The sequence below is a fragment of the Paenibacillus sp. MT86 genome (assembly GCF_058792535.1).
This window is the reverse complement of record NZ_CM179499.1, coordinates 901,971-959,641: the sequence shown is the minus strand read 5'-3', so window position 1 is coordinate 959,641 and position 57,671 is coordinate 901,971. Positions and strand designations below refer to the sequence as shown.

Genomic DNA, 57,671 nt, shown 5'->3' with positions numbered 1-57,671 from the left:
TTCTCCTCCTTGTATACCGGCCAAGACATGAGCGATGGCGCGACCATGAGAGCAAGCACGGTCAATGCAAGCACGGCGAGCCATCCCATTACGCCCTGAAAAAGCGTTAACCCTGCCACGAGCGAATAAAGAAATGCGGGAACGGCGAGCAAAGCTCGTACCGCAACAATGCCGGCGGCTCGATGCTGCTGATTCGTAAACGGAAGCACATGCATGAATTCGGCTTTGGCAAACAATGCCCATCTTGTGTTCAGCCAATACGACATCATCAAGACAAGGGCGGCATAAACGATGATTTTGATGATCAGCGGCGGCAGCCAGACGGCCGGGATGCCGACCAGCGTAATCTGAACGTACAATAACAAGCTCTCAGGTTGGCGCAAAATCGCTTTAAGCCCCGCGTCAGCGAGCCTTTTCTCCGCCGTGCCTTTGAACAATCGGCCGGACTTCCGCATAAACCAGGTTTTGCTTCGTATGCTGGGCGGTTTCCCGACGGCTTGAACCAACAGCTTCTCCGTCAGCTGGACCCGAGTCTTTGCATCTTCGCGCGCATCGGCCAGGAAGGTCCCCTGCATGGCCAGACGCTTTCGGCTGAGAAAAAAAAGCAGTATGAGTAGAAGCAAAACCGCCGCCCATATCACAACATAGGACTGAAGCCAAAACGTAACAAGCAAAGTCAGCAGTCCGAATGATAGCCAGCGTACAACATACGTCATCAGATGCTTCCGCCAGCCTTTATAACGGGAACGAATCATGGCCGTCCAAAGGTTGGCGCACCAGGCGCAAACGACTGTAACGGCCAGCAATGTCATCAGTGCAGTTCCGGTAATTTCATGTTCCCTGACGAGAATCGGCAGCGCCAGCACCGAAATGAACAAACCCTTGATCGTTGAAACCGCATGACTGTACGCCATGCCTCCGATCATTAACCCCTTCATCCATTCCCGCTGCTGGCGAAGAAACAATGTGTCGGCCTCTTCAAAGAATAACAGCACTCTGCCGGAAAACATGAAGAGCAGGATCGCTACCACCGCTTGCAGCGGCAGGAATTGTACCCATCCTGGAAGCGGGCTCGTCCATAACTCGCGGTATAACCCGCCTCCCAAGAGAAGGCCGGGGACAATAATGTAGAGCATCACGACCCAGTCGACCACGGTCGCCAGATTGTCGCGCTGATTCTTCCAATGAGCGGTCACCCTTTGCCATAAGAGGGAGCCCGGATGTCTGAAGTGATGTGATCGTTCCATATCCATCATCCCCCTCATGTCAGCGCATCGAAGCAGTCAAACAACGATGCGCCGGGAAGTTCAGCGGACTGCCGGATTTGGTCCAGCGTGCCCTCCGAGGCAATCCGTCCTGCGGAAATGAGCACAAATCGATCGCAAATTCTCTCCGCGGTATCCAGCACATGGGTAGACATCAATACACCGGCGCCGCGGCGCCTCTCCTCGAGCAGCAAATTCAGGAAATCGCGCGTTGCCCGGGGATCCAAACCGATAAACGGCTCGTCTACGATATAAACGTCGGGTTTGGAGAGAAAGCCGATCATCAGCATCATCTTCTGCTTCATTCCTTTGGAGAAGCCTCCCGGCAGTTCATGGCGTACCGACTCCATGCCGAACTGCCGAAGCAGCTGGGCGGCCTGCTCCTCGAAATGCTGATCGTCCATTCCAAAAGCAGCGGCTGCCAGATCCAAATGCTCCCACAGCGTCAAGTCCTCGTAAAACACGGGCTGCTCGGGAACGTAAGCATATCGCGGAGGGTTGCCCGCAATATAGACGTCGGCCTTGCTATCTTTAAGAAGCCCCAGCACCGTCTTAATGGTCGTGCTCTTCCCCGCTCCGTTCGGTCCGATCAAACCCAGAAGCTCGCCGGGCACCACTTGAAACGTTATATCCCGTATGCGCGGGCGGCTTGGTTCGTATCCTGCCTCCTGAATATCCACCTTCAGCACCGGTTCAGGCCCAAGTCCATTCTCTTGAATCTTATGCATCCTAACACCCCATCCGTTGTCTCTATTCCCAGTATTACGCATCAGGGCAAGGATTAGTTGCATTTAGCGAAACATTCTTGCATTATATCGTAGTCGTTTCAGGGACCATATGGATACCTTTCCCTGCTGCAGCGGCAACATCTTTCCTGTCGATTCTGCCTTTGCACAGCAGCAGCGGTTTGAGCCCCGCGTATTCTGCGGTTTGTGCTTGCTTCATGTCCCCCACCCTTTTCTTCCCATTTGAATTTCATTATAGGATCGGCGCGCGGAGGGCGTATCGGGCTGGAGGCATCGTGGCTGCCGGAGCCGGAGGATGAAAAATGTTTCGTCCGCATTGTGACAAATCACATGTTGCATTTGTACATTTCAGCGTAATCTTAGATTTGAAGTAATTCAGGACATGAGTCCATACCAAAGGCGGGAGAATGTATGAAGGTGTCACATGAACGCGATACACAGCTTGCGATGCACCTGTATCGGGTGTTTGCCAAGTCATTCAAGAGCGTCAACGAACATGTCGTGAATGGCAGTAAAATCGAAGGCTTTAATCCAACCTCTTTTGCCGTAATGGAAGTACTGTTCTATAAAGGCCGCCAGCCCATCCAGCAGATCGGGGCACAGCTGCTCCTGCAGAGCGGAAACGTAACTTACGTGGTCGATAAGCTGGTTGAAAAAGGCTACGTGCGCCGCAGACCCTGCCCCGAGGACAGACGAGTGATCTATGCCGAGCTGACTCCGTCCGGAGAGCAATTGATGCAGAAGCTGTACCCGCTGCATGAACAACACATCCAGCATGCCTTGGGAGGATTGGACGAGGAAGAGAAGCGCCAGCTGATCGGACTGCTGGGCAAAATGGGAAAACATGCGGAACAGGTGCAGATCGTGCGCCAGCAGGGCTGAAAAAACAAAGAGAAGAACCCTTCCTCCTTCTCGGAAACAGGGTTCTTCTTGCTCAATGTACCGGTTAGAAACGCTCAGTCTTTAAAGCCTTCCAAGGCAATGGTCGGCTTCCCGTCCGCCTGCCAGGCTCCCTTGTTGTATCCCGCATTGTATCCCGGCGTAGCTTCAGGCTCCCAGTAGAACACGCCCAGCCCGGTACCTCCCGCTAAGCCTCTCACCTTGGTCTTGATGCTCTGGATAAAGCTCTTGGCTGCCGCCGGCTGATTGTAATCCATGCCGATTTCGCTGATCATGATGCTTTTTCCATATCGGGCGGTCATGTCTTTGGCATTGGCTATCGTCTGATCGACCTTCGATGACCAATCGCCCGCTTCCGGGTACAGCGACATGCCGATAATATCGAAGTTCGCGCCGTTGCTGATCAAGCCGCCAATATTCCACTTGAACAATTCATTGTCGTAGCCATTCGATAAATGAACGATCGTCTTGGTCTGGCTGCTGACGGACTTCACCGCGTTATGCCCCGTATTGACGAGCCATGCGTAATTCTTCATGTTCGCTGAGGCCTTGCCGTCCTCCCACAACATTCCGTTGTTGGTTTCGTTGCCGACCTGTACCCAATCCGGAGTCACGCCCTTGTTCTTCATGGTGTTCATCACATAGACGGTATGGGAATAGACCGCATCCATCAGCTGCTGAAAAGTAAAATTACGCCAAGCATAGGGCTTGTTCTGCTGTCCCGGATCCGCCCAGGAATCGCTGTAATGCAGCGTAAGCATAATGCTCATGCCCTTATTCTTGGCACGCTGGGCCAGCTCGGCGGCTTTTTCCGCATTCAGATAACCGTTCATGTAATCATTCATGTTGGGATTGACCCAGACACGGATCCTTGCCGAATTGATCTGGTAATCGTTCTTCAGAATGTCCAGAATATCGCGCTGAACCCCTGTCTTGTCCTTCCACTTATACCCTTGAGCTTCCATACCTGGAACCCAGCTGATGTCCGCACCTTTTGCAAAGGCAGGTGCCGCCTCGGCGGCGCCGTTACCCGAAAAGCCGAACGTTAATGCAAGCATTGACATGCAAAGGAACATCCTGAACCAAACTCCTTTCGCGACTCCAGTCATTACGATACCTCCTTGGTTTTTCGTTCACTGCGCAAGCGACACTCTAATTGTAAGCGTTTTCCATATGGAGCAACAGGGCATAATGCCAACATATCCGGTCCTTTTCCAAGCAAAATGAACCCGGCGCAAGGGGCCGAAATGTCAGATCCGGTGCGGAAAGGACGATCACATGGAATAGGCAAATGAGCGGCGCGGTGCATGATGAAGGGACAGGCTTCGCACGAAGGCACCTGTCCCTGGAAGAGGCATGTTTTGAAACGAATCGGAACATTGGAAGGCTGAGCCGGCTTACGCTCTCGCTCCTTTTTTGATCACCTTCACTCCGTAAGGCGCCAACTCTAGCTCTGCCCCTAGGGCTTCGCACGAGATAAAATCACGGTAATCGGCTCCGTCCAGCGTGACCCGCTTCGCTTCGCCAGAGAAGTTCATCGCAAAAATGTAATCCGACTCTCCATCCGTACGAATGGATGAGCTTACGCCCGAAGGCAGCTCCACCGGCAGCGCCCGGCGGACGCCTGTCTGTTCAACGAGCTTCCTGTAAAAATCGGAATGAAAAGGCTCCTTGTTCCGGGAGGCGATATAATAGGCCCGGCCCTTCCCAAGCTGATTGACCGTCAATGCTGGCCGTCCCGCATAGAAATCGGACCGGTAAACGGCCAGCGCCTCCGCCGTCTCCAGATGAATGAGGTCGCACAGCTCAACGGCTTCATAGGCCTCGGCCAACCCAATCCTCCCTCCGTCATTCGTTACGATCCCATTGACATCGTGATCATGGAGAGCATCGATTTCCTCCGACCATATGCCGAGCGTCTTACGAAGGGGACCCGGAAATCCGCCAAGGAAGCAAAGGTCAAACTCGTCGACGATTCCCGACCAATACGTCGCAACAAATGTGCCGCCCGCTTCCACAAATTGTTGAATCCGTTCGCCCACGCCTGGGCGCACCATGTACAGCATGGGGGCGACCACCAGTTTATATCCGGAGAAATCCTGCTCCATATCGATGACATCCATCGGGACTCCCTGCTTCCATAAAGCCCGGTAGTGCTCTTGCACGGTCTCCTCATACTTGACTCCCTTATTCCGCGGACCTTGCGCATCGTTGATGGCCCAGCGGTTCTCCCAGTCAAAAATGACCGCCGCTTCCGCCGGAATGCCCGTTCCTACAACGGCATCCATCTTGTTGAGATAGTCCCCGACCTCAGCCACGTCGCCGAACACCCGCGTGTGTTCATGACCGACATGATCGACGACGGCGCCGTGCAGCTTCTCGCTCGATCCCCTGCTCTTGCGCCATTGAAAATATTGCACCGTATCCGAACCATGGGCAACGGCTTGCATGGAAGACAGCAAATGCATACCCGGACGCTTCAGCTTGCTCACCGGCTGCCAGTTCGTCAAACTTGGGGTGCTCTCCATCAGCATCCACGGCTGCCCGCCTTTGATCGAGCGGACGATATCGTGCATCATGGCAACGCGGGCTGCCTGCGCGGCCTCATCCCCGCCCTGATCATGCCAGGTCGGATAGCTGTCCCAGGATACCACGTCCAGCAAATCGGCAAACTTCCAGTAATTCAGTCCTTCAAAATATTCCATCAGGTTGGTCGTCACCGGAAGGGATGGATTGACCCTGCGGAGGGGTTCCGTTTCGTGCCGGATGAAATCCACCGTCTGATCGGTTACGAACCGTCTCCAATCCAGGTTCATTCCATGGACCTGCGTCTCCCCGTGTGGCGACGGAGATTCAACCTGGCTCCAATTCGTAATCGTATGGCTCCAGAATGCGGTCCACCAGGCATGGTTGAGGTCATCCAGCGTGGCGTACTTCGCCTGCAGCCAAGACCGGAATGCGTCCTGACAGTAGTCGCAGTGGCAATCGCCGCCAAACTCATTCGAGATATGCCAGCCGATCACGGCCGGATGATTGCCGTACCGCTCCGCAAGCTTCCTGTTGATCGTATGGACCTTCTCCCGATAGACCGGCGAAGTATAACAGTGATTATGACGGAAGCCGTGCAGGTTACGAACGCGCCTCTCGCTTACGCGCAGCACCTCGGGATACTTCTCCGACATCCAGGCCGGTCTTGCGCCGCTTGGCGTTGCCAGAAAAGCATAAATTCCATTGGCGGCAAAGCGGTCCAATACGCCGTCAAGCCAATCAAACGTGAATACCCCTTCCTCGGGCTCCAATGAAACCCATGAAAATATGCCGACGGACATCACGTTGCAATTCGCCAGCTTCATCAGCCGGATATCCTCTTCGAGCACTTCGGGATAACGGAGCCATTGCTCCGGATTATAATCGGCGCCATGCAGCATGTGCGGAACGCGCGAGCTAATCGGATTAAACGTTCGTTTCATAGTAAGTTAAACCTCCTGTTTCCTGATAGGATCGCATCTCTTATTCTTTGACAGAGCCCAGCGTCATCCCTTTAACGAAAAAACGCTGCAAAAAAGGATAAACCAGCAGGATGGGCGCCGCGCCGATAAAGATCTGTGCGGCATTCACCGTCGTCTGGGACAACAGCTCCATCTCCTTCGGGCTCATGCTCATCGAGCTCATGTCCCGCTGGATAATGACCGTCTGCAGAAAGGTCGCCAGCGGGAAATCCTTGGCATTGTTCAGATACAGCAGCCCGTCAAACCATGAGTTCCAGTGGAACACCATGCTGAACAGCGCAATCGTGGCAATCGATGGCAGCGAGATCGGCAAATAAATCTTAAACAGCATTTTGAAATGGCCGGCTCCATCGATGAAAGCCGCTTCCTCCAGTTCTTTCGGAATTCCCCTGAAGAAGTTCAGCATCAGGATCACCAAAAAGGTGTTCACGGTGCCGGGGATCACCAGCACCCAGAAGGAGTTGATCAGGCCCAGCTTCTGAATCACGATATAGAACGGCACCAGGCCTCCATTGAACACCATGCTGAACACAAACAGCCAGGAATAAACACTGCGGCTGCGGAAGACGCGGTTCTCTTTGGACAGCGGATATGCGGCCAGAAACGTCACGGCAAGCGTCAAAGCCGTTCCCAGTACGGTACGTGCAATCGAGATCCAGATCGAGTGTAGAAATGCCGGGTTATTGATCGTTTTCTTGTAAGCTTCCAGCGAAAAATCGACCGGCCATAATCCCACCAGACTGGCGTCGGCAGCGGCTTTGGAGCTGAACGAAATCGCCAGCACATGAAGCAGCGGAATGATGCAGAGAATGGCCAGCGCGACAAGCAAGCAGGTATTAAACACGTTAAATATGCGGTATTCCATCGTTTTATGGTACATGGCTCTCCCTCTTTCGCTCTGCTAGAATATACGGTAGCCCGCCCACTTGTAGGCCAGCCGATAGGATACGAGAATAAGGACCATGCTGATCACGGATTTGAACAAGCCGATAGCCGTTCCGAACCCCATCTCGCCATTCAGGATCGCTGTTCGGTATACAAAGGTATCGATGATATCGCCTTTCTCGTATACCAGCGGATTGTACAGGTTGAAGATTTGGTCAAACCCGGCATTCAGGATGTTGCCGAGCGCCAAGGTCCCGACAACGATCGTGATGGGAATCATGGAAGGGATCGTGATATGAAGCGTTTGTTTCAGGCGTCCCGCTCCATCGATTTCCGCGGCTTCGTACAGGGTCGGGCTAACGCCGGCCAGCGCAGCCAGGAATACAATCGTATTGTAGCCAAACTCCTTCCAAACGTCGGATACGATCACCGTGAACCGGAACCAGTTATTGTCTCCGAGAAAAAAGATCGGATCGATGCCGACAGCGGCCAGAATTCGATTAACAAAGCCGTCGACAGCGAGCATTTCGATCAAAATTCCGCCCAGGATGACCCAAGACAAAAAGTGGGGCAAATACACCATCGTTTGGATGCTCCGCTGAAGCGCCGTTTTTCGGATTTCATTCAGCAGAATGGCAAACACGAACGGAATCAGCAGATTGAACACGATTTTCATCACCGCGATGACAAAGGTGTTCCATATGACCTGCATGCTGTCCTGCCTTTCAAACAAGTATCGGAAATTGTCCAAGCCCACCCATGCGGAGCCGCCAACGCCCTCCCACGGCTTATAGTCCTGAAAAGCCATAATGATGCCGCCCATCGGCAAATAACTGAACAAGAACAGACAGATAAGGGCCGGCAGCAGCATGACGTGGAAAGGCCACGTTTTTTTCATCCTCTTCATCCAAGATCCTCCCGTTAAATCAATCTACCTCTTGATTATAGGACCCGTCCCACGGGGCGCAGTAGCCCACAAAACCAATATTCATGGCACGATAGCAATCAATTTGCAGCGTCTCTCATGGAACAAAAAAGACGGCCTAGGCAGGCCGCCCTTCATTACTCGGTAACCACAACTACTTCACGCTCTGATACCATTCGTTAACCTCTTTGGTGATCTGTTCCCCGCCTCCGGCTTTCCACGTTTCCACAAACGTATCAAACGATTCAACGGGCTGTTTGCCGTAAATGATCTCGTTGAGGGTTTGGTTCTCGATCTTCAGGAGATAATCCCACTTCGATTTCATGGTGGCGGTTACCGGTCCCGTAAACATGTTCTTCTTGGAGATCTCCTCTTGGGAGAGCAGCACTTCCGCAGCGGCAGGGGTATCCTTGCCATAGTTGACCGCAACGTCCTTTTCGAGGCGGCTCTCCGGCTTCCCGCCTTTCGCCAGCTTCAGCAGCGCTTTCATCTGCTCGTCCGGAATGCGGGCACCGTCGCGGACCAGCAAGTAACGGACGACATTCACGTAACCGCCTTGGATCTGATCGTTGGGCACCATTTCGCCATTGGCATCGAGCTCGAAGTCGTAGCCCTCGAACAGCCCAGGCAAAGTTATCGAACAAGTAGTTTTGATACGTGAAGAAGGCCTCAGGATGCTCCATATCTTTATGGATCAGGGTAACGCCGTTCGTATACTGCGTTCCATGGCGCATCGCAATGCCGTCAGGGCCAGCCGGAATCTGGACAGGCTTCCAGACGGCTTCCGGCGCATTCTTCACGGTATCGATCAGCGGCCAGCCGCTCATCCAGTAAGGCCCCGGAATGATGCCGGCCGTTCCGGCTACAGCCGGCTCCGCCGTTTTGTTCTCATCCCACAATGCGGCTTCCTTCGGAATGTATCCTTTATTCATCCACTCGTTCAGCTTCACCAAGCCTTGCTTCATGCCCGCATGGACCGAGCCGTATTCCAGGCTTCCGTCCTCAGCCACGTTCCACTGCTGCGGCAGCGTTCCGTAAGCGCCGAATATCCATGACGGATCGCCCATCCAGGTGCTCATGGACGTTTTGAAGCCGATGCTCAGCGGCGTGACTTTATCCGGAGCAAGACCGGACGGGTTCTGATTCTTGAAAGCATCCATCACCTGCTCAAGCTCATCCATCGTTTTCGGTGCGCTCATCCCCAGCTTGTCCAGCCAATCCTGCCGGATCCATAATACATAGTCGTGATTATAGGCAAAATCCAGAACCGGAAGCCCCATTCGCTTACCGTCCCGGCTGTACTGATTCCACACGTTGGGATCCAGATTCATCGCGTTCTTCCACGTTTCCGATGCATACTGGTCAAACAGCGTGCCGACCTCGGCAAACATGCCGGAATCGATCAAATCCTGGGCCAGCTGCTGATTTTCGGTGCCGAGCGTGACGATATCCGGCATTTCCTGTCCGGAGGACATGGCCAGCCGCAGCTTGGTTGCAAAAGCGCCGTTGGTATCCGTAATGGACCACAACGATTTGATGTTGATGCCAAACTTCTCCTTGGCCCACTTCGTAGCCACGTTGTTCTCGATCGTTTCCCCATTCTTGAATTGAAGCGTCGGATCGACGCCCCACACCGTCGTAATCGTAACTTCCGGATCGTATTTCTCTTTGTAGACGTTTTCAGTTTTGGATTCGGCCGGCTGCTGCGCCGCTTCCGGTTTCGGCTCGCCGCCGGAGCATCCGGCCAAGGATCCGGCCAGGAGCAAGGACGCGGCCAGGATCGGGAACCATTTCTTTCTTCTAGCGGTCATCGTTAAATCCCCCTTCTACCACCTTATGGATTACATGTTTAATTATAGAGGGGCCGGCAGCCGCATCCTATGTCACGAATCGAAGATTTCTGCACCTTTAGCAACATCCTTGGTCTCTGTATTCGTTCGGGGTCATTCCGTAGTGCTTCCGGAACATCTTGCTGAAATACTGCGGATTCTGGTATCCGAGCTCAGCGGTAATTTCATAAATCTTCTTGTTCGTATGCTTCAGCAGATATAACGCCCGCTCCATTCGCTTGCGGATGATATAATCGCCGAGTCCCTCTCCGGTTTCGCTCTTATAAATCTTGGATAAATATACCGGATGCAGAAATACCCGGTCCGCAATCGTCTTGACGGACAGGTCGTGACCCGAATCGGCAGTCACCATCTCCTGGACCTGCTTGATGATATGGCTCTTGCTCGTTGTCTCCTGTTCGGACGAGATATCATGAAGTTTATTCAGCATATCAAGCGACCAGGAGCGCAGCTTGGCAGCCGACTGAACCACCTGCTGAATATATAAGGGGTCCCAGCCGGCCTGGTCCAGCTGATGAATGTAATGCCCCTGCTTGTGAGCAAGATACATGTAGGCATTCGCAACCGATAAAAATATTTCATACAACGCCGTCTGCCCGATGAATGCGGTTTCAACTTCTGCAAAAACTTGTTCTATTTTGTCCCGGGCGGCATCCCACTGCCTTGTTTCCAGCATATGCAGCAGGCTGGGCGGCTTTGCAAACGCCTGGGTAACGTCCCATACAGGCTCATGCAGCCGGTCATCGTGGTCTTCGGCGAATCGGATAGCTTCATGATCTCCGTTTCCCCAGAGGTAAAGCGAGCTTAGTCCCGACCGATAAACGGATCCCAGTTCCCCCGGAAAATCAAAGGAGTCTGACACGAAAACCGAAATGCTTCCCTTTAAATAGCTGCCCACATCCTGTTGAAACTGGGTTATATACCGTTTCAATTCGAGGGAATCCGCGAATGTTTCCATATCTCCAGCGTTCGGCACTCTCTTGGGCTGAGCCAATAGAATCAAACCATGATGCGGCGTTTTACAGGACCACACATGGAGCAGCTCGGCAAATACCTCCTCGGCAATGTTGCCGATGGCATATTCCATCAGTCCCACCGAATAGTCGTCCATTCCCGTAAACCTCTGCCCTAGCTGGATCAGCAGCATGATCGTCCGCTGGTCTGTTCGGAGCGGAATTTCATATTCATGAAGCTTGTGATCAAGTGAATGACGCGGCATCTCGCGTCCCAGCAAGAGATCATGCATGAGGCTGTTTCGCAGAATGCCGAGATCCGATTTGCGGCTGTACATCAGCTGATGGTAGTGCCCAAGCTCCTTTCGCTCCTCCTGGATCGACGCCAAGGCAGAGCTCACGCTCCGCATGAATTCACCATCGTCCACCGGCTTCAAAATGTAATCGGATGCCTGCAGCCGAATCGCCTGCTTGGCATATTCAAAATCCGAATAACCCGTAAGTAAAATGCAGCGGATATGCGTCCAACGCTCGGTTATGGTCTCCATCAGCTCCAGGCCGGTCATCACCGGCATCCGAACATCCGTAACCACCACATCGATGTCCTGCTCCTCCAGCAGGTCGATCGCCTCCAGGGCGGAAGAAGCCTGATACACTTCTTCAATATCCAGCTCACGCCACGGTATCGTCTGATATAAGCTTTCCGTAACATAACTCTCGTCATCAACCAATAAGATATTCATCGACTCTTTGCCCCCTGCCCTGACTTTGATTGATTCTTCCCAAGCGTTCCGGCAATGGCCAGTAGAGTACAGCCCGTACGCCGCCTTGCGGAGATGCCGCAAACCGCAGGCCGGCTTCTTCGCCATAACGCAGCCGCATGCGCTGGTGAACATTCCAGACGCCGCAGCCCATCTCCTGATCCATCGGCCTGTTCAGCCGGGCCTCCAGCTCGGCCAGCTTCTCCCCGTTCATTCCGATTCCGTTATCATCCACTTGAATGCAGGCCAGACCGTTCACAATCCGGAAGGTTACCCTGATTTCACCGTCGCCCGAGTGAGGTTCAATGCCATGCAGCACGGCATTCTCCACCAAGGGCTGAATGACCAGCGGCGGGATCTCCATGCCTTCCGCTTCCTCCGTCAAATCAAGATGATATTGGAGACGCCTCATCCGCATCTGCTGGATTTCCAGATAATGCGTAACGAACTCCACCTCGTCCGACAAGGGAACCAGCTCCCGTTCCTGACGCGTGGTATATCGGAAATACCGGGACAAGCTGTGCGACATCGCCACGACGGCTTCGTATTTCCGAAGCTTCGCCATGCTGGTAATAAACGAGAAGCAATTGTAGAAGAAATGGGGATTGATCTGGGACTGCAGCTGCTTCAGCTTCGCTTCCCTGACATGGATCTTCTCCATGTATACATGCTCGAACAGCTCCTGAATCTGCTCCACCATCGAGTTGAATCTCGTGGCCAGAAAACTGAACTCGTTACGGCCCGCTACCTTCATCCTCACCCCGTAATCCCCGGCTTGGAGCCTTCGGAACACATAAACCAGCTGCTTGATCGGAACCTGAACCTGGGAGTACAGCAGATATGCGGCGAGGCAGCTCATCAGGAGCAATGCTGCGATCGAAATATAAAAGAGCCTGTTCGACGTATGGATCGGCTTCATAATGTCCGATAGCGGAATATAGTCTATCAAATACCATCCGGTCGTTTCCGATAATACGATGCTGACCGAATAGGTTTTGCCGCCCACTTCCTTCACGCGGTTCTCCACTTCTTCGAGCGGCTCCCGATCCAGCTCCGCCATCATATGGTTAATCAGTTCCTGGTCCGCGGTACGGTTGTAGATCACGCCCGAATCCGGTTTATAGTAGAACGGATCGCTCCTTCCGTCGCTCTTAAAGCGGTCCAGCATATCCTGGATGTTGGTGCTGTCGAATTCAACCTTGATCACGGTATTCGACTTGCCCGTATGATGCTGGGTGGAATACGGTGCCACCGAATACCAGACAAACAGGAAACGCCGGTCGCTCCCCTCGTAATAAGGAGTGACCTGCCACCCCGGCTTCACGTCCTCCGCGAGCTCCTCGGGCGAATAAAACCCGGCATCGCTTTCGGTGACCACCCGCCCGAGGGATGGGGAATAAATGGCCAGATGGCTCCGCCAGTTCGAAGAGCTCTCCTGTATGCTCAGCTTCGTCTGAATTTGCTTCACCAGATTAATCGCGTCCAGGTTCAGATACTTATCCTCCAAATATATATCCCGAAAGCTTGAGATGTCCGGGTCATGCAGGAGCAAATTCGGCCATGATGCCAAAATATCGATATTGGTATTCACCTGATTCTGAAAAAAAACAAGCTGGTTCGTATTCGATTGGCTGAGCTCCTTGCTGAGCACGTTCGTCGTGGTTTGGTTCGAATAGAAATAGAGGCCGACAATCGGAATCAACATCAGAAAAATGAACAGGACGATTTTTCGGAACAGATTAAATTTGGACATACATCGGCAGCCCCTTGGTTTATGTAGTGTGAGAAGTCATTTATAGCGAAATATGTTTATTATATCGGAGTTCGCCCTGTGCCGTGTAGGGCATAAAAGCAAGATTTCGGGCACTTTCGAAGGGATTGTTACGACATGGACGTTTGCGCAGTCCACAAAGAGCGCATCCAACAAAAAAACAGGATCACGGCCTCAAAGAGACCGGGGTCCTGTTACATTTTTATTATGAAATATATGCCTTACATGCTTCCATCGATCAATGGCTTGACGGTTGTTCCTCTCCCGCCTCAGGTTCAGGGGGCGCATTGCGGAAGGCGGCCACGATCAACATACAGATCACCGCCATCACGGCCATCACCACGAACAGGGAATTAAGGCTTCCCTCCAGTATTCCGCTCAACAGGCTGCCTGACCCTTCCGGCAGTTCGGCCATTCCATGCGGGGAGAGCAATTTGTTAATGTCGTCGCTCGTAATGCCGACCGCATCCGGCTCAGCGGCAAGCCTGCCCGCGATTCCCGCATTGACCCATAATCCGAACACCGCTACGCCCACGGTCTGACCGAACGTCCGGATGAAGGAGTTCAGCGCCGTGGAAGCTCCGCGAACCTCATAGCCGACCGAGGATTGCGCAATGATCTGAAACAAGGTGGAGATATAACCGAAGCCGACGCCATAAATGAACGTAAAGACCAGCAGCACGCCCAGCGCCGTATCCTTATGCATGAACGCCAATCCCACCGCTCCGATGATTAGAAGCACGACGCCGATCAGCGCCGTATTCCGGGAACCGGATTTAACGATCAGGCGACCGCTGATGATCGAGCCGATCAGCCATCCGATCGACATCGGGGCCAGCGTCAGTCCCGACAAGGTGGCGTTGCCGCCACGAACGCCTTGAATCCACAGCGGCAAATACGTGGTCAACCCGATGATAAGCGCACTTACCAGAATATTGGCTATCGTCGATACCGTAATATCCCGGATCTTGAACAGATGGAGCGGCAGCATCGGCTCCTTCACCCTGCTCTCCACCACCAGGAACGCAGCGAGCAGCACCACGGAACCGATCATCAGACCGAGCATGAACGGAGAATTCCAGGAATAGCTCTCCCCGCCGCCGACCGCGAGCGCAAACAGCAGCGCGGTCATTCCCACGGTAAACAGGGCCGCCCCCCCGTAATCGATCGATACTTCGCGGGCGTTGCGCTCCTCTTTGAAATAACGGAAAATCAGCCCTATCGATAACAGCCCGAACGGAACATTAAAAACAAAGATCCAGTGCCAGGACAAGTAATCCACGAAATACCCGCCAAGCAGCGGTCCGATCAGCGATGAAATTCCCCAAACGGAGCTGATCATCCCTTGAATCTTCCCTCGTTCCTCCAGATTGTAAATGTCTCCGACAATCGTGAAGGTCACCGGTATAACCGCACCGGCTCCGATCCCTTGGATTGCCCTGAAAATGATCAGCTGCGTCATGTTCTGCGACAGCCCGCACAGCAATGAGCCTACGAGAAAGATCAGCGAGCCGTATAAAAATACGGGCTTGCGTCCATATAAATCGCTTATTTTACCGAAAATCGGCGTCGTAACGGCCATCGTCAGCAGATAGGCCGTAAAAATCCAGCTCATCAGGCTTACGCTGCCGAAGCTGCTGATAATGGCCGGACCCGCCGGACCGACAACCGTTCCTTCGATCGCAGCCATAAAGGTGGATAACAGAATACCGACCAGGATATAACTGCGTTTGTCTTGTCTTAATACACCCACGTTCCTTCGTCCCCTTTACTCTAGACGGCCCCGGCATGACTCCTGTCCCTGCCGATCCTATTAGGACAAAACCGGGGCCAACAGCATAAAAGCGCCTCCCGATACCAGGAGCGCTTTCACATCATGTAACATTTCTATTATAAAGGTTACCGCGAAGGTTGCACAGACATTTTCCCGTTCCGCAGATGAATAAAGGAAGTGGCATGCCGCTTCATGAGTTCGGGATCGTGCGTGATCATCAGGACGGCCGAGCCTTCCCCGATGACATAACGGCACAGCTCGGTTACTTTATCGATGGCGGCATAGTCCATTCCCGAGGTCGGCTCGTCCAGGATATACAGCGGTCTTTCCAGCATCAATTGGCTGATGATGCTTAAGAGACGCTTCTCGCCCTGACTAAGCAAATAAGGAGACATTTGAAGACGATCCGTAAGTCCCGCCATCCCTAATAGAAACCTCGCCCGCTGCTGCTGGCCGGCCGTCAGTTCCGGACGCTTCTTCACGGACATCCCGCCATGGAGGCTGTAGATCAGCTCCTCCCAAACATTCGGGGCCGTAAACATATATTCCGGCTGCTGGAACACGTAGCCGATCGACTCGGCCCTGCGGTAGACGGCCATTCCCTTCGTATCTTCCCCTTGCCAGCGTATGCTGCCTGCCGGAGCCGGCAGCAGGCCCATGATCAGGCGGCTGAGCGTCGTTTTGCCCGATCCGTTCTCCCCCGTCAGCAGCACCCAGTCGCCGGGATCAATCTTCGCATCGATGTCGCGCAGCGCCTCCCGGCCGCCGGGATACGCAAACGTCAGCGAATCGATCCGGAGCAGCGGGGAGACGGCAGACAGCCTGGCGCCTTCTGCACGGGATTCCGCCGCAGGTACGGAATCTGCAGGAACTGGCTTGCCCGCATGGGATACCGCCGCAGGCGCGGAACCTGCGGGGACCGGCAATTCCGCATGGCGCGCTGCCGGATGCGGGGGAGTTGTTGCCGGGACAGGCTTGTCCCCGGCGGCGGCACTCGCTGCCTCGCCTGCGGGCCGAGGCAGCAAGCCCAGCTGCACCAGCTGCTCCCCGCAGCGGTGCAGCAGCTCCTCCGGCGGCCCGTCCTGCACGACGGTGCCGCCGTCCAAGACGATGACGCGCCCCGCGGCGCGCGCGACATCGTCAAAGCGGCCGGACGCGGTGATCAGCGTCCGGCCCTCCGCCTGCAGCTTATGGCACAGCTGCAGGAAGTTCGCCTGCGCCGCGGCATCCAGGCTGGCGCAGGCGTCGTCGAAGACGAAGAGCCGCGGGCGCAGCGCCAGCACCGCGGCCAAGGCCGTGCGCTGCCGCTGTCCGCCGGACAGGCTGCGCACCGGATCGGTCCGCCGGTGAAGCAGCCCGACCGCCGAAAGGGACTGCACCACCCGCTGCTCGATTTCCGCAGGCGCAACCCGCATATTTTCAGGACCGAAGGCCGCTTCGTCCTCTACGATCCCCTGAACGAGCTGGGCATCCGGATCCTGAAACAGCACCCCGACCGCATCCGCTACGTCGGCTATCGGCGCCGCTGCAGGATCCATGCCGTCCAGCAGCACTTCCCCTGTTCTTGCGCCTCCGCCGCTCCGCGGAAGAAGGCCGCATAACAGCTGGCACAGCGTCGACTTCCCGCTGCCGCTGGCACCAAGAATCGCGACCCAATCGTTCTCCGCTATGTCCAGATTCATATCGTGGATAACCGGACGTTCCTCTCCGTCATAGAGGAATCCCAGTCCCCGGCATGACACCCTTGTTCCCGACATCGGGCTATCCCTTAACGGAGACGGCGAAACGGCGAAGCAGGCCCGTCTTCACTAACGCCTCTCCCAAAACCTTGGTTAACAGGCCGCAGAGGAGAACGCCGCTCAGAATACGCACCGCCAGCGCAATGCCAAGCACTTCGATCGGCCAGGACGTATACCCGAACATGTTGGCCGCGAACAGGAACCAGAGCGGTACCATCGCCCCGCCAACCAGCATGAGAGCGCCGACGCTCCATTTTTTGTATCGGTAGATCGCGAAAATCGTCTCCGCCACGATCATGTAGCAGCCTGCGGCCACAAAACACGAAGCAATGCCGTATACCGTACCGGTCAGAGCCTGAATCGTGCCGCCGATCGCAAACGTGACAACCGCCGTTCCCGGTTTACGAATGATGTAGTAAGCCAAGAGTCCATAAACCATGTAGATTCCCGTCGTCGTCGAAGTGGCGATGGGTCCGCCCAGACTGTTCAACAGCTTGTTAACCGGCCCTATGTATACGGTGAGAACGGCATTAACGGCAGCAAGCATCGCCATCAGGATAATCTCCTGCGTCGTAAAAGCAAACCATTTTTTCTGTGATGATGAATTCAAAGGTAGTCCTCCTTCATACAAGCCGCCGTCGGCGGCTGTGCTAGCGTTCGTCAACGCTTCTTTTCATATTTTGCACACTTCCGCTCTTAGCGTCAACCCATTTTTTGTTGATTCAGGTTAACAATTCAGGCAATCCACCACACGAAAACCGTTGCCAGTACATACATAACTGCCGATGCGACCGCCCATGAAGGAATGTTAACCTCCGTGCGATAGGTTCGGTCCGGATATGCGCCAAATCCTTTGGATTCCATTGCGCCCGCCGTTTGCTGAACACGACGCAGCGCATTAAGCAGGACAGCCGAAACAAACTTCAATCCGTAGCCGATGCGGCTTCCGAGTCCCTTGGGCGGTCGATGGCCCCTTACCTGCTGGGCAGCCAGAATATGGGCACCCTCCTCCTCCAACAGCGGAATGAAGGTCAGCGCAGCGGATACGCCAAACGCAAACCGGTAAGGGATTCGAAGACGTCTGGTCAGCTCGGCAACCAGTTCTCTCGGATCCGTCGTCAAGATATACGCCATCGAGGTCAGAAACAACGTAAACATCCGGAGCGACATGGCACCCGCGGCGTTCAGAGCCTCAACCGTCAGGGCGATGGGCCCCCACTGCAGCCATACGGTGTCCCCTTGGACCGTCAAGCTGGTCAGAATGAAGTAGGGTACCGCAACGATTGCAATGAGCCGGATCCCTCCCAGCAGACGCTTGTAAGACACCCGGCCGGCGAATCGGGCTTGGCCGATGCATAACAGGAGAAACAACGCCTGCTGCCAGGCTTGGTCGAGCAGCATGGCGATTACCGCTGTACAGAACAAGATCACCAGCTTGCTCAAAGGATCATATCGATGAAGAAGCGTGCCGCCCTTCTCATATTGAATCAGCATATTCCACCAACTGCCTCTCTTATAGCGTGTTCCAATCTTTTCTCAATCGCGAAAAAACGACGGCATCGACATAACCGCCGGACGTATGGCGATAATCGCGAAGCACTCCTTCGCGCATATAACCGTGCTTCGCGAACCATCGGCATGCACGCTCATTTCTTGAATCGACGAAAGCCTCGATTCGGTTTAGTCCCATGGACGCGTACCCGAAAGCCGCAACCAGCTCGGCCGCCTCGGTCATATAGCCCTTCCCCCAATAACGGCTTGCCAGCTCACACCCAAACTCGCCCTTGAACGCGCCCTCCAGCTGCCAAATATTAAATCCGCAGCTGCCGATCAATCGGCCTGTTTCGGTGATCTCGATGCCCCAGCGAATGGCTTCGTCCTGCTCGGCAAGCCGTTGCAGCCACTCAATCAGTGCCTTTGCCTCCTCTGCTGAATCCATGACGGGCATATCCAGAAAGGCGGCTACGGCGGGATCGGACCAACAGCCCAGCATCGCTTCCGCATCCTCCCTCTCCATCCTTCGCAGCCGGATCCGCCGCCCCTTCATTCCCGGAACGATTCCTTCGCATCTGTATATGGTATTCCACCCTCTCGCAAAAAAACTGACTTGCATCGGCTGTTTCCGGTGATACTATGTGCGTGTATAAAAGAGTATAGCGAAAATCAATCCGTATCCTGGTCCCCCATCAACATCTTAGAGCTGGATGTATATATATTGATGGATTCGGGAGGCTTCCGTCAATATGCTTGTCACGGCTCCCTTGTACAGTGCGGAAGAAGGAGGAAGTCATCTGAGTATGTATATCGCGATTGTCTTGCTGTTCACCGTCGTTGTCATTGCCGCTGCCATTACGCAAATCGGATATCTGCAGATTACGCGGATGCGCGTAAAGAATGACCTCAAGCTGTTCACGGTGCTGGAAAAAGCCGGACTGTACAGCAGAGAGAAATATGAATCGCTTCAAAAGAACGAAGTGGCGATCAAGAGCTTTGACGGGTTGAAGCTGTGCGGCGCAGCCATTCTAAACAATCCCGGCTCCAAGCACTGGATGCTTCTTGCCCACGGCTATACCGGTTCGCGAGCCGTATCCACCCAATTCATTGATTTGTTTACGGAAGAGGGGTACAACGTGCTCCTGATCGATCAGCGCCGGCATGGACGAAGCGAAGGACGCTATACCACCTACGGTTATTATGAGAAACACGACGTGCAGGCATGGGTGCGCTGGATTACCTGCAAATACGGCGAGGATGTGGCGATCGGGCTTCATGGACAATCGCTGGGAGGCGGAACCGTGCTGGAGTATTTATCCATCGCTGATCCGCAGGTCAAGCTTGTCATCGCGGATTGCCCGTATTCCGATTTGACGGATTTAATGCGGCATCAGCTCACGCGCATCAACAAAATCCCCTCCGTGCCGTTCCTGTCCTGGGTGAACGCCAGAATTCGGCGTAAAGCCGGGTTCAGCCTCGATCAGGTCAGCCCGATCCGTGCTGTTCGGAACAGCACGCTTCCGGTTATGTTCATCCATGGCACCAAGGATAATTACGTGCCTACCCGAATGAGCATCGAGATGTACGAAGCCAAACCGGACCCGAAAAAACTTCTTCTTATCGAAGGCGCTATCCATGCGAACGCTTATCATGTGGATCCCGAGCAATATCGGGAAGGCGTGCACTCTTTCCTTCGTGAACATATAGATCAACCCGTCCAGGCACCGCTGCCGGAAGCTGCCCGTGCAGCGCAGCCGGAAGCAGCGCCAGCCCAAAGCACCTTCCAACTGGAGCTGGACGGATCCCTTGAGACAGTATAGGACGGCGGCTCAAAAAGCCCCCGCACTGCACGCTGGATCTGCGTGAGTCGGGGGCTTTTTTCAATTGTTATGCTGTTATCTGCCCTACGCCATGGAATCGGCCTTTTTCGGGTTCACCGGTTTAAGCACTTCATCGCAAAGCTCCTTAAGCCTGATCTGGATTTCCTTGAACTCCTCGATCCCGGCTCCCGTGAGGCTGTACCCCTCACCGTGCGCCGTCAGGAAGTTCTCCTCGGTCAAGCGTTCGAGTTCATGCTTAACCTCCCGGTCGCCGACCTTATATCCATGACGCTCCAGCTCGGGCTGCATCTCGCTGATCGTAAGGTCCCGCTCATGGGCGTGATAGAGCATATGAATACCGATAAACAAATTCTGAACGTCTGCGCGCATTCGATCTTCTCTCCCTCCACCTGATTGAATTGATACCTGTCATGTCATACATTACCCCTGCGACATGGTCAGGAATCAGCCGGATTCGCCGAAGCCCTTCTTCCCATGGCTTGTCCCTTGACGAATATCATATACTTATACTAAGGTGAATGAATCAACGAAAAATGAAGGAAGGGCGGATATCCGATGTTTCAAAACACACCCTATGAAGGCACTAGGAGCGAGCAATACGCCCAGGTCCTGAATCAGTTGAAAGCACTTATCCACGACGAGCCGAATGCCATTGCCAACTTGTCCAATGCATCTGCGCTGCTCAAGCAGTTCCTGTCCGATACGAATTGGGTCGGCTTCTATCTTTATGATGGCAAAGAGCTGGTGCTCGGGCCATTCCAAGGACTGCCCGCTTGCATCCGGATTCCGATGAATCGCGGAGTTTGCGGAACCGCTGCGGCTAAACAGCAGACACTGCTTGTAGCCGACGTCCATGAGTTCCCGGGGCACATTGCCTGCGATGCGGCTTCGAACAGCGAGATTGTGGTGCCCATGATGGTGGATGGCGCATTATATGGCGTTCTGGATATCGACAGTCCGCTAAAGAACCGTTTCGACCAAGAGGATCAAGCCTTTTTGGAGGAATTCGTCCATATATTGGAAGGCCAACTGACATTATAATTCAGGATGATTTGACGTATTTCTCCGTACACTAACCAAGGATTGAAACCACAATTCTTAGGAGGAATACACAACCATGTATCCAATGAATAACAACAACTCGCAAATTTCGCAGCAAATTCGTCAGTGCGAGCAAATTCTTCAGCAGCTGACCCAGCAAACGCAGCAGGGCTCCGCTATGTACCAGCAGCTGATGCAGCAAGAGCAGCAAAATGCGGCCCGACTCGAGGAACTCGCTCAGCGTGAGCGTCAAGCGGCGCAGATGATCCAAACGGCCCTTCAAGGCCATCAACAGGCGATGCAGCAGTATCAGCAAATCTCCCAGATCGTTAAACAAGTGGAGTATTCCGTACAAGCCCACAACCAAACACAGCATATTCAGCCTTCATACGGCCAACAAGGTTTTCCTAACACACATCAGGGCCAAGGCTTCCAATAAGCATGCTAAAAGGGGTAACCCGCAGGTTCCTAGAATCTGCGGGTTACCCCCTCTATTGCTTTATTCCTTCTCTTCGTTTACGCTGAATTCGATCTCGGCTTGTATCTTATAGCGCTTTGGCTCTTCCCCGTTCGAACCGCTCTGACTCGCGCCCTGCGACATGGAATCAATCACGAAATCCGCGGATCCGTAGACGACGTAGCGCCCGCCCGGAAAACCATCCTTCAGCGAACGGATGAAATCTTTGAATGTCTTGTCGTCCCTGCTGTCGTATCCACCGCCGATTTTGTAATATTCGCGCAGCGGCTCGCCCTTTTTCAGCTTGGTTGTAATATAGGGCTCGTTCATGGCATAACTGATGTTGTAGTCTCTTGTGAGCTCTTTCATCGGGAAATAAAAAGCGGAGGCCGCATGGCCGATCGTAATCTCATCCTCTTCGCCGATATACTCCAGCTCCCCGTATACTTGAACTTGATCTCCCTGTTCATACTCTTCTTTCTCGCTAACGAGTCGATACACGAAGTCCCCGTCGGTAATTTCCGCCTGATTTCCCCTGGCAGCTTTATTCAATGAAGGTCCAGTCGGATCTGCCCCCTGCATCTCCTGCTTCGCGCAGCCCGTTAACATCAACATCAAGATAAACCCCATATAAAGGTATCTTCTCATCTTTTTTGTTCACCTCAACCTCCAGACGGATGGATTGGGAGCAATGTTGCATAGAAATGCAAAAAAGCCGCATCCAAAACTCCTCAGATTTGCGAAGTTTTGGATGCGGCTTTTGGTTTGCTATATCCCGCAGCCTATGGCCGCAGTCTCGGACTGCATCGAATGTTATGTCTCGTAAATGTTCTTTACCCGTCCCACTTGGCCGTCCTGAAGACGTACTTTAATGCCGTGCGGATGGTTGGGCGAATTGGTCAAAATATCTTTGACCACGCCGCGGGTTAATTTGCCCGTTCTCTGGTCCTGCTTCAGTACGATATCAACCTCTAGCCCCGGTCTGATATTGGAACGCTGCCCACCGTTCATCATCGTCCCTCCTGTTTCCTGTCTTCATGCTGTTGTCCCGTTCCTACTGTCCACCTTACTGAAATCGAGAGCGAAATGCAAATCGCATAACACAAAGGACTGCCCGTCAAAGATCGTTCAGATCTCCCAACCGGACAGTCCTTCTGTTTTTATTCTAACCATGGATGAATCTTATCCATGGAACGATGTTTTATAGTACGCTTCCGCCGTGCATGAAGCGGTGTTTCCAAGAATCGCCGAAGTTACCTACGAGGACGCCGCCCGATTGTTTCGAGTACGTATGCAGCAGCTTGTTGTCTCCCAGATAGATCGCTACGTGCGTAATCCGCTGTTTGGACTTGTCCAATCCGGCATAAGCGGATGCCGATGAACCTCGGTAACTCATGAAGAATACCAGATCCCCGCGCTTTAATTGATTGACGTTGTATACAGCCGTTCCTTTATCTTTGACGTACTGCCCTTGCTTCCGGGAATCGCTTGGCAGCGTAATGTTAGCACCGTCCATGAATGCGCGGCGGACAAATGCCGAGCAGTCAAAGGTGCTCGTTGAATTGCGGTTAGAACCGAATTCGTACGGCGTGCCCAGATACTTCATGCCAGCACTGATTACTTTTTCAACGCTTGCGCTCGCAGAAGGCGCCGTGCTTCCCGAATTGCCGGAAGTGTTAGAAGATCCGCTGCTTTGGTTAATATATTTAGACGAAGCATATCCTTGCTTGCCGTCCGAAGTTTTGATCTTATACCAGCTTGAGCTCTTGCCCAGAATTTGAACGCGCTCACCCTTATGCACGCGGTCAACGACTTTACCCGAAGTCGAAGGCTTATTGCGCATGTACACATTCGAGCTTGCTACACCTTTGGTTACAGACTGCACGCTGGCAGCAGACACTTCATTCACAGACCCATATCCGTAAGAACCAAGAACCGCTGCTGATAACAGCGCTCCGGCCATCAATTGTTTAAATCTTTTTTTCGAGAAAATAACGATCTCCCCCATCTCGTTTGATTGTGGAATGACGAAAATGTCATTTTCGTGATCCCGCAATCATTATAGACAGGCTGTGTCTCGGGACGCATGCTACCATCCTCACAAAAACACATGCCAACTATTGGTAAAGAGGAGGACTTTAGTCTCTTATTATACTTGAATTTAGTATAAATAGATTATTATAGCAAAAAAACATGCCAAAATAACCCAACCGGTCCGGCCTAAAGAAGTCCGGATTTCTTTGTTGGGTCTTTCTGCTTACCATATATATGTGTTTTTCCTTGCAATTGCTGCATGAAAGATGACCTTTGGTTCCCTGCCACGCTTTTTAAAAAAAGCCTGTACAGACGGATACCCCATCTGACAGACTCTAGTTTATCGTACCTTCTAAATTTCATTCCACTACAATATTGTAAACTTTTGACCCTATGGCCGCTTGGAATAGAGCGGATATCCAGGGTTTTCCGGTACGTCAATCAGGATGACCCTGACATTCTCTTGCGCCTTAAGGCTTATCGTCTCACCGAGCACCGTATCGATTACCATAAAGTCCCGATGTTGAAACAGGAGGCTATCCTCTTCCGTGCTAAAGCTGCCGGCTCCCCTTACGGCAAGCGCAGCCGCACGCCTGCCGGTTTTCAGTTCATATCGTGCTTCGTGCCCGGCCAGAATTTGAATATCCAGCATCCTCACGTCCACGGACAGATCGGTTGGCGCGGAACCGCCGATCATCGTTTTGACCAATCCCCCCTGGATACGGGTTACCGGATAGGAGTCCGGACGATACTGACGACAGGCAGGGTTTTGCTTCAATGAATCGCGAAGATACGGCTCAAACCAAATTTGGAATCCTTCTGCATCCGGCCCGGTCAGAAGTTCCTCATGCGTAAGTCCGGAACCGGCCCTCATCAATTGCAGGCCTCCTGGCCCTATTATGCTGTGCGTACCATGCGAATCCTCATGGTCGCACTTTCCCTGAATCATATAAGTCACGATTTCAAAACCCTGATGGGGATGAGGCGCGATATAGCCTTCGACGGGCGAACGAAACCAGGACCAATAGAAAAGCGGCCCTACCCGGGTCACGGCTGACCCTTCTCCGGAGAAACCGATCGGCTTCAACTCCGTTATCCTTCCTCCATCGAGTGAGCCCTTGCCCTGATTCTCGGGTGGATATACATTTCCTATCATGTCCAGTCTCCTCCTTTCACCCATCCATGATGGATCTTGAACAGGTGCTGCATTGATTATCTTGGCTTTAAGATAGTATCAACGATAACCGAACAGATATCAACATCCTTAAATTCCTTGATTTGAGAATGCATATTTGCGAATCATTTTTCAGTTTATTTTCAGTTCGCGTTCAGATTTCATTCAGCTACGGCACGTATGATAAAGTTGAAGGAATGAAAGAAGAGGAGTTTTGTGTCATGGGATCCATGCATCGTATTCGCGTTTTGCTTGTGGATGACGAGCCGCACATACTGCAATTTCTGGAGCTTGGTCTCCAAAATGAAGGGTTTGAGGTGCGCACGGCCTCCGATGGGGAATGTGCGTTAAGGGAAGCAGCCAGCTTCGAGCCGCATGTCATCGTTCTGGATGTGATGATGCCGGGAATGGACGGTCTTGCGGTGTGCAGACGCTTGAAGGAGGAAGGCAGGGATGTTGCGGTCATTATGCTTACCGCGAAGGATGAGATCGATGACCGTGTAACGGGCCTTATGACCGGAGCGGACGACTACATGGCCAAACCCTTCAGTTTCGAAGAGCTGCTGGCCCGCATCCAAGCTCGGCTCCGCAATCAGTTCCCGAGCCTGCTGGGCGAAATCCGGCTTGGGCCATTCACCATCGATGACCGCAAGAAAGAAATTTCATACCTGGGGGAAGCCTTGGAGCTTTCCCCTACGGAATATAAATTGCTCAAACTGCTTGTGACCAAACACGGCAGCGTTCTGAGCAAATCGAACATATTGAATATTGTGTGGGATTATGATTTTGGGGGAGAGGATAACATCGTGGAGGTCTATATCCGATCCCTGCGAGAGAAGCTCGGAGACAAGGAGCATCGGGTCATCCGCACGCTTCGCGGAGCCGGCTACCGGGTGGATTTGCCATGAGTTTCCGAAACCGCATACGCGCATCTCGGCCAACGTCTCTGCGCACGCAGCTCCTGTCGCGTTCCCTTCTCGTCTTGGCGCTTCTGCTCGTGCTGATCGGGGCGCTGCAATATGTACTGATGAAAAACGCCCTGTTCCGCAATCAGGCCGAGGCGCTTTCGCTTCAGGTCCGTTCTATCCCCGTGGAGATGTGGGAGCCTGATCGCGTGCAACATAACCGGCCTTCTGTTCCGAATAACGACGCCCATGCGGGCACGCCCCGCCAGGAGAATAGACCTTTGCTCTTTCTGCCGAATATGTCGCTTGCCAAGATCGCAACGAACGGAAGCTACACCGACCTGGCCAGTGACAACGGTCTGTCCGCTCCGCAGCTGGCAGCAGAGGCTTATACCTCGATTCTGGAGCAATTCAAAGAGCGTCGGCCCGTTCCGTACGAAGTGACTGACGATGCCCAAGGCACCGAGCAGATCGTTGTCTTTCGCCCTTACGGCAGCCCTAACAGCCCTTCCGGTATACTGCAGCTTGGAATGGATACGCAGCCGCTCCATGCCGTTCTGCTGCGGCAGCTGCTGATATTTGCCGTGCTGGCTTTGCTTGCCATGGCTGGCGGGATCGCATTGTACCTGCCATTGCTGCGCAGGACGCTTAACCCGCTGAGCCGAATGGTCGAAACAGTGGAACGAACGGATGCCGGAAACTTGGCGGAGCGATTTCCGGCCATGCAGGGTCAGCAGGAGATTGACCGTTTGGCCCAATCGTTTAACGGCATGCTGAAAAGGCTTGAGGGAGCGTTTGAAGCGGAACGCGAGGCGAAAGAGCAGATGCGGAGGTTTATTGCCGATGCTTCCCATGAGCTGCGCACGCCGCTTACTTCGATTCACGGCTTTCTGGAGGTGCTTGGCCGCGGCGCCGCCGACAACAAGGAGCAGCTCCATGCAGCACTGTCCAGCATGCACGGCGAATCGAAGCGCATGAAGAAATTGGTCGAGGATTTGCTTCTGTTGGCCAAACTTGACCGTAAGCCGGAGCTTCATCTGCAGGATACCCGGCTGGATCGGCTGCTGCTTGAGATGGAGCCTCATCTCAGGATGCTCGCTCAAGGCAGAAACGTAACGATTCAAGCGGCAGCCGTGCTGTGCCGGTGTGACTCCGACAAGATCAAGCAGGTCATCTACAACCTGTTTCATAATGCGGTACAGCATACCGATTCCGACACAGGGCGGATTACCGTTGCGGTGGATAAAACCAAGGACCATGCCGTACTGCTGGTCAGCGACAATGGAGCCGGGATTTCGAAGGAGCATCTGCCCCATCTGTTCGAGCGGTTCTACCGCATCGATGAATCCCGGACCCGGCAGCACGGCGGTGCAGGTCTTGGACTGTCCATCACCCAGTCCATCATGAACGCGCATGGCGGCCAAATGAGCGTGGACAGCACGGTTAACCAAGGAACAGTTTTTCGTGCGGAGTGGCCGGGCATCATTCCTTAGCCTGAAATACTCCTTCATGCACCAGTTCATTCAAGGATCGTCGGTCCGTAGGGACCTCCCGTTCCTGCAGCGTCTCCGGCAGCGCCGATTTATCCCCGTGGTATCCAAGCGTTATGACCGCATGCAGATCATATTCTTCCGGAATATGCAGGGCTTCGCGGGCAAGCTCATGGTCGAAGCCGCCAATCGCGCGGGTATTCAGCCCAAGCAAAGCAGCCTGCGAAGCGATTGTTCCCCAAGCAGCCCCCGCATCAAACGCGTGGCTGCCGCTCGGTTCCCCATTGGCATTCAGCGTGTAGGAAACGAGGAGGACAAGCGCCGGCGCGCGATCGCTCCACACGCGGTTTCCGGGACGGATAAAAGACCGGAATCGCTCCCGCTCCTCCTCTGTTCGGGCAACGATAAACCGCCACGGCTGCCCGTTGCCCGAGGAGGGTGCCCACCGGGCCGCCTCCAAGACGGTATACAGCACATCCTCTTCGACCGGACGGGAGTCAAAGGCCCTCGAAGACCATCGATTCACAAAGTGGGCATGCACCGGATATTCGGGACGGCGCGTTTGTTCCGCCACCGTCTTCTTCGACAGGGCTGATACGATTACGGTTGGATCAGGTCTGGTCATACGATCATCTCTCCTTACCCTTTGCGGGTTATTGTAATACGGCTTGGTCTAAGGCTTGGTTTAAGGCTTGATCAGCCAATCGTCCAATGCAAAATCGGTTTCCGCCAGCTTCTCTTCGATCAGAAAGGCCTTCGTTCCTTCCAGCAGCTGCAGCCCTTGTTCGGTAAAAGGAACCTCTTTGATCAGCTCGATCGGGCTAACCTTCTTCACGTACTCCACCTTCGTGCTCTGCAATTCGGCCAGAAACGCATAGTACTCTTCCTCATGCTGCTTTAAATCCTCTAGCGCCTTGGAACGGGCTTCATTCCACGCCTTGGCGAAATCCGGATATTTCGCCAGATAATCCTCCGACACTACGGTTACGCTGGTTCCATACAGCTCGGGATGCTTGGTGGCATCGTCCAGCAGCGTATAGCCTTCATCGATTTGTTTGAGCGTATAGACGCCGGTATTGGTCATCGCGTCGATTTCCCCGCGGGCCAGGGCAGCCTCCGCATCCACGCGAAGCAGGTGGATGACCTTCACATCCTCAGCCAGCCCCTCTTTCTTCAAAAGACCGGCCAAGTATCGGTGGTGGAAGGAACCTTTTTGAGTGGCTACCGTTCTTCCCTTTAACTCTTCCAGGGAAGCCGGGCCACCCTTCTTCGCCACGAGGTACCCGATGCTGTCGGTCGAGCCTTGGGTAATCACCTTGGTCTTCGCTCCCGTTGAGCGTGACAGGATGGCCGGCGTATCGCCCAAACTGCCAAAGTCCAGGCGACCGCTGATCAGCGATTCGCTCAAATCCGGACCGTTCGGAAAGGCGGTCAGGTTTACCGTTTCAATCCCGTGCTTCTTGAGCTCTTCCTGAATAATGCCCTTATGGAACCCCCAGCCCTCGGCGCCTCCAGGCACATTCAGGGCATTGGTTCCTATATATCCGTAATTGAGCGTCTTCGGCACGCCGGAGCTTGATGCCTCCGTTATTTGATCTTTGGTCCCGCAGCCCTGTGAAAAAGCAAGCGCCGCCGCCACCAGCGTCAATAAAATCGCGTATCGCTTTCGCTTGTGTTTTTTAACGTTTCGATTTTCCATTCGATTTCTCTCCCCTCACAGATCCCATCTCGATATGACATTGCCTCGCTTTCGCTTCTTACGCCTCTTGCTTCTTACGGGGCTTCATGGAATCCCCGGCAAACCCTGGCATCAATGAGCCCGCAGATCGTGCTTCCCATGCAGACGGGAAGAGTGGAGCTGCCTGAAAAAGGGGGGAGACTGACGATCAAGGAACAGAACGCTTCGCGAGCTGAGCCAGAAACGCATGGCTGGATATGGACGTTCGGCCGGGTCCCCATCCCACCTTCTCGCGGTAGCCCCCCAACAGCTCGGCCTGCTCCAGCTCCGCCTCGCTTAGCCCGCTGAGCCGGTCCGGATGAGGCGCGACGTACATCGCGTCCGCCGGACAATAGAGCTCGCACATAAAACAGGTTTGGCAATCGTTCTGGCGCGCAATGACAGGCACATCGTTATCGACTTTATCAAATACGTTGGTCGGACATACGGAGACGCACAGATTGCACTGCACGCATCTGGCATCGCTGATCAGCTCAATCAAAGGGAAACCGCCTCCTCGCTCACGCGCTGCGCCCGGACGCTGATTTCATCCAACCCGGATGTAATCAGGCGGTAATGCTGCGTCTCGTCCAGCTCCGGATAATCAACCCGTTTATGCATTCCCCGCGTTTCCGTCCTGGCCTGCGCCGAGCGGTACATCCAGCGGGCCGTTGCAGCCATGGCCGCTGCCTCGCGTTTCTTCACCGCCTGATAATCAAGATGGATGGGTTCCTGCCGGATCGATTTCCATACGCCGTCGAGCCGTTGCAACGAATCCCGAAGTCCCTCATCCGTACGGAACAAGTTCCGGTCATAAGGCATGACCTCTTCCTGCACCGCCCGAATGTATTCCTCCGCGGCAATCGGCGGCTTTTCCTGCAGCGATCCGTAGGTACCGGATGACACGAGCGGAGCCGAAGACAATCCGTGCACCTCGCGTCTAGCGGCATGCCGTCCCAGCGATTTGGCATAGTCCGCCGCGCCTTCGCCCGCAAAGCTGCCGGAAGACATCGCCCAGGCGGCATTGTGGCTGCCGCCTCCGGTGAATCCGCCGCAGATCAGCTCCCGCGTTGCGGCGTCTCCGGCGGCATACAAGCCGGGGACCTTCGTGGCGCACGTTTCGTCCACGATATGAATGCCACCGGTCCCGCGCACCGTCCCTTCGAGCCGAAGCGTTACCGGGAACATATCCTTGAACGGGTCGATGCCCATGCGGTCAAACGGCAGGAAAAAATTCGTCTGCCCCACCCGGAGCAGCGGCTGCAGATCGGCGGGCGCCTGATCCAATCGGGCATATACCTGTCGGTTCTCCAGCAGTTTTTTGGCAATGACGGAACGTCCTTTGGTCGAGCCCGCTCCCTCTACCACCGTGCCGTCCTCGTAGTAAAAGCTTGCATAACGGTAATACGCCGTTTTGGTCACCGAGGAGAACGTTGGCGATATGGCGTAGGCGTTGGAGAACTCCATGCCCGACATTTCGGCCCCGGCCTCGGCCGCCATCAGATAGCCGTCACCGGTCAACACGTTGCATCCCAGCGCTTTGCTCAGAAAGGCGCAGCCGCCGGTTGCGATGACTACGGCACCCGCCGTGACTCTCCAGGGATCGCCGCCCTGCGTGCTTACGCCAGCGGCGCCCCCCACTCCGTGTTCATCCGCCAGAAGTTCCAGCGCAGGGCTGTGGTCGAGTATTTTGACGCCGGCTCTTTTCACCAGCTTGCGCATGAGACGCATATACTCCGGTCCCTGCAAGCCGCGCCGGAATATGCCGCCATCCGGATCGACCGGGAACGAATACCCCCAGCCGCCAAGGCGGTTCATATTCTCGTAGGTTTGATCCAGGACCCGATCCATCCAATCATTCTCGGCTAAGCGTCCGCCCATAAAATACCGGCTCATCTTCGCTTCCTGGCGCTGCCGCCCTTCAGGCTCCACGTACCATACGCCCGTGCCCGACGGCGCCGTTGCCCCGCTTGATCCACAGAAGCCCTTATCCGCCAGCACGACATTGCTGCCTTTCGCCGCGGCCGTTAAAGCCGCCCAGGCTCCGGCCGGGCCACCGCCAATGACCAGCACATCCGTTTCCAACTGAAGCGTGCTGCCTTGAATACGTGAACTCATGCATGTTCCCCTCCTAATCATCATTGTCCCTCTGTTCTCTCATTCACGAAGCCGGATCATCCCTTGTAGCTATCCCGCCACTTCAGCAAGCGGCGTTCCAGAGAACGGACGAACAGATCCACCATCATGCCGACGACGGCAAAAACCAATACACCCACAAAAATTTGCTCCGTTAACGAGGATTGCTTGGCAAGATTGATCAGAAACCCGACCCCCGACTGCGAACCGATCAGCTCCGCAACGACGAGCCCGAGCCAGGATACCGCCAACGATAAGCGGAGTCCCATTAACAGGTTAGGCAGCGAAGACGGGATGATCAGCTTGATGATCTGCTGAACCCGGCTGTACTGCAGCACCCTCGATACCTCGAACAGCTTTTTGTCGACGCTCCGGATGCCGAGAAACGTATTGACGTACAGCGGAAAAAAAGCTCCCTTCGCAATGATTAGCACCTTCGACGTTTCTCCGAATCCGAACCACAAAATAATAAGCGGGGCGATCGCCAAATGGGGGATCATCCGCAGCATCTGCACCGTCGGATCCAGGAATATTTCCGACTTGCGCGAGAAGCCCGTCAGCAGGCCGAATATCAAGCCCAGGCTGCCTCCCAGGGCGAAGCCCGCAGCGGCGCGGCCGATGCTTATGCCCAGATGGGTCGCCATCTTGCCCGAGGCGATCAGATTCCAGAGGGATTCGAAAATCGCTGCCGGCGTCGGCAGGAAGAACGCATCGATCCAGCCAAGATTGCCTGCCAACTGCCATATGGCCAGCACCAGAACCGGAAGGGCCGATCCGAGCACAATGGCCCGTAGTAAGGATGCACGCCGGCGATTGGAACGCGCGGCAGCAGGATCGGGCGGCTGCGATACAGCGGGTGGCTGCCCCGCCGCAGGCAGCGCAAGTTCGTTCGCGTTATTCATCGTGTCTCCTCCTCTCTCTTGGAATCAGAAGCCGTGCTTTAGCCCTCATAGCTGTCGTTCCATTTCAGCAGCCTGCGCTCCATCAGCCTAACCGCGGCGTCTGCTGCTTTGCCGATGACGGCAAACAGGACGATGCACACGAACACGGTTGCGGTTTTGCTGAACTGTCTGGCATCCGTCATCAAATAGCCGATGCCGGACGTGGAGCCCATGATCTCGGCAACGACCAGCCCGAGCCAGGCCAGCCCGAGGGACAGCCGGATCCCGAGGAAGATATGCGGCAGGGAGGACGGAATGACCAGCTTGAAGATTTGCTGGATACGCGTGAAACCCAGAACCCTTGTTACTTCGAACCATTTGTTATCCACGCCGCGGATGCCCAGATAGGTTTGGATATAGAGCGGAAAGAAAGCCCCTTTGGCGATCAGCAGTATTTTGGACGACTCCCCGATTCCGAACCAAAGCACGAACAGCGGCGCAACCGCTAAATGCGGAATCATGCGGACCATCTGAATGGATGGATCGAGCACCCGCTCGGATATGCGGAATACCCCGACCAGAATACCGAAGGCTAGGCCGAGAGCCCCTCCAAGGGCGAAACCCGCCGCGGCACGAACCAAACTGATCCGCACATGACCGACAAGGTCACCCGAGCCCGCCAAGTGGACAAAAGCCTCCGCAATGCGAAGCGGCGTCGGGAAGAGCAGCTCCGAGATGTAACCAAGGTCGCCGAGCACCTGCCATAAAACCAGCAGCGACACGGGAAGAACCGCGCCCGCAGCAAAGGTGCCCAGCGACTTCCTCCATATCCCGGCACCTGCTTCGCCCGGGGAGAGCCTCTGCCGCTGCCCGGCGGCGGGCTCCGGTACCAGCGACTCGCTGCCGTGGACCGGAGCCGGAGGGTCGTGCCGGTACAATCGTGCATGGTCACTCATTGCGATCACGCTCCGGCTCGGGAAACGCAAAGCTTTCATCATCTAACCTGAACATCAGCCAAACCCGTTTCATAAGCGCACCTCTCTCCTCGAATACAAAAGGAGACATTCTTCGAAAAACCGAAGGAATGTCTCCATTAGAATGGTTGACAGTATGAATGCTATTGGTTTAGTTCCTGCTTTAACTTCGCCGGGGGAGAATCCGATCGATGAACGGGGTCTCGTCGATCTCGGCCAGCCGGGTCCGCCCGCGTCCCCAGCCGACCGTCTCCCTCCAGCTTCCGATGATCCCTACCGCGATCAGTTCTTCTTCCGTCACCTTCTGCTCCATATCCGCAAAGGGAGAAACATACAGAGCATCGGCAGGACAATAAGCCTCGCATATAAAGCAGGTCTGGCAATCCTCCTGACGGGCAATGACCGGAAGCCCCGTCTCCGTCCGGTCGAATACATTGGTCGGACAGACCTTGACGCACAGGCCGCACTCGATGCACCGCTGCTGACTGACAACCTCGATCATGAGCCTTCCACCTCCCCGGCCGCTGCCGCGATCCAGGCAGCAGCCCCCACGGCTTCACTGCTCCTATTTCTTGAACCGCCATAGTGTCGGCAAGCGTCCATGGTACCTCGGCTTGCCTGCCGGGGCGGCCGCCCCTCAGGATATACCTGGATATGATCGATCCCCCTTACGGTCAGACGATGCTGCTGGTCCGGATTGAGATCCGGGTATTCCAGAAGGGTATGCATCCCTCTGGTTTCCCGCCGGGTCAGCGCAGCCGCATACATCCATCTTGCCGTTGCCGCCATGGCCGCCGCTTCCCTTGCCTTGATCCGCTCGCGCGAACCCCCGGTTACCTTCGCGTACACTTCCGGCCATAGCCCGTTCAGCCGTTCGAGCGATTGCTGCAGGACCGGTTCGCTGCGAAAATAATTGATATCCAGCGGAAACACCTCCCGCTGTACCGATTGAATCAGGCCGGATGCATCCATTCCCTGCCCATGTGCTGCGGATGGATAGGACATTCCGGCCCGCCCCGCACCTTGCAGGCGACGGCCGTCCGCAGAAGAACGCGTACTCAGCGCATGCTTCGCCGCCGATTCGCCAGCCCACGTTCCCGAGCAAATCGCCCAAGAGGCATTAAAAGCCCCTCCGCCCGACTTGGCACCGGTCACCCGCTCCCGGGTTGCGGCATCGCCGGCGGCGTACAGACCCGGTACCGTCGTCGCGCAATCTTCGCCGGTGATCCGGATGCCTCCGGTTCCGCGGACCGTCCCTTCATAGCGGAGGGTCAAGGGAAAACGCTCCTTAAAGGGATCGATTCCCGCCCGATCATACGGAACAAAGAAGATGGCGTGCGATTGCCTTAAAATGCGCCGTTTCTCTTCCGTGTCGGCATGATTCAGCATGGCATATACCGGTCCTTTGCGGAGCATCGTCGGCAGAAAATCATGCGGCCTGGGCCCTCCGGGGCTGTACAGCGTATTCCCGTCTTCGTCATAATACGTCGCCCAGTTGAGAAGCCGCCCCCGGGTCACCGTGCCAAACGCCGCGCTCGGCGCATATTGGCGGCTGAATTCCATACCGGATAGCTCGGCGCCAAGCTCCGCCGCCATGAGCAGTCCTTCGCCTGTGAGCACGTTGCAGCCAAGGCCCTTGCTCAGAAAGGCGCAGCCGCCGGTAGCTATGACAACCGACTGTGCCCGTACCTCCCAATTCTTGTTCTTCTGCCTGCATATGCCTCGTGCTCCTCCGACCCCATGCTCGTCGGCAAGCAGCTCGAGCGCCGGGGACTGATCCATGATCCGTACACCCGCCCGGTTGACCGCGCTTCGCATCAGCTTCATATATTCCGGGCCCTGCAAATGGTCTCGCATGGGGACCCCGTTCTCATCGCGGCGAAACGGGTATCCCCATGCCTCCACGCGTTCCAGGTTGATGTATACCTGATCCAGCACGCGATGGATCCAATCCGGTTCCGATAAATAACCGCCCTCCTTCATCCGCTGGGCCACGGCTTCATCGCGCAGCTTATGGTCAGGGGGCAAATATAGCAGATTGGTTCCTCCGGGTGCCGTTGCCCCGCTGGAGCCCAGAAACCCTTTATCGGCCAATATGACTTTGGCACCTTGGGACGCCGCGCTCCAGGCTGCCCAAGCCCCTGCGGGACCGCCGCCAATGACGAGGACATCCGCCGTCAGTTTCAATTCATCCTGTGCACGCAATCGTTGATCCCCCCGCTCCTTGGTTGATAGTAAATCGAGGTCCGTACGACAAAAAGGAGATCATGAAGGATGCTCATGATCTCCAGCAGACTGGTCGATTCAAATTTATTTATCATAGTTATTCGATTGGAATTATCAAGTATATTATCAGCTGATGGCACAAGCGTCAAGATTATTTTTCGGAGGGATCGCTTAACAAAGCGAGACATTCGCTCCCGAGCTTTCCTAAGCCCCGCTGTCTTCGCTCACGCAATTTTTCCTTATATCCTGACAATTTGGTACAATACAGACGGTACGAGAATGTCAAATGAAGGGACTATGATCGATATGTTCAAAATTTTCATTGTCGAAGACGATGCCGGGCTGGTCGGCCTGCTGAAAGAATATCTTCATAAATTCGGTTATGCGACGCAGTCCGTTCATGATTTCGAGACGGTGCGCGATCAATTTGAATCGTATGACCCTCATCTTGTGCTTCTGGATATCAATCTGCCTAAATTCGACGGCTATTATTGGTGCCGGCAGTTCCGCAGCCTCTCCACCTGCCCGATCATCTTCATCTCGGCCCGCGACGGGAAAATGGATCAGGTGATGGCGCTGGAGAACGGTGCCGATGATTATATAACCAAACCCTTTGACTACGAGATCGTCATGGCCAAAATCAAGAGCCAGCTCCGGCGGGCCTACGGGTCCTATGCTGCCGGTCAGAATGAGCGGGTCCTCAGCATCGCCGGACTCACGCTTGACGTTGAGCGTCTCTCCGTTTCGCTCGGACCGACCCAAGCGGAGCTCAGCCATACCGAAGCCAAAATATTGGACGAGTTAATGAAGAAGCCCAAGCAGATCGTCAGCAGGGACCGGCTTCTGGAGAAAATATGGGATGATCAGGCCTTTGTGGACGATAATACGCTGAATGTGTACATCACCCGCGTCCGTAAGAAACTTGCCGCCCTCGGAATCGAGGATGGCCTTCAAACCGTGCGCGGGCGCGGCTACCGACTGGTACCGAGCTGGAGGGACGAAGCATGAGACTATTTTTGCAAGAACAGCGTCCCTTAATGATTGTCTACATCGCCCAGCTTCTTGTCGTTACCCTGATCTATAGGCTGGACGGTTATCGCAATTTGACGGTCAGCCTGTACGCGGGCATCATCAGCTTGCTGCTGCTCGTCGGCTATCTCGCCTTCCGTTTCATTGCCAACCGTTCCTTCTATAAACGGTTGGAGCAGCCGCTCCCGGGAGAATCCCTCACAGGCGAATCCTCGGCAGAATCCTCCCACACCCCGCTCGCCGAAGCGCTTCATCAGCTGCTGAAAACCCAGTTCCGGCATTACACCACGGATCTGCATAACTATAAGCATAAAATTGAAGGCCATCTGCAGTTCATCAACCAATGGGCCCACCAGATGAAAACGCCGATTTCGGTCATTCACCTGATTCTCCAGGATGATGACGACCCCCGTTTTGCCGCGATCGGCGACGAGCTGGACCGCCTCAAAAAAGGGCTCGATCTCGTGCTGTATACCGCCAGGCTCGATACGTTCGAGCGCGATTTCCATGTGGAAAACCTGCCGCTTCAGCGAATCGTCCGAAATGTCACGTCCGAGCAAAAGCGGCTGTTTATCCGGCGGAGAATGTACCCGTCCATCCGGATCGATTCCGGATTAACGGTGGCCACGGACGAGAAATGGCTCTCTTTTGTGCTGACGCAGCTGCTGACCAACGCGGTTCGATATACGCTGAAGGAACAAGGCACCCTCTTTTTCAACGGCTACACCCGGGAGAATCAAGTCGTGCTTGAGATAAGGGACGAAGGCATCGGCATTCCCCAAAGCGATCTCCCGCGGGTGTTCGATCCTTATTTCACCGGAGAGAACGGGCGCCGATTCCAGGAATCGACAGGCATGGGCCTGTTTCTGGTCAAACAAATATGCGACAAGCTTGGACATGCCTTCGAAATCGAATCCAAGGTCGATGAAGGAACGACGGTCCGCATCATTTTTGCGGATGCTGCGGGCCATATCGCACAATGAATTCCACCGGCAGATGGCAGGGTTCGGCAGTACAAGCTATTTAAGTCCGCTGCGGCTTATTCCCGATCTGCTTACGCGGGCAAAAGAAACCTTACAAGGTTGTAAGGTAACTGTAAGTTACGAATATGGCATGGACGCAAACGAATCTTTTACAATGATAACATCGTTATAGAGGAGTGAAGATATGCCCATCCTGAGCGTCAAGCATCTATCCAAAATCTATGAGGGCAAAGTGGCGTTCCAAGCGCTGAACAATATTCACTTCAACGTCTCCAAAGGCGAATTCGTCGGTATTATGGGACCTTCCGGCAGCGGAAAAACGACGCTCCTCAATCTGATTGCGACCATTGATCAGCCCACGGCCGGGGAAGTGATCATAGGCGGACGCAATCCCCATCTGCTCGGCAGGAGCGATACGGCTCTGTTTCGGCGCAGGGAGCTGGGCTTCGTCTTCCAGCATTTCAATCTGCTGGATACGCTGACCGTTGAGGAAAACATCGTCCTGCCGCTGACGCTGGAGGGCATGCCGCTGGACGAAATGGGCATCCGGCTGAACCGGATCGCAGACCGGCTCGGGATCGGGTCCATTCTGCACAAGCACACCTATGAGATTTCCGGCGGGCAGATGCAGCGCACCGCCATCGCGAGGGCGCTCATTCAGGAGCCCTCCCTGATTTTGGCTGACGAGCCGACGGGGAACCTGGACTCCAGAGCCTCCAAAGAAGTGATGCAGACGCTTTCCGCTTCGAGCAAAGAAGCTTCCGCAACGATTCTCATGGTCACTCACGATCCGGTGGCAGCCAGCTACTGTGACCGCGTCTTGTTCATCAAGGACGGTCAACTATATAATGAAATGTATTGCGGTGACAACCGCCAAGCCTTTTTCCAGAAAATCATCGACATGCTGGCGCTGCTGGGAGGAGGAAGTCATGACCTTTCGACAATTCGCTTTTAGGAATGTCCTGAGGAACAAGCGGACCTACGCGGCCTATTTCTTAAGCAGCGCATTCTCCGTCATGATTTTCTTTGTGTGCGCGCTGTTCCTGTTTCACCCTTCCATCACGGACGAGATGTTCTATCCGGTCGTGATCCAGGCGATGGTTAGCGCTGAGCTGATTATGTACGTATTCTCGTTTTTCTTCGTGCTGTATTCCGTCGGGGCTTTCTTGAAGACCCGCAAGCGCGAGTTCGGCATTCTGTTCATGCACGGCATGACGGACCGCCAGTTTAACAAGATGGTGTTTCTTGAAAATATGATCATCGGCGTAAGCGCGATCGCCACGGGCATCCTGTTCGGCATCATTACAGGCAAGCTGTTCCTGATGGCAGGCTCGGCCTTTCTCGGAGTCCCGCCCCTGCCGTTTCGGCTGAGTCTGCGCCCGCTCGGGCTGACGATCGCGAGTTACGCGCTGCTGTTCCTCATCATCTCGCTGTGCACGTCCTGGCTGCTGCGGCCCAAAGCGCTCATCGACTTGTTCCAGTCCGGACAGCGGCCGAAAACCGCGCCCAGAACATCGCCGTGGTTATCCATATTGGCGGCTGTCCTGCTGCTTGTCAGCTACGGCCTGGCAGCCACGACAAGCGCATCGACCCTCGCGCTGCGCATGTTCCCGGTTACCTTGATGACGATGATCGGCACTTATCTGATTTATTCGCAGTTAGGGGTTGCTCTCGTCCGCAGGCTGAAAGAAAGCCGCCGGTTCACCTGGAGAAGAACCAAGCTGATCTCGCTATCCAGCCTGCAGTACCGGTTGAAGGATCATGCCCAGATGTTTTCGATGGTGACGATCGTGCTGGCCGTGTCTTTTTGCTCGGTAGGCGTATTCGCCTCCATTCCGGTGCTCACGAAGCAGTTCAACGAGGACTTCCCGGCCGCCATCGGTTATCTCGCCAAAACGGGAGATACCTCCGAAGAGCAGCATTTGAACGAAATCCGGCAGGAGCTGGAGTCGAGGAAAATACCGTTTGAAACGCTATCGTTTCGCGTTAAATATACGGATGCCGAACCGGCATCCGCACAGGCCGGTCCATCGGAGATTCCGTTGACGCTGATCGCGTTCTCCGACTATAAGGCGGCCGTCGTGATGGCGGGACTGCCGTTTGACGAACAGCCGCCGAGCGGCGAGGAGGCCCTTGTCCTCATTGCCTCGCAAAACGACAGAGCTTATACCCGCAACCGGGATTACGCTTCTTACCGACTTCGGGATTCCGGCATCCGGCTGCGTGAAATCGGTTATTCCGATCATGTCGGCGTGCCGGAATACTTGCTGCCGGAGATGGATGACGATTCCCGTTTCGGCGGTCTTGTCGTCAGCGACGACATCTTTGCCGCCGTCACGGATCCGGTCCGTCAGGAACGGTACACCGGCTTTTACGTGGACGATTTTACGGAGACGGAGGGGATCGTTCCCCATTTGGCTCCGGGCGGTGCCGTGCGCTATGAGATGGACCGGACCTTTGCGCTGGCGGTCAGCGGTACGCTGTTCGCCCTTCGGGACAGCCTGTACAACATGCTGCTCTTCGCGGCATTGCTTGTGGGCACGGTGTTTTTTATCGCGGCTGGAAGTTTCCTGTACTTCCGCCTCTATGCCGATCTGGATTTTGACCGCAGGCATTATGCCACGATATCCCGGCTCGGCATGACGGACGGGGAGTTCAGGCGGATCGTTACCGGACAGCTCGCGCTGCTGTTTTTTGTACCGATCGGACTTGCGATCGTGCACAGCATCTTTGCCTTCATCGCGCTGCAAAGCTATTTCTATTTATCCATTGCGGCTGAAATGGGCATCGTGCTGATCAGCTTCCTGATGATGCAGGTCCTGTACTTTTTCTTCATCCGCAGCCAATATCTGCGCAAGCTGAAGCAGACCCTTATATAAAGGATGGCAAAGGCCTCCTTATCTTTTGAAAGAGGTGTAACTTTTGGAAAACTGGATTACGGACATTATGGAGAAGTTCGGCTATGTCGGCATCCTGCTGATGATTGCCCTGGAAAACGTGTTCCCGCCGATTCCCTCCGAGGTCATTCTGACCTTCGGCGGATTCATGACAACCTACACGAAACTGACGGTGCCCGGCGTCATTATCGCAGCTACCATCGGCTCCGTGGTCGGTGCCGTCATCCTGTACGGGATCGGACGCCTGCTCGATGTCGAACGGCTGGAGAAAATCGTGGACCGTTGGGGGCATATCCTCCGCGTCAAAAAAGAAGACATCCGCAAGGCGGATGCCTGGTTCGATAAATACGGCTACTGGACCGTGCTGTTCTGCCGCATGATTCCGCTGATCCGGAGCCTGATCTCCATCCCGGCGGGGATGTCCAACATGAAGTTCGGCATGTTCCTGCTCTTTACGACCATCGGTACCTTGATCTGGAACGTCATTCTGGTATCCGTCGGAGCCGCCGTCGGCGATTCATGGGAAAATATCGTCGCCTTCATGGACGTCTATTCCAATATCGCTTATGCTGTAATAGCCGTGGCCGTGATCGCATTCCTGTTCTTCTTCTTCCGCAAGCGGAGAAAATCGGCTTAAGCTGGAACCACGCATTTCATGCCATGCATCATTCATATCATTACATTTTACATTTTTAAGTAAGGGAGAGACCGCAGGTCATGGATTTTTTAACCATCCTCAAAGCAATTATTCTGGGAATCGTCGAGGGACTGACCGAGTTCGCTCCTGTATCCTCTACCGGCCATATGATCATCGTGGATGACATGTGGCTGAAATCCGAGGAGTTTCTGACGAAATACGTAGCCAACACGTTCAAGGTCGTGATTCAGCTCGGCTCCATTCTCGCCGTCATCGTGGTGTTCAAGGACCGCTTCCTGGATCTCTTGGGACTCAAGCGCAAAAAGCCCGAAGCCGGCGTACCGGCCGGTACGGGCAGACTGAGACTCAGCCAGGTGATCGTCGGTTTGATTCCGGCCGGCGTTCTGGGCGTCTTGTTCGAGGACCTCATTGACGAGCATTTATTTTCCACCGAAACGGTGCTGATCGGTCTTGTAATCGGAGCCATCTTCATGATCGTTGCCGACAAGGTCAGCTCGAAAAAAGAGCCGAAAGTGGTGTCTGTCGATCAAATTACGTACAGGCAGGCATTCAGCGTCGGGCTGATTCAGTGTCTGTCGCTCTGGCCAGGCTTCTCCCGCTCCGGCTCCACCATCTCCGGAGGCGTTATGCTGGGCATGAGCCACCGCGCGGCGGCGGACTTTACGTTCATCATGGCCGTGCCGATCATGTTCGGGGCCAGCTTCCTGTCGCTGCTGAAGAACTGGGAATACTTCACGCTGGAGGCTCTTCCGTTCTTCATCGCCGGATTCGTGGCGGCTTTCGTCTTCGCTTTGATCTCCATCCGCTTCTTCCTGAAGCTGATCAACCGGATCAAGCTGGTGCCGTTTGCGATCTATCGGATCGTGCTCGCTGCCATTATTGCGTTGGTGCTTTATCTGTAATTAGTAGCTCAGCCTTACAGCACCATTAGAGTTTGGGAGACGCTCCGCTGCTTCGAGCTGAGCGGCACTTCATAATAGCAGCTGTGTTTGGGGTAAAAAAGGCAGGTCAAGATTTCATATCTTGACCTGCCTTTTGTTATCGGCGTTGCCGCACGCTCGTTATCAGTCGTGACACCTGCTGTGGTTTCGACCCGGAGCCGATTGGTTTAGTCTACGGCGGCATGACCGCACAGGCCGATTGGTTTGGTCTACGGCAGCATGGCCGCACAGGCCGATTGGTTTTGCCATGGTGGCATGACCGCACAGGCCGATTGGGTTTGCCACGGTGGCATAGCCGAACAGCCTGTTGACACGGATGCGGGTATCTCAACTGTTTTGGGCGGGGTTAACGACGAAGGAGTGAAAACGGATGGTATAAGGCGAACGGCTAGACGACAGACGTCCAAGCAGCATGCTCTGGGACCACGCACTGTGGGTCAGGGAGCAGTGCGCATGATGCGGCTGATCCGGACCAGAGATCCGTTATTTTCAATAGTTCGCCTGAATTTCAATATAAGCGGACACCAGATCCGCTATGTTACGAATTCCGGTTCGATATCCGCCTGTTTTCAGAGAATAACGGATCTCATGTCCGAAACATTTACGAATCCCCTTATTTCTCATCAAATAAGGTCCGCTGTGTCCGCTAGCGATGCGCAATGTGAGATATTCCGCTATTTTGGTACGTTATGATCAAAATACGGTTACTTTAAAGTACAAACCATCGATTATTTTGTTACTTTAAGGTTATACTCCATTTTTATTTCCCTTATTTGTACCTGATGAGCTAAGATCCAGTTACTTCAATACTCCACGATAACAAGTTCAGTTACTCTATATTCCAGATTATAAATTCAGTTACTCTGATACATAATGAGTCAATTCATCCGGTTATTTGGTTAGTCCATGATTCATCGTACATTTCTTTCGTTAGGTAATTTCAACGACTCAGCTAATTAGATAGCCTATCAACTATTAGCTATGCTCCTGCAGAAGATGATCACGATCCTTACACCGTGACCGAAGGCAGCACGCGCATCATATCGGCTTAAATATGTATTGCGCCTTAGACCGATGGAGCGTGCAACAATCTTCGAACTGACCGCGTAACCCGGAGGTTGAATCGCTTTTGCAGCGCCTATAAGATACCGGCCTAGTGCGCAATATCGGTTGCACTGCCTGCACGATTACAGGGTCGCTGCACCTAACCGCTCCTTAGAATAATACCGCACCTGTTTACCATGCCCATTGGCGTATTCGATCTCAGCCCGCGTGCTCTCGCCGATATACCCGTTCACATCGATCACAAAGATTTCGTCGGACATATCGATTTTGCGGAAGTGCAGCTCTTTGAGCCTGCGCTCCTGCTCTTGCGTGATCTCGATCCCGTCGCTCTGCTCAAAAAAACCGACGCTAAGGACGATATGTCCGCTAAGCGTAAGCGAAGCTTCGGCTTCTCGAAATTGCGCTTTAAACTTGGTGGAGCCGCATAGTGTAATCACCTGCATGGCACACCCTCCTTTTCGCTATATTCATGCTTTAAATGGTTCTCGATCTGGCCAGTATCCAGCGGTCAAACATCCCCCCAGGAATATCATGATGCAAGCCATCGTCCAAGGCAACAAACAGAAGCCCTCCGGTATGGAGAGACTTCTGCCTAATGGTTGTATGGGGAATCCCCTGTCCAGCGACGAGCCAAGATCAATCATTTCCGTAGACGGGCGCATCCCCCCATGCTTCACTCTTCAAACGATAAATTGGCGGGCTCCTCAAGCAGCTCATAGTGAACGTCAAGGTTCGTCGTCGGTACGCTGAGATCTACCTCTTCAAAGCGGAAGCTGTCCACCCACACCTTGCCTGTCCCCATAAGCAGGACGCCGATCGAGATCGTGGCGCTATCTTCAGGCACGTCCAGCACGATGGCATAGTGATTCCAGTGCGTGCTGCCGACGATGCGCCGATTGTTCATATTATCGAACTGAAGCACGTCTTCGGCACGATTGTCGACGCGCATCCACAGTCCGCAATAGTCCTTCACGTTGTCGGTTTTAACGAATCCGGAGAAGCGCATCCGCTTGCCCGCATACTTGCCGGCTTTGAACTGCTGCATCATGGTTGCAAAAGCGCCATCCTCCATCGGCGTAAGGGCTCTTAAGTAACCCGAAGTACTTCCCTGGTGGACGGTGGTCCGATCGACGCCGATCTCATAATCTTGAGGGTGGCTTCCGCTTAGGAACCAGCCTTTTAATGGGGATTGAGCTTGCTGCTGCATGTGATCCTCTCCTTTTGGATAATGTGAATGATGGGCATGAACCGCAAAGATTTTGCGGTAACGCCCCGGCGGCATGCCGTACAATTTTTTGAATGCTCTCGTAAACGACTCCTGGCTCTCGAAGTGACAGTGCAGGGAAATGTCGATAATCGCAGCCTCGGTGTGCAGCAGGAGCTGCGCCGCATAACAGAGCCTTCGTTTTCTAAGGTAATCCGCGATGTTCATGCCGACCTCCCTCCGAAACAATCGGTGGAAATGATACGGCGAAAAACCGGCATAGGATGCAATATCCGCGAGGGTCAGCCGCTCCTCCAGATGCTGCTCCATGTACGCGATGCTCTTTTGGATAATACGCTGGGTACTCAGGGTCAGGCCCTCCTTTGTTATTAAGGATACCAAAAGGGAGCAAAGCGTTTTTGATCTTTTTTGCCAATTTAAGAAAACCGTTGGTCCGCGCATATTCTCGGAGGTCTTGCCGGAAAATTGCGGAGATAGCGGAGACCCTCTGCTTGCGCGATTCAGGGACGCTCATCCTTTGAAGTCCCTTGAAGTCCCATTGTTCTCATATAAAAAAGCCCCCTCGATTTCGAAAATCGAAGGGGCTTAAATTGCAAGGTTCTCTGCCATCAATCCATCCTCTAGATGGAATGACTTCATATCCTAAAGGGGCCAGACTGCGCCTCTAACAAAGGCATAGCCCCGTACTTCACAGGCATCGGCGCTTCCGGCCGTAGGCAGAAGTGTCATCCTAAAGACGATTGCGCTGCTGCTTATTCTTCAAGAACGAATCCCTGCACGCTCACATTACATAACGGGAATTTCCCGCTCCCCGGCTTTATCGGCAAAACCGCACTATCCCTGCGGCTTCAGCTGAACGGTGCGCTTGGTGCTTGCAGACTCGTACGCTGCAATGGCAACCCGGGCGGAGAGGTAGCCGTCTTCCCCGGTAATTTCGACCGGCTTGCCGTCGCGGATGCTTTCGACAAAGCTGTTGACGAGGCCTTCGTCCATATCATCGCCCCAGAAGCTCCACGACGCTTTACCGGTCACATCGCTGTATACATCGTTCTTCTGGGCAAAAGAATCAATGTTCAGCACGCCTTTGGTGCCGATGATCTCAAGCGTTACGTCCCCCCATGTCGGGAAGGTGCGGTTGCGGGACCAGCTTGGGTCCAGCACGGCCACGACGCCGTTCGCGAATTTGACGTGGACCATGCCGGCGTCGTCAATCTCGGTATCGTTGAACAGCGTTTCCGCATGGGCGTACACTTCCTCGGCCTTGCTGCCGGTAAACCAGTGCATCAGGTCCATCACATGGACGGTATGATCCAATACGGCGCCGCCGCCCGATTTCTCCCGTTCAATAAACCAGCCGCCCGGCATGGTTCCCCGGTTGGTTCCCTTCATAGCCAAAATGTCACCGATCTGCCCTGCGTCAATCGCTTCCTTCGCCTGGCGTACGGACGAAATATATCGGCAAGGAAAAGCGGTCATGAGCTGAACGCCGTTATCCTTGCATGCCTGAATCATCTCCAGCATCTCGGCTTCCGATAGGCCCAGCGGCTTCTCGCAAAGCACATGCTTGCCCGCCGCAGCGGCACGTTTGGTAATTTCCGCATGACGCGCGTTCTCCGAACAGATGACTACGGCATCCAGTTCTTGTGCCAGCAATTCATTATAGTCGGCATAATACGGAATCCCCCGGTCCACGGAGTAAGGGCGAACGCGCTCCGCGTCTTCGTCCGCGATTCCGATCACCTCGACGTCATCCCGCTTCAGCATGCCGAAGAGATAGCTTGCCGCATGCATATGGGCAAAGCTGATAAACCCTACTTTCACCTTTTTCATGAAACCGTCCCTCCGATCATCACGGGCTGTCCAGTTTGTGCCGATTGCTCCGCTGCCTGAGCGATTTCAACGGCGTAGCAAGCATCCTTGATGCTGACGAGCGGCTCGCTGCCGTCTCGGATGCACTCGATAAAATGCTGTACCTCGTTATAATAAGGGTCATGGAGGCTCGGACTGGAAGGAACCTGCACAGCAGCTCCCTCCCCGGCCTCGGCGCTAGCCAATTTCAAGTCTAGGGACTGTACCTGATTGCTGTCGAATCGTACGATGCCTTGGTCTCCCGAGATCTCGAACTGCGTCGTAAATGGACCGGGATACCCCCAATATCCGGTTAGACTCGCGATGGCGCTATTTTTAAAATGAAGCGTAAGCTGGGCGTACTCCATCTGCGGCTCGGTCCGCTTCACGGTCGAAGCATATACCGACTCCACTTCCCCGAATAGCCAGCAGGCAAAATCGATGTCATGAATCATCAGATCCATGATGACGCCGCCGCTCTTGCCAGGGTCGTTGTACCATCCATCCATTCCCTGCGGGTAGGAACCGTACCGCTTCAAGTGAGCCATCTTCGGCGTTCCGATATTCCCCGAGCGGGCCTGCCGATAGGCATCGTGATAGTTCGGGAAGAACCGGACGACATGTCCGATAAACAACCGGACTCCGTGCTTCTCGCAGGCCGCCTTCATCTCCTGCGCATCCTCCAGCGTTAATGCTGCCGGCTTTTCGCAGATGACGTGCAGCCCTTTTTCGGCCAGTTTCAGTACAAACGGTTTGTGGAGATAGGTGGGCAGACACACCGCAACCGTTTCCAAATCTTTTTGTTCAAACAGCGACTCTACATCCGTGTATGCCTTCGCCCCGGTCAGAGCTGCAGCGCGCTCCGCTCGTTCGGCGTTTATATCGACCACGCCCGTCACCGTTACTCCCGGCATTTTCGCCAAATTGTGCGCATAGGCCGTCCCCATCGTGCCGCAGCCCAATATCGCTATGTTCATGCTTATCCCTCCAGTATGCCTATAATGACATGGATCATCAGGTGATGCCGTATCCGCCGTCCGCGATACCGCCCACCCTGTTACATTCTTCATGTAACATGACATTCCTGCCTGTATTCCTCAGGATTCGTGCTTTTTTGAACTTATGCCGCTAACTTGGTAAAGTGTATATATAGAGCAGAGAGAAAGGGTGTAGCGAGAACATGTCAGAACTTGTCGTACAAACGAAAGACGGGCGCATTCAAGGCCTTACGGAAAACGGAGTGCGCGTATGGAAGGGAATTCCCTATGCGAAGCCACCGGTTGGCCCGCTGCGGTTCCGTTCTCCTGTGCCCCCCGATTCATGGGACGGGATTAGAGAAACCACCGCTTTCAGTCCCATGTGCCTTCAGCCGCTTGAATCCACATCCAGCATGCTTGGCGGCGGCGTGACCAAGACGGTATCCGAGGATTGCCTATATCTCAATGTGTGGGCACCCCGGAACATGCCGGCGGAGCCGCTGCCCGTCATGGTATGGATTCACGGGGGCGCTTTTGTCACAGGCTCGGGCAGCTTGCCAAGCTATAACGGCGCGCCCTTCGTTCTCCGAGGAGACGTGATCGTGGTTACCCTCAATTACCGGCTGGGCCCCCTCGGCTTTCTCCATCTCTCTCCATACGGCGAAGCCTATTCCTCCAATACCGGTTTATTGGACCAGATCGCTGCCCTGGAATGGGTGCGGGACAATATCGCGGCCTTCGGCGGCGATCCGGAGCGGGTTACGGTATTCGGGGAATCAGCGGGCAGCATGAGCATTGCGGCGTTACTGGCGATGCCTGCAGCCAAGGGACTGTTCCACCGGGCGATCATGGAGAGCGGCGCTGCCCAGGTCATGGTTCCGGAACAGGCACGGATGATAACGGCCGGCCTGCTTAAGGAGCTGGACATTACGCCTGACAACATCCATCAGCTGGATTCCCTGACAGGCGAGTCGATATTCGAAGCCGGGGAACGGCTGAAGAAGCAGATCGGACCCGGCGTCAACATGATCTTTCAGCCGGTTCTGGATCCGGGCACTTTGCCGCATGATCCGCTGCAGGCCATCCAATCGGGATGGGCCAAGGACGTGCCGATCCTGATCGGGACGAATCTCGATGAAGGGGCTTTGTTCTTCCGGCCGGACATGCCGCTTGTGAAGGAAGACGTTCTAGTCCGCACCGTGGAGATGATGACCGGCATTGAGAATGCCGCCCCCATCACCAAGGAATACCCGTACAGCATCGACGGACATGCCCAGATTATGACCGATCTGTACTTCTGGCGCTCGGCCCTGCAATTCGCTTCCGCACAGAGCAAACACGCGCCGGTATGGATGTACCGGTTCGATTGGACCTTACCGGACCATCCGGTGCTCGGCAAAGCGATGCATGCCCTGGAAATCCCGTTTGTATTCAACACGCTGGCGCTGTTTGAGAACATCGGCGTTCAAGTCGATGCGGCTACGCAAGCCCTGTCGGACCGGATCCAGGATGCCTGGATTGCATTTGCGCGGAACGGCTCGCCGGATACCGAGGCGCTGCCGTGGCCAGCTTATGATCCGGCTTTGCGTTCAACGATGATATTCAACAACGACAGCAGGATCATCGAGGACCCGGATGCGGAGAAGCGGAACATGCTGAAATTATAATAAGGACACGCCATAAACCAGGGGATCCTTCGCCGATTGGAACCCTGGCGGCAGCAAAAAAGCTGTATTCCAGGCATGACATCATGCCGGAATACAGCTTTTCGTTATGATGGGTCGCACAAGGACATGCTGCTGATTGCGGGCTCCGCAGCCCCCTGCTGCAGCGAAGGGCTGAGAGGACTAAGTGCTCCTAGGAAATGCAAAGCTGCCTTATTTTACAGCCCCCTGCGTAATGCCGTTGATGATCCACTTTTGCGCAAACAGATAGATGATGATCATCGGCAGCATCGCCATCAGGTAGGAGGCAAAGGCCAGATTGAAGTCCGTGTTGAACTGCCCTTGGAATATATACTGCACCAGCGGCAGCGTGTAGGAATTCGTATCGCTGATGATGATGAGCGGCAGCAGGAAGTCATTGTAGGTCGAGAGGCAGATCAGAATGCCTACCGTCGCATTGATCGGTGCCATAATCGGGAATATGATTCTCCAGAATGTTCCCCAAGTCGACGTGCCGTCCACTCGGGCCGCTTCCTCCAGCGCAACCGGGATGGATTTGATATAACCTACGTACACAAATACGTTAAACGCCAAGGCATAGACGGTATGCAGGATGGTGAGCCCGACCAGATTCGTCATATGGAACCCGGCCGTCAGCTTGACCAGCGGCAGCATAATGATCGGGAACGGAATAAACATCGCGCTGATGAAATAGAAGTACAAGCCTTTGAAGAACTTCCGGTTCATATTGCGGGCAATGGCATAAGCGACGAGCGAATTCGTCAACAGGGTCAGCACCACCGTGGCCGTTGTCACCATGGCGCTGTTGCCCAGCGCATGGAAGAAATTCGTCATTTTTATGGCGTTGGCGAAATTCTCGAAATGCAGGTCTTTCGGCAGGCCGAACACCGATGCCAGCATGTCCTCCGGCGTTTTGAGCGCAATCGTGATCGTCATATACAGCGGAAACAGGATCAATATCGTACCCAATGTGATGAGAATCATCACCGTCCAGTTGGTTTTCGTCCGCATTACATGTCCCCCTCTCTTCTCTGCAGGAACCGAATCTGCACAATCGATATCGTGGCAATCAGGATGAAGTAGATCACGGAGTTAGCCGATTGGTAAGCAAACTCGCCTCCCTCGAAGCCGCCGGTATAAATCAGGTGGGAGATGGACTGCGTTGCCCGCCCCGGGCCGCCGTTGGTGAGGGCTACGATCTGATCAAAGACCATCAGGGAATTCTTCATCGCCAGCACCATGTTGATCGTAAAGAACGGCGCGATCAGAGGAAACGTTATTTTCCAGAACTCCTGCCAGCGGTTCGCTCCATCGAGGTTGGAAGCCTCGTAAAGCGTACCGGGAATGGTCTGGAGTCCGGCAAGATACAGAATCGTGTTGTAGGCAATGCCCTGCCATACCGCGACCACCACGATGCCGATCCAAGCATGCTGTTCACTGCCCAGGATATTGGTCGACAGCCACCCGATCCCCAGGTTCTGTCCCCAAATGGTGAACACATTCGAGAACAGATAGTTGAATATGTAACCTACAATCAGCACGCTCAGAATATTCGGAAGAAAATAGATGCCCCGAAAGAAATTCCTCGCCTTGATTCTGGCGTTCAGTCCCATGGCAATCAGCAGACTGAAGATGTTGATGAGGATGGTGACCACGACCGCGAATTTGAATGTGAACCAGTACGCATTGCCCACGTTGCCATCCTTAAAGAGATTGACGTAATTCTTGAAACCGATGAAATCGAAGTTATCGCCGAATCCGTTCCAGTTCGTGAAGGAGTAATACACCCCCTGCAAAGCCGGCAGCGTCAGAAATACGAAGAACAGCACGACCGCCGGCACGGTCATCAAGTAATAAGGCATAAGCCGCTTGTTCATGTTGGGTCCTCCTCAATGCTTCTTGGATATCGTGTGAAGAAAATACCGCCTTCCGCCCGTTAACGCCTGTCAGCTACCTTGTCCCATTCGGTGTCCAGCTTCTTCAGATACCCGTCGATATCCCGGTTCTGGAGGAAGGATTGGATCACCGAGTTCAGCTGCACCGCCGCGGGAATGTAGTGGTCGGCAAAATCGATGACCTGGCCCCGCTCCAGGTAAGGCAGCAGCTCTGCGACGGCGGGATCCTCCTGCTTCACGCCCTCCACGGTGGAGAACAGCGTTTGCTCCGTTATATATTGCTTGCTATTCTCAGGCTCCAGCAAAAATTGAATGAAACGCTGAGCCTCCTCTTTATGCTTCGAATCCTCGGAAATAGCCAGTAAGGTATCCACGCCCGAAATCAGTTTATTCTCCTCCGGACGATCGCCGGTCGGCAGCGGAAAGAAGCCGATCGGCGCATCCGGATTCGCCTTCCGGATTTCCGGTATGGCCCAGGTTCCTTGGATATACATGGCGGATTCTCCCCTCGCGAAATCCCGGTTCCCGTCCGCATAGTTTTTGCCGAAGTTGTCCCCATGGCCATAATCCATCAGCGCGAGCTGTTTCTCCGCAATCTCCCGGTATTTCTCGGCAAACGTTACGGTGCCTTCCCGCCGATCCATGTAAAATTCAATGCCTTCCAGGTTGGAAGCCAATGCGTTAAACGGCAGCACCGTCTGCCAATCGTCTTTATATGTGAAATAAAACGGGATTCTCCCCGCATCCTTGGCCTTCTGCGCCGTAGCCAGCAGCTCGTCCCAGGTCTTGGGAACGCTGAGCCCCAGCTCCTTGAAAATTTCCTTATTGTACATGACGCCGTTAGCGTTAGTGGAATAGGGAATGCCCGTAACCTCGTCCATGCCCGCTACGTCCTTCAGCATCTGGACATAAGTCTCATCCACCCGGCTCAGCAGCGGGTTATCCGTCAAATCCGTAAATATGCCGCTTTGGGCCAGCAATGAATACGTATCGGTTGCACCCATGCCGATAATGTCGGGAATGTCATTCTTGACGACTCTTGTCTTGAGCACCGTCTCCGCATCCGGCGGATTTACCTGAACCACCTTGATCTCGGACTGGGATTCGTTAAATTTCTCGATGAGTGCATCAAAGGAGCCTTTCGCTTCAGGCTTGTTCTGAAAAAACTCAATCTGCACGCGTCCTGAGTCCTCTTGAGCGCCGCAAGCGGTCAGCATCCATACGGTCATCAAACACGCCGCAATCCATTTAGCTAGCTTCATGGTCTGCCCCCCGTTTCCTATCCTGATGTTATATGGTCGATGTCCATGTTAATTTACTACCCTATTTGCTTGGTTGGTAAACCTCCCGGACGCCGAGGCGGCGCTCTCTTCCCCTTATTGAACAAAACAAAAAGCCAGCAGATCAGGTTCTTCAACCTGATCTGCTGGCAGGGATTGGCTATCTGTTTATAGCCTGATCCAACCTACTCCAGCCATTTTTTATGAATGTCCGCAAACTTGCCTTGCAGCTTCATTTCGTCGATCCACATTTCCAGATAGCTTGCATATTCAAAGTCGCCGCGAGGGATCATGTAGCCTTTTTCGCTGTTCGTGAACGGCTTGTCCGTCAAAGCGGCATACAGTCTGGAATCCGCCTTCGCATAAGTAATCGCTTCGATTGTATCTGTGATCATCACGTCATACGTACCGTCTGCTACCAAATGCGGGATATCCAGGTTGTTCGGTACAACCGTCACATTCGCTTTGGTCAAGTGCTCGCGCACGAATACTTCGTTCGTTCCGCCCGGATTCACGCCGATGCGAACGGAAGGTTTATTGATATCTTCAACCGTCAGGTATTTGTCTTTGTCTTCTGCACGGATCAATGGAGCTTTACCGAAGGAAATGTACCCTTGGGATACATAAGCCGTTTTTTGTCTAGCCGTGTTGCGGGTAACGCCGCCCACTGCGATGTCGAACTTATCAGCTTGCAAGTCCTTCATCATGTTGGACCAAGTCGTGTTGACGTAGCGTACTTCCACGCCAAGGTCTTTACCGAGCTCTTCCATGGCGTCAACGTCATAACCTTCATACTCTTTTGTAGCAGGATTCAAATATGTAAACGGTTTGTAATCCCCTGTCATACCAACCCGGATGTAGCCTCTTTCGATAATTTCGTCAAGCTGGGAAGCCGCTTGCTTCTTCAGTTGACCAGGTGCATTGGTCGAGGCGGATTTAGCCGATACCTCCGGTGATGTGAGGACCTCGTTTGCCGCAAAGCCCGTTGCTACCAATGATAAGCTGACTACCCCTGCCAGTAATACCTTTTTCCAATTTTTAGCCATGATTTCGTTTCCTCCAGTTTTCTTCTAGTTGTACTTCGTGATGCCCCTTAGTGGGCAGCGGCATCGATCTGCCTTGAAACGTCAAACCTCTTCTTGCCGGTACTTCCTCTGACTTACTGCCTTGCACGCTTGCGATTTGAGCCGTTTTCCTTCCAGGCATCCCCCCTCTCAAGTACCGTTACGCGCGGTCCGTAAGATCCAGGGAATGTTAGAGACTGAATTTGCCGAGCTCTTTGCTGAGCTCCTGGGCGACCGTCTCCAGTTGTTTTACGGAGTTTGAAATCTCCTTGATGGTTGCAATCTGATCTTCCATGGCAGCCGTCACGTTCTGTGCATCATTGGAAGTCAGATCCGCAATGGATTTCAGCTCTTCAACCGAAGCGCTGACCTGTTCCGATCCAGCGGACATTTCTTCGGATGCCGCCGATACTTCCAGAATGTGATCCGCCACGTTGCGGGTCGCATTCAGAATGTTATCGAATTTCTCGCGCACATCTTCAATCAACGCAATGCCGTCCTGTACATCCTTACGGCTGACGTCCATGACCTGTACGGCGTTGATTGTGTCCTCGCGAATTTCCGTAATCAGTTTCGCTATCTGATCGGTTGAGACCTCCGACTGTCCCGCCAGCTTCTTGACTTCTTCAGCCACGACCGCAAAGCCTCGTCCATGCTCGCCCGCTCTGGCAGCCTCGATGGAAGCGTTCAGGGACAGCAGTCGAATCCGGGAGGTGACTTCCGTGATAAAACTCAAAATTTGCTCGATTTCCGAGGAACGCTCATTCAAACGCTCGATCGCCGTGCCGACTTTGGATGTACCCTCGCCGATGTTGCCGATCTGTTTCACGGCTTGCTCAACGACAACCGATCCGGTCTCCGCTTGGCTGGCAGCTTCCTGCGCGGCTTCGGACACCATGGAGGACGTCTCGGCGATTTTGACGATCCCGCTGGCCATGTCGCTCATGGACGTAGCGATTTCGTTGGAGCTTGAGGCGTGAGCTTGCGCTCCGCTGGCAATTTGGCGAATGGAGGATCCGATTCGGTCCACGCTGTCCATGGCCGTATCGACCCCGCTCGAGACGGTTTCCGTCACCGACATGACCTGGCGGGAGGAATCGTTCACGCCGAGGACCAGATGCTTCAGATGCGATACCGTCTGGTTGAAATCGCTGGAAAGAACGGCCACCTCATCCTTGCCGCTAACCTGAATGGTCTTGGTCAAATCGCCTGCTGCGACTTCCTTCACAGCCGTGTTGAGCCTGCGGATCGGCCGGACGATCTGGGCCGTGAACCAAATTGCTGCAGCGGCGGATACGACCAGGGCCGCAACCGAGATAATGACTAGCGTAAACGACATCTCCTTGATTGGAGCATTCAGCTCATGGGTCGGTGCCGTCACGAAGACCCCCCAGTTCAAGTTGGACGGTGCATAAGCCGCCGAATACTCGGTACCTTCCAATACATAATCGAACTCGCCTGGTCTGCCCTGGCTGACCTCTTCGTAGGCCTTCGTCAATCCGGCGCTGTCAACGTCCTTCACGTTGGATTGAAGTACAAGTTCCTCTTGCGGATACCACATGAACGTCCCCGATTTGCTCAGAAGAAAGGCATATCCGGTGTCTCCGAACGTTTGGGACGATACTGTTTTCTGAACTTCGTTGATCGGAAGGGTGGAGCCCATGTAGCCGTACTGTTTTCCATCCTTCATCAGCGGAATGATCATCGTAACGATGTTATTGCCCGTCCGTTTGGAAAGCACCGGCTCCGACACGACCAGCTTGCCTTCGCCCTTCCCGGCTTCCTGATAATGGACGCGGTCGGACACGTCGGTCACCTCGCCCAGAAAGTTAATGACGTTCTTCCCCGTCAAATCGTACGAGAAAAAGAAGGTCTCAAATTCCTTGTTCACTTCCTGCGCAGCCTGAATCAACTGCAGATCCTGCTCTTTGTTGCCCGTAATGAATTTCCCGATGCTTTCCACCTTGGCAATCTCCACATCAAGAAATTGGTCGATCTGAAGCGCAAGCTTCTCCGCGCTAAGCTGAGCTTCCTTGTCCAAGCTCTCCTGCAGCAAGTCAGATGACCGACTGTAAGTTACGGCAAAAACGGATCCAAGACTGACTAGCAAGAGCAAACAAATCATTGTAATCATCTTTTGCTTAAGACTCTTTAGCATGCTGTAAATCCTCCCCCAATAAGTAGCGCTTTGGTCCTATCCGATCATTCGTCCAAAATTTTTGCAAGTGCTCTTTTTTCTGTAAGGACTTTCTCTCTACATACAAAACGAACAGGCAATGTCGAAAAATGTTGGTTTAAAATGGGGAGATAAGACTCCGCTTTATAAGTTATCGGTAGCATTTGTCCAATATTTGAGAGTTTGGCGAAACTTTTTACATAATTCGACTTTTAGGTCGTTTATGTAAAAATAGATGGGCGATAGTTCTAAATGCCTATTCAAATGAAATAAATTACATATATCTTTAGACCTTGTTGGCGATCGGCAGCGGCGGCACCCCCCTCAGTCTTTGGGGCGCTGGCCGTCTTCGTAAGGCCGTGCGGAATCAAAGCACAGCTGCAGAAAAGCCAAAAAGGCTGCCCCATTGAAGCAGAAGGATCTGCTTGAGGGACAGCCTTATTTCACTCGTCGACCTTTAACCTGCCTTAATGGACAAATAAGGATCTTTGTTCGTTGTAAGCATGGAGCAGCGTGTAGCGGCTGTATCGAACCTTGTGGGCCTCAGCCAGGCTCCGTTCCAGCAGCCCATCTCCGATCGGAAGCTCCGACACCCCGGCCGGTCCGCCTACCATGCGCATCAGATCGCCCAGCACTTCCGGCTCCGGGAGATGCGTAATATGCGACCGGATGTCGTTCCAGTGCAGCGCCATTCGCCGTTCTATATCTTCCGCACCCGGGGAGGAGCCTCCGTTCAGCTCGATCCCCTGCTCTCCGATACGATGATACAGCTTCGAGATTTCCACGCAAGCGGCTCCTACTTTGGCACCGTGCAGCAGCTGTTTCTTCCCCAGACGGATAAACTCCATCTCCCAATAATGGGACAGGTGATGCTCCGAACCCGAAGCCGGATGGGATTGACCGAACAGCAGCATCGCCAGTCCGGATTCGACGAGCGCCCCCATCAAGATGCGTACGCCCTCCTCGCTCCGCTTCGCAATCTGTTCCACCGCGTTCACGCACTGGCTGAGCGCGGATTTCGTCATATCCGCCGAAATTTGCAAATAGGGCTCGTCGGCCACCAAACTGCCAAACCTCCAGTCGAACAGCGATGTGTACTTGCCCAGCATATCCCCGAATCCGGCCGCGGTTAACTCGGAGGGAGCAGCCATGAGAATATCGACGTCCGCGAATATCGCGCTCGGTCCGATGGCCGGAATCGTTATCTTCTCGCCCCGTATAATGATCGGCGCTCCCTTGGAATTAAATCCATCCACCGATGCGGCCGTAGGTACGGAGATGAACGGAACGCCCGCGGTATAGGCGGCGTACCGGCTAATATCGTGAATCGTCCCTCCGCCTACCGCCAGCACCGCCTTCGCCCCGCTATGCTGGATATCCAATATGACCTGGACCAGGGATACTTCATCCGCGATGACATCTCCCTTCCGGTCCGGAAGCAGCCGGGTGACCTGGACCCCAATCGATGATTTCGCGAGGAGATTCGAAAGCCTCCGGCCCGCCTGGTCATAGGTATTATCGTCCACGACCATGACCACCGAGGTCCACCGTTTCGTCTCAAGGTAGCCCGCCACCTCGTCTAACGCTCCGTGCTGGATCTGAACCAGCTCTACTTCGTCCAGATTCGCAAGCTGATGGGCCGGTAAATCCGCCGCTAGACTCCGGACATTCGATAAAATGGAGGTCATATCCGCGTACCCTTCTTTCCGGTTACCGCCATCGCCGGCAGCGGGTCATTGCAGGTCATGCCGGTAACCCCGCACTCCAGCGAATACCGGACGCCCTGCTCATCGTCCGGGCAATAGCTCCAGACCAGCAGCCCCTGTGCCTGGAACCGGGCAACGAGTTCCGGCGTAAGCAGTGACATCTCCACGCCGATCCCCCACATTTTGGCGTAGGTGCCCTCCTCCCCGAAGTCAAAGCCGGACATTTTCTCGCCCGGAAACCCCTGAGTCTTCTGGCCATGCGTTTCATGGATATAGGTCAGAACCTGAGCATCGAAGCAGGTGAATACGCAGCGCGGCAGGTACCCGTACCGGTTCAGCATGTCAATCGCCAGGTCGGCGGCCTCTTGGGCATCGGGACTGGGCTTAATCTCCACGTTGCACAGAACCTCGGGGTATTCCCGAAGCAGTTCGCAAAGCTCCGCAAGCGTCGGGATCTTCAAGCCTTCGAATTCCCGGGCAAACCAGCCGCCCGCATCCAAAGCCTTCAGCTCCGCAAGCGTGTAACCCCTTACCTCGCCGGCGCCATTGGTCGTACGCTGAACCGTTGCATCATGGATAACCACCACCTCCTTATCCTTCGTCAGCCGAAGATCAAACTCCAGCATGTCAACGCCTAACTCCAGTGCCTTGCGAAAGGCCAGCAGCGTATTTTCCGGATAAGCCGATTTATACCCGCGATGTGCAGCCACCATCATAGAGGATGGCTCCCGTAGTCGTTCGATCATATGTCCTGCCACTCCTTTACCTGTTGTTATTGGGCCAAAATCCGTTCC

At 54.2% G+C, this 57,671-nt stretch carries 52 protein-coding genes and 1 pseudogene (2 of these 53 cut by a window edge); 13 read left to right on the top strand and 40 right to left on the bottom strand.

What is annotated here, in order from left to right; translation table 11 throughout:
* The 3 genes from AC3RCL_RS04145 to AC3RCL_RS04135 all read right to left on the bottom strand — a co-directional run.
* Window positions 1-1,247, bottom strand: the 5' portion of a protein-coding gene (locus AC3RCL_RS04145; RefSeq protein WP_492534624.1) for an ABC transporter permease. 19 nt of this gene lie to the left of the window's left edge; only the first 1,247 of its 1,266 coding nucleotides appear in the window; the start codon lies at window positions 1,245-1,247; its stop codon lies off the left edge, out of view.
* Window positions 1,248-1,261: 14 nt separating this feature from the next.
* Entirely contained in the window at window positions 1,262-1,993 is a 732-nt protein-coding gene (locus AC3RCL_RS04140) for an ABC transporter ATP-binding protein (RefSeq protein ID WP_492534623.1), read from the bottom strand.
* Window positions 1,994-2,075: 82 nt separating this feature from the next.
* Complete coding sequence (locus AC3RCL_RS04135) at window positions 2,076-2,210, bottom strand: hypothetical protein (protein WP_283771835.1); 135 nt, start codon at window positions 2,208-2,210, stop codon at window positions 2,076-2,078.
* Window positions 2,211-2,422: 212 nt separating this feature from the next.
* Between AC3RCL_RS04135 and AC3RCL_RS04130 the strand changes: the two genes are divergently transcribed.
* A complete protein-coding gene (locus AC3RCL_RS04130; protein WP_012819005.1) occupies window positions 2,423-2,893 on the top strand; it encodes a MarR family winged helix-turn-helix transcriptional regulator in 471 nt (156 codons plus the stop codon).
* A gap of 74 nt (window positions 2,894-2,967) precedes the next feature.
* Here the strand turns inward: AC3RCL_RS04130 and AC3RCL_RS04125 are convergent, their stop codons facing one another.
* The 12 genes and pseudogenes from AC3RCL_RS04125 to AC3RCL_RS04070 form a co-directional block, all read right to left on the bottom strand.
* Window positions 2,968-3,975: a glycoside hydrolase family 53 protein gene (locus tag AC3RCL_RS04125; protein WP_492534622.1), complete on the bottom strand. Its 1,008-nt coding sequence runs from the start codon at window positions 3,973-3,975 to the stop codon at window positions 2,968-2,970.
* 333 nt (window positions 3,976-4,308) lie between these two features.
* Entirely contained in the window at window positions 4,309-6,381 is a 2,073-nt protein-coding gene (locus AC3RCL_RS04120; RefSeq protein WP_492534621.1) for a beta-galactosidase, read from the bottom strand.
* A 40-nt stretch (window positions 6,382-6,421) separates the two neighbouring features.
* Complete coding sequence (locus AC3RCL_RS04115; RefSeq protein WP_492534620.1) at window positions 6,422-7,300, bottom strand: carbohydrate ABC transporter permease; 879 nt, start codon at window positions 7,298-7,300, stop codon at window positions 6,422-6,424.
* A gap of 21 nt (window positions 7,301-7,321) precedes the next feature.
* Window positions 7,322-8,212 carry an ABC transporter permease gene (locus tag AC3RCL_RS04110; RefSeq protein WP_036664449.1) on the bottom strand — a complete coding sequence of 297 codons (891 nt, stop codon included), beginning with the start codon at window positions 8,210-8,212 and terminating at the stop codon, window positions 7,322-7,324.
* 172 nt (window positions 8,213-8,384) lie between these two features.
* A pseudogene (locus AC3RCL_RS04105) lies at window positions 8,385-10,041 on the bottom strand (type 2 periplasmic-binding domain-containing protein).
* A 97-nt stretch (window positions 10,042-10,138) separates the two neighbouring features.
* Window positions 10,139-11,776, bottom strand: coding sequence for a response regulator (locus tag AC3RCL_RS04100; RefSeq protein WP_492534619.1), 1,638 nt, complete (start codon window positions 11,774-11,776; stop codon window positions 10,139-10,141).
* The gene (locus tag AC3RCL_RS04095) at window positions 11,757-13,547 is read right to left on the bottom strand and encodes a sensor histidine kinase (RefSeq protein ID WP_492534618.1); all 1,791 of its coding nucleotides are present in this window, start codon (window positions 13,545-13,547) and stop codon (window positions 11,757-11,759) included. The genes AC3RCL_RS04100 and AC3RCL_RS04095 overlap by 20 nt, the downstream gene beginning before the upstream one ends.
* Window positions 13,548-13,803: 256 nt before the next feature.
* The gene (locus tag AC3RCL_RS04090) at window positions 13,804-15,318 is read right to left on the bottom strand and encodes an MDR family MFS transporter (protein WP_492534617.1); all 1,515 of its coding nucleotides are present in this window, start codon (window positions 15,316-15,318) and stop codon (window positions 13,804-13,806) included.
* Between the two features lie 146 nt (window positions 15,319-15,464).
* Window positions 15,465-17,096: an ABC transporter ATP-binding protein gene (locus AC3RCL_RS04085; RefSeq protein ID WP_492534616.1), complete on the bottom strand. Its 1,632-nt coding sequence runs from the start codon at window positions 17,094-17,096 to the stop codon at window positions 15,465-15,467.
* A gap of 4 nt (window positions 17,097-17,100) precedes the next feature.
* Window positions 17,101-17,688: an ECF transporter S component gene (locus AC3RCL_RS04080; protein WP_492534615.1), complete on the bottom strand. Its 588-nt coding sequence runs from the start codon at window positions 17,686-17,688 to the stop codon at window positions 17,101-17,103.
* Between the two features lie 125 nt (window positions 17,689-17,813).
* Entirely contained in the window at window positions 17,814-18,572 is a 759-nt protein-coding gene (locus AC3RCL_RS04075; protein WP_492534614.1) for an energy-coupling factor transporter transmembrane component T family protein, read from the bottom strand.
* A gap of 19 nt (window positions 18,573-18,591) precedes the next feature.
* Entirely contained in the window at window positions 18,592-19,125 is a 534-nt protein-coding gene (locus AC3RCL_RS04070) for a GNAT family N-acetyltransferase (protein ID WP_492534613.1), read from the bottom strand.
* Window positions 19,126-19,321: 196 nt separating this feature from the next.
* Between AC3RCL_RS04070 and AC3RCL_RS04065 the strand changes: the two genes are divergently transcribed.
* Window positions 19,322-20,392 carry an alpha/beta hydrolase gene (locus tag AC3RCL_RS04065; RefSeq protein ID WP_492534612.1) on the top strand — a complete coding sequence of 357 codons (1,071 nt, stop codon included), beginning with the start codon at window positions 19,322-19,324 and terminating at the stop codon, window positions 20,390-20,392.
* 84 nt (window positions 20,393-20,476) lie between these two features.
* Here the strand turns inward: AC3RCL_RS04065 and AC3RCL_RS04060 are convergent, their stop codons facing one another.
* A complete protein-coding gene (locus AC3RCL_RS04060; protein WP_009594879.1) occupies window positions 20,477-20,782 on the bottom strand; it encodes a hypothetical protein in 306 nt (101 codons plus the stop codon).
* Between the two features lie 186 nt (window positions 20,783-20,968).
* On the opposite strand from AC3RCL_RS04060, the gene AC3RCL_RS04055 reads away from it, so the two are divergent.
* The gene (locus AC3RCL_RS04055; protein ID WP_009594877.1) at window positions 20,969-21,454 is read left to right on the top strand and encodes a GAF domain-containing protein; all 486 of its coding nucleotides are present in this window, start codon (window positions 20,969-20,971) and stop codon (window positions 21,452-21,454) included.
* A gap of 76 nt (window positions 21,455-21,530) precedes the next feature.
* Window positions 21,531-21,893: a hypothetical protein gene (locus AC3RCL_RS04050; protein WP_012818992.1), complete on the top strand. Its 363-nt coding sequence runs from the start codon at window positions 21,531-21,533 to the stop codon at window positions 21,891-21,893.
* Window positions 21,894-21,953: 60 nt separating this feature from the next.
* Here the strand turns inward: AC3RCL_RS04050 and AC3RCL_RS04045 are convergent, their stop codons facing one another.
* The 4 genes from AC3RCL_RS04045 to AC3RCL_RS04030 form a co-directional block, all read right to left on the bottom strand.
* The gene (locus AC3RCL_RS04045; protein WP_249732845.1) at window positions 21,954-22,526 is read right to left on the bottom strand and encodes a hypothetical protein; all 573 of its coding nucleotides are present in this window, start codon (window positions 22,524-22,526) and stop codon (window positions 21,954-21,956) included.
* Window positions 22,527-22,724: 198 nt separating this feature from the next.
* Complete coding sequence (locus tag AC3RCL_RS04040) at window positions 22,725-22,922, bottom strand: YwbE family protein (protein WP_096777034.1); 198 nt, start codon at window positions 22,920-22,922, stop codon at window positions 22,725-22,727.
* 190 nt (window positions 22,923-23,112) lie between these two features.
* Window positions 23,113-23,919: a C40 family peptidase gene (locus AC3RCL_RS04035; protein ID WP_012818990.1), complete on the bottom strand. Its 807-nt coding sequence runs from the start codon at window positions 23,917-23,919 to the stop codon at window positions 23,113-23,115.
* A 417-nt stretch (window positions 23,920-24,336) separates the two neighbouring features.
* Window positions 24,337-25,101 carry a pirin family protein gene (locus AC3RCL_RS04030; protein WP_096777035.1) on the bottom strand — a complete coding sequence of 255 codons (765 nt, stop codon included), beginning with the start codon at window positions 25,099-25,101 and terminating at the stop codon, window positions 24,337-24,339.
* A 239-nt stretch (window positions 25,102-25,340) separates the two neighbouring features.
* Between AC3RCL_RS04030 and AC3RCL_RS04025 the strand changes: the two genes are divergently transcribed.
* Window positions 25,341-26,027 (top strand): response regulator transcription factor, encoded by a 687-nt coding sequence (locus AC3RCL_RS04025; RefSeq protein ID WP_036664469.1) that lies wholly within the window; start codon window positions 25,341-25,343, stop codon window positions 26,025-26,027.
* A complete protein-coding gene (locus tag AC3RCL_RS04020; RefSeq protein ID WP_492534611.1) occupies window positions 26,024-27,517 on the top strand; it encodes a sensor histidine kinase in 1,494 nt (497 codons plus the stop codon). Before AC3RCL_RS04025 ends, AC3RCL_RS04020 begins: the two co-directional genes overlap by 4 nt.
* On the opposite strand, the gene AC3RCL_RS04015 is transcribed toward AC3RCL_RS04020, so the two are convergent.
* The 8 genes from AC3RCL_RS04015 to AC3RCL_RS03980 all read right to left on the bottom strand — a co-directional run bounded on the left by AC3RCL_RS04015 (window position 27,507) and on the right by AC3RCL_RS03980 (window position 35,427).
* Entirely contained in the window at window positions 27,507-28,139 is a 633-nt protein-coding gene (locus tag AC3RCL_RS04015) for a nitroreductase family protein (RefSeq protein WP_213580191.1), read from the bottom strand. The genes AC3RCL_RS04020 and AC3RCL_RS04015 overlap by 11 nt on opposite strands.
* Window positions 28,140-28,199: 60 nt before the next feature.
* Window positions 28,200-29,213: an ABC transporter substrate-binding protein gene (locus AC3RCL_RS04010; protein WP_492534610.1), complete on the bottom strand. Its 1,014-nt coding sequence runs from the start codon at window positions 29,211-29,213 to the stop codon at window positions 28,200-28,202.
* Window positions 29,214-29,400: 187 nt separating this feature from the next.
* Window positions 29,401-29,733, bottom strand: a complete 333-nt coding sequence (locus AC3RCL_RS04005; RefSeq protein ID WP_009594932.1) for a 4Fe-4S binding protein — start codon at window positions 29,731-29,733, stop codon at window positions 29,401-29,403.
* Window positions 29,730-31,349 carry an FAD-dependent oxidoreductase gene (locus AC3RCL_RS04000; RefSeq protein ID WP_492534609.1) on the bottom strand — a complete coding sequence of 540 codons (1,620 nt, stop codon included), beginning with the start codon at window positions 31,347-31,349 and terminating at the stop codon, window positions 29,730-29,732. Before AC3RCL_RS04000 ends, AC3RCL_RS04005 begins: the two co-directional genes overlap by 4 nt.
* Before the next feature lie 56 nt (window positions 31,350-31,405).
* Window positions 31,406-32,269 carry an ABC transporter permease gene (locus AC3RCL_RS03995; RefSeq protein ID WP_492534608.1) on the bottom strand — a complete coding sequence of 288 codons (864 nt, stop codon included), beginning with the start codon at window positions 32,267-32,269 and terminating at the stop codon, window positions 31,406-31,408.
* Window positions 32,270-32,307: 38 nt separating this feature from the next.
* Window positions 32,308-33,204, bottom strand: a complete 897-nt coding sequence (locus AC3RCL_RS03990) for an ABC transporter permease (RefSeq protein ID WP_492534607.1) — start codon at window positions 33,202-33,204, stop codon at window positions 32,308-32,310.
* Between the two features lie 181 nt (window positions 33,205-33,385).
* Window positions 33,386-33,724 carry a 4Fe-4S dicluster domain-containing protein gene (locus tag AC3RCL_RS03985; RefSeq protein WP_012818980.1) on the bottom strand — a complete coding sequence of 113 codons (339 nt, stop codon included), beginning with the start codon at window positions 33,722-33,724 and terminating at the stop codon, window positions 33,386-33,388.
* Window positions 33,721-35,427, bottom strand: a complete 1,707-nt coding sequence (locus AC3RCL_RS03980) for an FAD-dependent oxidoreductase (protein WP_492534606.1) — start codon at window positions 35,425-35,427, stop codon at window positions 33,721-33,723. The genes AC3RCL_RS03985 and AC3RCL_RS03980 overlap by 4 nt, the downstream gene beginning before the upstream one ends.
* A 327-nt stretch (window positions 35,428-35,754) precedes the next feature.
* Here AC3RCL_RS03980 and AC3RCL_RS03975 point away from each other — a divergent pair, with 327 nt between their 5' ends.
* The 6 genes from AC3RCL_RS03975 to AC3RCL_RS03950 all read left to right on the top strand — a co-directional run bounded on the left by AC3RCL_RS03975 (window position 35,755) and on the right by AC3RCL_RS03950 (window position 41,917).
* Window positions 35,755-36,456 carry a response regulator transcription factor gene (locus AC3RCL_RS03975; RefSeq protein ID WP_192569762.1) on the top strand — a complete coding sequence of 234 codons (702 nt, stop codon included), beginning with the start codon at window positions 35,755-35,757 and terminating at the stop codon, window positions 36,454-36,456.
* On the top strand, window positions 36,453-37,460 hold the full coding sequence (locus AC3RCL_RS03970) for a HAMP domain-containing histidine kinase (RefSeq protein WP_012818977.1): 1,008 nt from the start codon (window positions 36,453-36,455) through the stop codon (window positions 37,458-37,460). The genes AC3RCL_RS03975 and AC3RCL_RS03970 overlap by 4 nt, the downstream gene beginning before the upstream one ends.
* A 184-nt stretch (window positions 37,461-37,644) precedes the next feature.
* Window positions 37,645-38,415 (top strand): ABC transporter ATP-binding protein, encoded by a 771-nt coding sequence (locus AC3RCL_RS03965; protein ID WP_192569763.1) that lies wholly within the window; start codon window positions 37,645-37,647, stop codon window positions 38,413-38,415.
* Window positions 38,390-40,339, top strand: a complete 1,950-nt coding sequence (locus tag AC3RCL_RS03960; RefSeq protein ID WP_492534605.1) for an FtsX-like permease family protein — start codon at window positions 38,390-38,392, stop codon at window positions 40,337-40,339. The genes AC3RCL_RS03965 and AC3RCL_RS03960 overlap by 26 nt, the downstream gene beginning before the upstream one ends.
* A 43-nt stretch (window positions 40,340-40,382) precedes the next feature.
* Window positions 40,383-40,994, top strand: coding sequence for a DedA family protein (locus AC3RCL_RS03955; RefSeq protein WP_009594880.1), 612 nt, complete (start codon window positions 40,383-40,385; stop codon window positions 40,992-40,994).
* Between the two features lie 80 nt (window positions 40,995-41,074).
* Window positions 41,075-41,917, top strand: coding sequence for an undecaprenyl-diphosphate phosphatase (locus tag AC3RCL_RS03950; protein ID WP_036664481.1), 843 nt, complete (start codon window positions 41,075-41,077; stop codon window positions 41,915-41,917).
* A gap of 1,226 nt (window positions 41,918-43,143) precedes the next feature.
* Here the strand turns inward: AC3RCL_RS03950 and AC3RCL_RS03945 are convergent.
* The 4 genes from AC3RCL_RS03945 to AC3RCL_RS03930 all read right to left on the bottom strand — a co-directional run bounded on the left by AC3RCL_RS03945 (window position 43,144) and on the right by AC3RCL_RS03930 (window position 47,071).
* Window positions 43,144-43,464, bottom strand: coding sequence for a hypothetical protein (locus AC3RCL_RS03945; protein ID WP_213580186.1), 321 nt, complete (start codon window positions 43,462-43,464; stop codon window positions 43,144-43,146).
* A 230-nt stretch (window positions 43,465-43,694) separates the two neighbouring features.
* The gene (locus tag AC3RCL_RS03940) at window positions 43,695-44,594 is read right to left on the bottom strand and encodes a helix-turn-helix domain-containing protein (protein ID WP_096777045.1); all 900 of its coding nucleotides are present in this window, start codon (window positions 44,592-44,594) and stop codon (window positions 43,695-43,697) included.
* Window positions 44,595-45,080: 486 nt separating this feature from the next.
* Window positions 45,081-46,076: a Gfo/Idh/MocA family protein gene (locus tag AC3RCL_RS03935; protein ID WP_192569766.1), complete on the bottom strand. Its 996-nt coding sequence runs from the start codon at window positions 46,074-46,076 to the stop codon at window positions 45,081-45,083.
* Window positions 46,073-47,071, bottom strand: a complete 999-nt coding sequence (locus AC3RCL_RS03930) for a Gfo/Idh/MocA family protein (protein ID WP_492534604.1) — start codon at window positions 47,069-47,071, stop codon at window positions 46,073-46,075. The genes AC3RCL_RS03935 and AC3RCL_RS03930 overlap by 4 nt, the downstream gene beginning before the upstream one ends.
* A 203-nt stretch (window positions 47,072-47,274) precedes the next feature.
* Here AC3RCL_RS03930 and AC3RCL_RS03925 point away from each other — a divergent pair, with 203 nt between their 5' ends.
* The gene (locus AC3RCL_RS03925; RefSeq protein WP_096777048.1) at window positions 47,275-48,738 is read left to right on the top strand and encodes a carboxylesterase/lipase family protein; all 1,464 of its coding nucleotides are present in this window, start codon (window positions 47,275-47,277) and stop codon (window positions 48,736-48,738) included.
* 210 nt (window positions 48,739-48,948) lie between these two features.
* On the opposite strand, the gene AC3RCL_RS03920 is transcribed toward AC3RCL_RS03925, so the two are convergent.
* From AC3RCL_RS03920 to AC3RCL_RS03885, 8 genes are all read right to left on the bottom strand, one after another.
* Window positions 48,949-49,767, bottom strand: a complete 819-nt coding sequence (locus tag AC3RCL_RS03920) for a carbohydrate ABC transporter permease (RefSeq protein ID WP_012818967.1) — start codon at window positions 49,765-49,767, stop codon at window positions 48,949-48,951.
* A complete protein-coding gene (locus AC3RCL_RS03915; RefSeq protein WP_009590746.1) occupies window positions 49,767-50,633 on the bottom strand; it encodes a carbohydrate ABC transporter permease in 867 nt (288 codons plus the stop codon). Before AC3RCL_RS03915 ends, AC3RCL_RS03920 begins: the two co-directional genes overlap by 1 nt.
* A gap of 59 nt (window positions 50,634-50,692) precedes the next feature.
* Entirely contained in the window at window positions 50,693-51,913 is a 1,221-nt protein-coding gene (locus AC3RCL_RS03910; protein ID WP_096777049.1) for an ABC transporter substrate-binding protein, read from the bottom strand.
* 203 nt (window positions 51,914-52,116) lie between these two features.
* Window positions 52,117-52,977 (bottom strand): transporter substrate-binding domain-containing protein, encoded by an 861-nt coding sequence (locus AC3RCL_RS03905; protein WP_090912662.1) that lies wholly within the window; start codon window positions 52,975-52,977, stop codon window positions 52,117-52,119.
* Between the two features lie 208 nt (window positions 52,978-53,185).
* Window positions 53,186-55,153, bottom strand: coding sequence for a methyl-accepting chemotaxis protein (locus AC3RCL_RS03900; RefSeq protein ID WP_096777050.1), 1,968 nt, complete (start codon window positions 55,151-55,153; stop codon window positions 53,186-53,188).
* A gap of 485 nt (window positions 55,154-55,638) precedes the next feature.
* A complete protein-coding gene (locus tag AC3RCL_RS03895) occupies window positions 55,639-56,859 on the bottom strand; it encodes a sn-glycerol-1-phosphate dehydrogenase (RefSeq protein ID WP_096777051.1) in 1,221 nt (406 codons plus the stop codon).
* Window positions 56,856-57,623 (bottom strand): glycerophosphodiester phosphodiesterase family protein, encoded by a 768-nt coding sequence (locus tag AC3RCL_RS03890; protein ID WP_096777052.1) that lies wholly within the window; start codon window positions 57,621-57,623, stop codon window positions 56,856-56,858. The genes AC3RCL_RS03895 and AC3RCL_RS03890 overlap by 4 nt, the downstream gene beginning before the upstream one ends.
* A gap of 26 nt (window positions 57,624-57,649) precedes the next feature.
* Window positions 57,650-57,671, bottom strand: partial view of an ABC transporter substrate-binding protein gene (locus tag AC3RCL_RS03885; RefSeq protein WP_096777053.1) — the end only. It continues 1,292 nt past the right edge of the window; 22 of the gene's 1,314 nt are visible here — the last part of the coding sequence; its start codon lies off the right edge, out of view; it ends in the stop codon at window positions 57,650-57,652.

What these genes read in the sequence shown, in the direction of transcription:
- AC3RCL_RS04140 (WP_492534623.1), bottom strand. Translation starts at nt 1,993, where the DNA reads ATGCATAAGATTCAAGAGAATGGACTTGGGCCTGAACCGGTGCTGAAG.
- AC3RCL_RS04135 (WP_283771835.1), bottom strand. Translation starts at nt 2,210, where the DNA reads ATGAAGCAAGCACAAACCGCAGAATACGCGGGGCTCAAACCGCTGCTG.
- AC3RCL_RS04130 (WP_012819005.1), top strand. Translation starts at nt 2,423, where the DNA reads ATGAAGGTGTCACATGAACGCGATACACAGCTTGCGATGCACCTGTAT.
- AC3RCL_RS04125 (WP_492534622.1), bottom strand. Translation starts at nt 3,975, where the DNA reads ATGTCAATGCTTGCATTAACGTTCGGCTTTTCGGGTAACGGCGCCGCC.
- AC3RCL_RS04120 (WP_492534621.1), bottom strand. Translation starts at nt 6,381, where the DNA reads ATGAAACGAACGTTTAATCCGATTAGCTCGCGCGTTCCGCACATGCTG.
- AC3RCL_RS04115 (WP_492534620.1), bottom strand. Translation starts at nt 7,300, where the DNA reads ATGTACCATAAAACGATGGAATACCGCATATTTAACGTGTTTAATACC.
- AC3RCL_RS04110 (WP_036664449.1), bottom strand. Translation starts at nt 8,212, where the DNA reads ATGAAGAGGATGAAAAAAACGTGGCCTTTCCACGTCATGCTGCTGCCG.
- AC3RCL_RS04100 (WP_492534619.1), bottom strand. Translation starts at nt 11,776, where the DNA reads ATGAATATCTTATTGGTTGATGACGAGAGTTATGTTACGGAAAGCTTA.
- AC3RCL_RS04095 (WP_492534618.1), bottom strand. Translation starts at nt 13,547, where the DNA reads ATGTCCAAATTTAATCTGTTCCGAAAAATCGTCCTGTTCATTTTTCTG.
- AC3RCL_RS04085 (WP_492534616.1), bottom strand. Translation starts at nt 17,096, where the DNA reads ATGTCGGGAACAAGGGTGTCATGCCGGGGACTGGGATTCCTCTATGAC.
- AC3RCL_RS04075 (WP_492534614.1), bottom strand. Translation starts at nt 18,572, where the DNA reads ATGCTGATTCAATATGAGAAGGGCGGCACGCTTCTTCATCGATATGAT.
- AC3RCL_RS04070 (WP_492534613.1), bottom strand. Translation starts at nt 19,125, where the DNA reads ATGAAGGGGCGGCGGATCCGGCTGCGAAGGATGGAGAGGGAGGATGCG.
- AC3RCL_RS04065 (WP_492534612.1), top strand. Translation starts at nt 19,322, where the DNA reads ATGCTTGTCACGGCTCCCTTGTACAGTGCGGAAGAAGGAGGAAGTCAT.
- AC3RCL_RS04060 (WP_009594879.1), bottom strand. Translation starts at nt 20,782, where the DNA reads ATGCGCGCAGACGTTCAGAATTTGTTTATCGGTATTCATATGCTCTAT.
- AC3RCL_RS04055 (WP_009594877.1), top strand. Translation starts at nt 20,969, where the DNA reads ATGTTTCAAAACACACCCTATGAAGGCACTAGGAGCGAGCAATACGCC.
- AC3RCL_RS04050 (WP_012818992.1), top strand. Translation starts at nt 21,531, where the DNA reads ATGTATCCAATGAATAACAACAACTCGCAAATTTCGCAGCAAATTCGT.
- AC3RCL_RS04045 (WP_249732845.1), bottom strand. Translation starts at nt 22,526, where the DNA reads ATGTTGATGTTAACGGGCTGCGCGAAGCAGGAGATGCAGGGGGCAGAT.
- AC3RCL_RS04040 (WP_096777034.1), bottom strand. Translation starts at nt 22,922, where the DNA reads ATGAACGGTGGGCAGCGTTCCAATATCAGACCGGGGCTAGAGGTTGAT.
- AC3RCL_RS04035 (WP_012818990.1), bottom strand. Translation starts at nt 23,919, where the DNA reads ATGGGGGAGATCGTTATTTTCTCGAAAAAAAGATTTAAACAATTGATG.
- AC3RCL_RS04030 (WP_096777035.1), bottom strand. Translation starts at nt 25,101, where the DNA reads ATGATAGGAAATGTATATCCACCCGAGAATCAGGGCAAGGGCTCACTC.
- AC3RCL_RS04025 (WP_036664469.1), top strand. Translation starts at nt 25,341, where the DNA reads ATGGGATCCATGCATCGTATTCGCGTTTTGCTTGTGGATGACGAGCCG.
- AC3RCL_RS04020 (WP_492534611.1), top strand. Translation starts at nt 26,024, where the DNA reads ATGAGTTTCCGAAACCGCATACGCGCATCTCGGCCAACGTCTCTGCGC.
- AC3RCL_RS04015 (WP_213580191.1), bottom strand. Translation starts at nt 28,139, where the DNA reads ATGACCAGACCTGATCCAACCGTAATCGTATCAGCCCTGTCGAAGAAG.
- AC3RCL_RS04010 (WP_492534610.1), bottom strand. Translation starts at nt 29,213, where the DNA reads ATGGAAAATCGAAACGTTAAAAAACACAAGCGAAAGCGATACGCGATT.
- AC3RCL_RS04000 (WP_492534609.1), bottom strand. Translation starts at nt 31,349, where the DNA reads ATGAGTTCACGTATTCAAGGCAGCACGCTTCAGTTGGAAACGGATGTG.
- AC3RCL_RS03995 (WP_492534608.1), bottom strand. Translation starts at nt 32,269, where the DNA reads ATGAATAACGCGAACGAACTTGCGCTGCCTGCGGCGGGGCAGCCACCC.
- AC3RCL_RS03990 (WP_492534607.1), bottom strand. Translation starts at nt 33,204, where the DNA reads ATGAGTGACCATGCACGATTGTACCGGCACGACCCTCCGGCTCCGGTC.
- AC3RCL_RS03985 (WP_012818980.1), bottom strand. Translation starts at nt 33,724, where the DNA reads ATGATCGAGGTTGTCAGTCAGCAGCGGTGCATCGAGTGCGGCCTGTGC.
- AC3RCL_RS03975 (WP_192569762.1), top strand. Translation starts at nt 35,755, where the DNA reads ATGTTCAAAATTTTCATTGTCGAAGACGATGCCGGGCTGGTCGGCCTG.
- AC3RCL_RS03970 (WP_012818977.1), top strand. Translation starts at nt 36,453, where the DNA reads ATGAGACTATTTTTGCAAGAACAGCGTCCCTTAATGATTGTCTACATC.
- AC3RCL_RS03965 (WP_192569763.1), top strand. Translation starts at nt 37,645, where the DNA reads ATGCCCATCCTGAGCGTCAAGCATCTATCCAAAATCTATGAGGGCAAA.
- AC3RCL_RS03960 (WP_492534605.1), top strand. Translation starts at nt 38,390, where the DNA reads ATGACCTTTCGACAATTCGCTTTTAGGAATGTCCTGAGGAACAAGCGG.
- AC3RCL_RS03950 (WP_036664481.1), top strand. Translation starts at nt 41,075, where the DNA reads ATGGATTTTTTAACCATCCTCAAAGCAATTATTCTGGGAATCGTCGAG.
- AC3RCL_RS03945 (WP_213580186.1), bottom strand. Translation starts at nt 43,464, where the DNA reads ATGCAGGTGATTACACTATGCGGCTCCACCAAGTTTAAAGCGCAATTT.
- AC3RCL_RS03935 (WP_192569766.1), bottom strand. Translation starts at nt 46,076, where the DNA reads ATGAAAAAGGTGAAAGTAGGGTTTATCAGCTTTGCCCATATGCATGCG.
- AC3RCL_RS03930 (WP_492534604.1), bottom strand. Translation starts at nt 47,071, where the DNA reads ATGAACATAGCGATATTGGGCTGCGGCACGATGGGGACGGCCTATGCG.
- AC3RCL_RS03925 (WP_096777048.1), top strand. Translation starts at nt 47,275, where the DNA reads ATGTCAGAACTTGTCGTACAAACGAAAGACGGGCGCATTCAAGGCCTT.
- AC3RCL_RS03920 (WP_012818967.1), bottom strand. Translation starts at nt 49,767, where the DNA reads ATGCGGACGAAAACCAACTGGACGGTGATGATTCTCATCACATTGGGT.
- AC3RCL_RS03915 (WP_009590746.1), bottom strand. Translation starts at nt 50,633, where the DNA reads ATGAACAAGCGGCTTATGCCTTATTACTTGATGACCGTGCCGGCGGTC.
- AC3RCL_RS03910 (WP_096777049.1), bottom strand. Translation starts at nt 51,913, where the DNA reads ATGAAGCTAGCTAAATGGATTGCGGCGTGTTTGATGACCGTATGGATG.
- AC3RCL_RS03905 (WP_090912662.1), bottom strand. Translation starts at nt 52,977, where the DNA reads ATGGCTAAAAATTGGAAAAAGGTATTACTGGCAGGGGTAGTCAGCTTA.
- AC3RCL_RS03900 (WP_096777050.1), bottom strand. Translation starts at nt 55,153, where the DNA reads ATGCTAAAGAGTCTTAAGCAAAAGATGATTACAATGATTTGTTTGCTC.
- AC3RCL_RS03895 (WP_096777051.1), bottom strand. Translation starts at nt 56,859, where the DNA reads ATGACCTCCATTTTATCGAATGTCCGGAGTCTAGCGGCGGATTTACCG.
- AC3RCL_RS03890 (WP_096777052.1), bottom strand. Translation starts at nt 57,623, where the DNA reads ATGATCGAACGACTACGGGAGCCATCCTCTATGATGGTGGCTGCACAT.